At 45.6% G+C, this 54,939-nt stretch carries 50 protein-coding genes and 1 tRNA gene; 46 read left to right on the plus strand and 5 right to left on the minus strand.

Annotation, left to right across the window (positions count from 1 at the left end; genetic code table 11):
* Positions 1–54: 54 nt before the first annotated feature.
* The gene (locus ACLTOH_RS11785; protein WP_262594080.1) at positions 55–1,560 is read right to left on the minus strand and encodes a glycosyl hydrolase family 28 protein; all 1,506 of its coding nucleotides are present in this window, start codon (positions 1,558–1,560) and stop codon (positions 55–57) included.
* A gap of 266 nt (positions 1,561–1,826) precedes the next feature.
* Between ACLTOH_RS11785 and ACLTOH_RS11790 the strand changes: the two genes are divergently transcribed.
* The 6 genes from ACLTOH_RS11790 to ACLTOH_RS11815 all read left to right on the plus strand — a co-directional run bounded on the left by ACLTOH_RS11790 (position 1,827) and on the right by ACLTOH_RS11815 (position 7,230).
* Positions 1,827–2,312, plus strand: a complete 486-nt coding sequence (locus ACLTOH_RS11790) for a DUF2975 domain-containing protein (RefSeq protein ID WP_412224158.1) — start codon at positions 1,827–1,829, stop codon at positions 2,310–2,312.
* A gap of 91 nt (positions 2,313–2,403) precedes the next feature.
* Positions 2,404–2,631, plus strand: a complete 228-nt coding sequence (locus ACLTOH_RS11795) for a helix-turn-helix domain-containing protein (protein WP_022313169.1) — start codon at positions 2,404–2,406, stop codon at positions 2,629–2,631.
* Positions 2,632–2,653: 22 nt separating this feature from the next.
* The gene (locus ACLTOH_RS11800) at positions 2,654–4,336 is read left to right on the plus strand and encodes a DUF4153 domain-containing protein (RefSeq protein WP_412224159.1); all 1,683 of its coding nucleotides are present in this window, start codon (positions 2,654–2,656) and stop codon (positions 4,334–4,336) included.
* On the plus strand, positions 4,326–5,654 hold the full coding sequence (locus ACLTOH_RS11805; protein ID WP_412224160.1) for a DUF6688 family protein: 1,329 nt from the start codon (positions 4,326–4,328) through the stop codon (positions 5,652–5,654). Before ACLTOH_RS11800 ends, ACLTOH_RS11805 begins: the two co-directional genes overlap by 11 nt.
* 107 nt (positions 5,655–5,761) lie before the next feature.
* Positions 5,762–6,577 carry a hypothetical protein gene (locus ACLTOH_RS11810; protein ID WP_412224161.1) on the plus strand — a complete coding sequence of 272 codons (816 nt, stop codon included), beginning with the start codon at positions 5,762–5,764 and terminating at the stop codon, positions 6,575–6,577.
* A 68-nt stretch (positions 6,578–6,645) separates the two neighbouring features.
* Entirely contained in the window at positions 6,646–7,230 is a 585-nt protein-coding gene (locus ACLTOH_RS11815; protein ID WP_337418324.1) for a rod shape-determining protein, read from the plus strand.
* Between the two features lie 48 nt (positions 7,231–7,278).
* On the opposite strand, the gene ACLTOH_RS11820 is transcribed toward ACLTOH_RS11815, so the two are convergent.
* On the minus strand, positions 7,279–8,712 hold the full coding sequence (locus tag ACLTOH_RS11820) for an extracellular solute-binding protein (protein WP_337418326.1): 1,434 nt from the start codon (positions 8,710–8,712) through the stop codon (positions 7,279–7,281).
* Positions 8,713–8,882: 170 nt separating this feature from the next.
* On the opposite strand from ACLTOH_RS11820, the gene ACLTOH_RS11825 reads away from it, so the two are divergent.
* The 14 genes from ACLTOH_RS11825 to ACLTOH_RS11890 all read left to right on the plus strand — a co-directional run bounded on the left by ACLTOH_RS11825 (position 8,883) and on the right by ACLTOH_RS11890 (position 26,194).
* On the plus strand, positions 8,883–11,348 hold the full coding sequence (locus tag ACLTOH_RS11825) for a GH116 family glycosyl-hydrolase (protein WP_337418328.1): 2,466 nt from the start codon (positions 8,883–8,885) through the stop codon (positions 11,346–11,348).
* Between the two features lie 13 nt (positions 11,349–11,361).
* The gene (locus ACLTOH_RS11830) at positions 11,362–12,702 is read left to right on the plus strand and encodes an ABC transporter substrate-binding protein (RefSeq protein WP_337418329.1); all 1,341 of its coding nucleotides are present in this window, start codon (positions 11,362–11,364) and stop codon (positions 12,700–12,702) included.
* Positions 12,703–12,717: 15 nt separating this feature from the next.
* On the plus strand, positions 12,718–13,644 hold the full coding sequence (locus ACLTOH_RS11835; RefSeq protein WP_242993439.1) for a carbohydrate ABC transporter permease: 927 nt from the start codon (positions 12,718–12,720) through the stop codon (positions 13,642–13,644).
* 2 nt (positions 13,645–13,646) lie between these two features.
* The gene (locus tag ACLTOH_RS11840) at positions 13,647–14,489 is read left to right on the plus strand and encodes a carbohydrate ABC transporter permease (RefSeq protein WP_118669494.1); all 843 of its coding nucleotides are present in this window, start codon (positions 13,647–13,649) and stop codon (positions 14,487–14,489) included.
* A 4-nt stretch (positions 14,490–14,493) separates the two neighbouring features.
* Positions 14,494–16,812 carry a PfkB family carbohydrate kinase gene (locus ACLTOH_RS11845; RefSeq protein WP_337418332.1) on the plus strand — a complete coding sequence of 773 codons (2,319 nt, stop codon included), beginning with the start codon at positions 14,494–14,496 and terminating at the stop codon, positions 16,810–16,812.
* A gap of 152 nt (positions 16,813–16,964) precedes the next feature.
* Positions 16,965–18,167, plus strand: coding sequence for an HD-GYP domain-containing protein (locus ACLTOH_RS11850; RefSeq protein ID WP_337418334.1), 1,203 nt, complete (start codon positions 16,965–16,967; stop codon positions 18,165–18,167).
* A gap of 61 nt (positions 18,168–18,228) precedes the next feature.
* Positions 18,229–18,750: a hypothetical protein gene (locus ACLTOH_RS11855; RefSeq protein WP_412224162.1), complete on the plus strand. Its 522-nt coding sequence runs from the start codon at positions 18,229–18,231 to the stop codon at positions 18,748–18,750.
* 3 nt (positions 18,751–18,753) lie between these two features.
* Complete coding sequence (locus tag ACLTOH_RS11860; RefSeq protein ID WP_227733527.1) at positions 18,754–19,347, plus strand: maltose acetyltransferase domain-containing protein; 594 nt, start codon at positions 18,754–18,756, stop codon at positions 19,345–19,347.
* Between the two features lie 67 nt (positions 19,348–19,414).
* Positions 19,415–20,011 (plus strand): hypothetical protein, encoded by a 597-nt coding sequence (locus ACLTOH_RS11865; RefSeq protein WP_262594072.1) that lies wholly within the window; start codon positions 19,415–19,417, stop codon positions 20,009–20,011.
* The gene (locus tag ACLTOH_RS11870) at positions 20,008–20,238 is read left to right on the plus strand and encodes a hypothetical protein (protein WP_337545669.1); all 231 of its coding nucleotides are present in this window, start codon (positions 20,008–20,010) and stop codon (positions 20,236–20,238) included. Before ACLTOH_RS11865 ends, ACLTOH_RS11870 begins: the two co-directional genes overlap by 4 nt.
* A gap of 195 nt (positions 20,239–20,433) precedes the next feature.
* Positions 20,434–21,333: a LysR family transcriptional regulator gene (locus ACLTOH_RS11875; RefSeq protein WP_022313155.1), complete on the plus strand. Its 900-nt coding sequence runs from the start codon at positions 20,434–20,436 to the stop codon at positions 21,331–21,333.
* 120 nt (positions 21,334–21,453) lie between these two features.
* Positions 21,454–22,575 carry a 5-methyltetrahydropteroyltriglutamate--homocysteine S-methyltransferase gene (locus tag ACLTOH_RS11880; RefSeq protein ID WP_118539042.1) on the plus strand — a complete coding sequence of 374 codons (1,122 nt, stop codon included), beginning with the start codon at positions 21,454–21,456 and terminating at the stop codon, positions 22,573–22,575.
* Between the two features lie 177 nt (positions 22,576–22,752).
* Complete coding sequence (locus ACLTOH_RS11885; RefSeq protein WP_412123962.1) at positions 22,753–23,652, plus strand: hypothetical protein; 900 nt, start codon at positions 22,753–22,755, stop codon at positions 23,650–23,652.
* Positions 23,653–23,698: 46 nt separating this feature from the next.
* The gene (locus tag ACLTOH_RS11890) at positions 23,699–26,194 is read left to right on the plus strand and encodes an excinuclease ABC subunit UvrA (RefSeq protein WP_412224169.1); all 2,496 of its coding nucleotides are present in this window, start codon (positions 23,699–23,701) and stop codon (positions 26,192–26,194) included.
* Between the two features lie 65 nt (positions 26,195–26,259).
* Here the strand turns inward: ACLTOH_RS11890 and trxA are convergent, their stop codons facing one another.
* Positions 26,260–26,580: a thioredoxin gene (gene trxA, locus ACLTOH_RS11895; protein WP_022312646.1), complete on the minus strand. Its 321-nt coding sequence runs from the start codon at positions 26,578–26,580 to the stop codon at positions 26,260–26,262.
* 67 nt (positions 26,581–26,647) lie between these two features.
* On the minus strand, positions 26,648–27,292 hold the full coding sequence (trmB, locus tag ACLTOH_RS11900) for a tRNA (guanosine(46)-N7)-methyltransferase TrmB (RefSeq protein WP_022312647.1): 645 nt from the start codon (positions 27,290–27,292) through the stop codon (positions 26,648–26,650).
* A gap of 110 nt (positions 27,293–27,402) precedes the next feature.
* Here trmB and yfcE point away from each other — a divergent pair, with 110 nt between their 5' ends.
* The 7 genes from yfcE (at position 27,403) to ACLTOH_RS11935 (ending at position 39,531) form a co-directional block, all read left to right on the plus strand.
* Complete coding sequence (gene yfcE / locus ACLTOH_RS11905; protein WP_022312648.1) at positions 27,403–27,951, plus strand: phosphodiesterase; 549 nt, start codon at positions 27,403–27,405, stop codon at positions 27,949–27,951.
* Between the two features lie 193 nt (positions 27,952–28,144).
* Positions 28,145–29,797: a D-alanyl-D-alanine carboxypeptidase family protein gene (locus ACLTOH_RS11910; protein ID WP_412224163.1), complete on the plus strand. Its 1,653-nt coding sequence runs from the start codon at positions 28,145–28,147 to the stop codon at positions 29,795–29,797.
* 151 nt (positions 29,798–29,948) lie between these two features.
* Positions 29,949–32,840: a hypothetical protein gene (locus ACLTOH_RS11915; protein ID WP_412224164.1), complete on the plus strand. Its 2,892-nt coding sequence runs from the start codon at positions 29,949–29,951 to the stop codon at positions 32,838–32,840.
* A 14-nt stretch (positions 32,841–32,854) separates the two neighbouring features.
* Positions 32,855–34,759 carry a 1,4-alpha-glucan branching protein GlgB gene (gene glgB, locus ACLTOH_RS11920; RefSeq protein ID WP_119623304.1) on the plus strand — a complete coding sequence of 635 codons (1,905 nt, stop codon included), beginning with the start codon at positions 32,855–32,857 and terminating at the stop codon, positions 34,757–34,759.
* A 260-nt stretch (positions 34,760–35,019) separates the two neighbouring features.
* On the plus strand, positions 35,020–37,896 hold the full coding sequence (locus ACLTOH_RS11925) for a DUF6240 domain-containing protein (protein WP_022312652.1): 2,877 nt from the start codon (positions 35,020–35,022) through the stop codon (positions 37,894–37,896).
* Positions 37,897–37,909: 13 nt separating this feature from the next.
* Entirely contained in the window at positions 37,910–39,034 is a 1,125-nt protein-coding gene (locus ACLTOH_RS11930; RefSeq protein ID WP_119623305.1) for a flagellin, read from the plus strand.
* A gap of 29 nt (positions 39,035–39,063) precedes the next feature.
* Complete coding sequence (locus ACLTOH_RS11935) at positions 39,064–39,531, plus strand: flagellar protein FliS (RefSeq protein ID WP_117465294.1); 468 nt, start codon at positions 39,064–39,066, stop codon at positions 39,529–39,531.
* Here ACLTOH_RS11935 and ACLTOH_RS11940 read toward each other — a convergent pair.
* Entirely contained in the window at positions 39,481–39,777 is a 297-nt protein-coding gene (locus tag ACLTOH_RS11940; RefSeq protein ID WP_117465295.1) for a DUF2508 family protein, read from the minus strand. The genes ACLTOH_RS11935 and ACLTOH_RS11940 overlap by 51 nt on opposite strands.
* Before the next feature lie 139 nt (positions 39,778–39,916).
* Between ACLTOH_RS11940 and ACLTOH_RS11945 the strand changes: the two genes are divergently transcribed.
* The 19 genes from ACLTOH_RS11945 (at position 39,917) to ACLTOH_RS12035 (ending at position 54,689) form a co-directional block, all read left to right on the plus strand.
* Positions 39,917–40,189 carry a pro-sigmaK processing inhibitor BofA family protein gene (locus tag ACLTOH_RS11945; RefSeq protein ID WP_412224166.1) on the plus strand — a complete coding sequence of 91 codons (273 nt, stop codon included), beginning with the start codon at positions 39,917–39,919 and terminating at the stop codon, positions 40,187–40,189.
* 299 nt (positions 40,190–40,488) lie between these two features.
* A complete protein-coding gene (locus ACLTOH_RS11950; protein ID WP_022312657.1) occupies positions 40,489–41,019 on the plus strand; it encodes a prepilin peptidase in 531 nt (176 codons plus the stop codon).
* Positions 41,019–42,023 carry a hypothetical protein gene (locus tag ACLTOH_RS11955; protein ID WP_118501699.1) on the plus strand — a complete coding sequence of 335 codons (1,005 nt, stop codon included), beginning with the start codon at positions 41,019–41,021 and terminating at the stop codon, positions 42,021–42,023. Before ACLTOH_RS11950 ends, ACLTOH_RS11955 begins: the two co-directional genes overlap by 1 nt.
* Before the next feature lie 16 nt (positions 42,024–42,039).
* Positions 42,040–43,257, plus strand: a complete 1,218-nt coding sequence (locus tag ACLTOH_RS11960; protein ID WP_119623306.1) for a CpaF family protein — start codon at positions 42,040–42,042, stop codon at positions 43,255–43,257.
* Complete coding sequence (locus tag ACLTOH_RS11965) at positions 43,223–43,990, plus strand: type II secretion system F family protein (protein ID WP_022312661.1); 768 nt, start codon at positions 43,223–43,225, stop codon at positions 43,988–43,990. Before ACLTOH_RS11960 ends, ACLTOH_RS11965 begins: the two co-directional genes overlap by 35 nt.
* Before the next feature lie 6 nt (positions 43,991–43,996).
* Positions 43,997–45,370 (plus strand): immunoglobulin-like domain-containing protein, encoded by a 1,374-nt coding sequence (locus ACLTOH_RS11970; protein ID WP_119623307.1) that lies wholly within the window; start codon positions 43,997–43,999, stop codon positions 45,368–45,370.
* 18 nt (positions 45,371–45,388) lie between these two features.
* Positions 45,389–45,571, plus strand: a complete 183-nt coding sequence (locus ACLTOH_RS11975) for a Flp1 family type IVb pilin (protein ID WP_022312663.1) — start codon at positions 45,389–45,391, stop codon at positions 45,569–45,571.
* Positions 45,572–45,583: 12 nt separating this feature from the next.
* Complete coding sequence (locus ACLTOH_RS11980; protein ID WP_412224168.1) at positions 45,584–47,095, plus strand: DUF5702 domain-containing protein; 1,512 nt, start codon at positions 45,584–45,586, stop codon at positions 47,093–47,095.
* Positions 47,096–47,309: 214 nt separating this feature from the next.
* Entirely contained in the window at positions 47,310–48,077 is a 768-nt protein-coding gene (locus ACLTOH_RS11985) for a hypothetical protein (RefSeq protein WP_227064200.1), read from the plus strand.
* An 18-nt stretch (positions 48,078–48,095) separates the two neighbouring features.
* The gene (locus tag ACLTOH_RS11990) at positions 48,096–48,509 is read left to right on the plus strand and encodes a hypothetical protein (RefSeq protein ID WP_145985573.1); all 414 of its coding nucleotides are present in this window, start codon (positions 48,096–48,098) and stop codon (positions 48,507–48,509) included.
* A 17-nt stretch (positions 48,510–48,526) separates the two neighbouring features.
* Complete coding sequence (locus ACLTOH_RS11995; RefSeq protein WP_022312667.1) at positions 48,527–49,015, plus strand: hypothetical protein; 489 nt, start codon at positions 48,527–48,529, stop codon at positions 49,013–49,015.
* Between the two features lie 18 nt (positions 49,016–49,033).
* Positions 49,034–50,173 (plus strand): DUF6382 domain-containing protein, encoded by a 1,140-nt coding sequence (locus ACLTOH_RS12000; RefSeq protein WP_022312668.1) that lies wholly within the window; start codon positions 49,034–49,036, stop codon positions 50,171–50,173.
* Between the two features lie 92 nt (positions 50,174–50,265).
* Entirely contained in the window at positions 50,266–50,880 is a 615-nt protein-coding gene (locus tag ACLTOH_RS12005; protein ID WP_172594670.1) for a rhomboid family intramembrane serine protease, read from the plus strand.
* Positions 50,877–51,884, plus strand: coding sequence for an SCP2 sterol-binding domain-containing protein (locus ACLTOH_RS12010; protein WP_022312670.1), 1,008 nt, complete (start codon positions 50,877–50,879; stop codon positions 51,882–51,884). The genes ACLTOH_RS12005 and ACLTOH_RS12010 overlap by 4 nt, the downstream gene beginning before the upstream one ends.
* Positions 51,885–51,894: 10 nt before the next feature.
* The gene (locus ACLTOH_RS12015; RefSeq protein ID WP_022312671.1) at positions 51,895–52,305 is read left to right on the plus strand and encodes an HIT family protein; all 411 of its coding nucleotides are present in this window, start codon (positions 51,895–51,897) and stop codon (positions 52,303–52,305) included.
* 12 nt (positions 52,306–52,317) lie between these two features.
* Positions 52,318–53,160 (plus strand): fumarate hydratase, encoded by an 843-nt coding sequence (locus ACLTOH_RS12020; protein ID WP_022312672.1) that lies wholly within the window; start codon positions 52,318–52,320, stop codon positions 53,158–53,160.
* Between the two features lie 7 nt (positions 53,161–53,167).
* On the plus strand, positions 53,168–53,755 hold the full coding sequence (locus ACLTOH_RS12025) for a Fe-S-containing hydro-lyase (RefSeq protein ID WP_227064202.1): 588 nt from the start codon (positions 53,168–53,170) through the stop codon (positions 53,753–53,755).
* Positions 53,756–53,768: 13 nt separating this feature from the next.
* The gene (locus tag ACLTOH_RS12030; protein ID WP_227064203.1) at positions 53,769–54,476 is read left to right on the plus strand and encodes a lysophospholipid acyltransferase family protein; all 708 of its coding nucleotides are present in this window, start codon (positions 53,769–53,771) and stop codon (positions 54,474–54,476) included.
* Positions 54,477–54,601: 125 nt separating this feature from the next.
* Positions 54,602–54,689, plus strand: a tRNA-Ser gene (locus ACLTOH_RS12035).
* Positions 54,690–54,939 lie beyond the last annotated feature (250 nt).

Below are 54,939 nucleotides of genomic sequence, written 5' to 3' on the forward strand. Positions count from 1 at the left end.
CACGGAACAATCCGTAGGCATCAAAGTCGGGGGCTTTTGACCCCGACATCATAATCATAATGTTGCGGAGTATCGGGATGTAGCTTGATCCTCTTCCGTGTGCAAATTGGAAATTGTCAGTGCATCATATCTCGAAAGCAGAAGCTTCGCATTCGGCGGCAGTACACAGTCTGACAAAAGTACATTTTTGATTTTATGCCCAGGTGCAGTAAAACCATCAATTTCAATGGGGGCAACGGATTCCACTGTGCCGTGCTCCTGTTTTTGTCCGGTCAGATGTAGCCGTTCAAAGCGAAAATCTTCAAAATAAGGCTGCTCTGAAGCAGGAATGCCGTCATCATTGTATGGAACAGAATGAATGAGCAGGCGGGGGAAGGTGCAGTCGCGTACAGTGACATTGCGCACATATCCGCCACGCTTAGGGGTTCCTTTGATTTCAATGCCATTGGAAGAGGCAGCTATATCGCAATCCCAAATTTGCACATCTGCAACACCGCCGGACATTTCACTGCCAATACAGATACCATGACCGCCGTTGCTGTGGCAGTCAAATACGCAGATATGCTTTGTAGGACGATTAATGGCATTACCTTCGGGATTCTTACCGGATTTGATGGCAACGGAGTCATCTTCGGTTTCAAATTCCGTTGCAAATAACGTGCAGTTTGTGGAAGAATCCGGGTCCCAGCCATCGCCGTTCCAAATACCGCCAGAGCGTAGCGTGCAGTGGTCAGTCACAATGTCATCACAGTAGATCATATGGACATTCCATGCTGCGCCGTTTTGTAAAGTCAGCCCTGTAATACGAATACGGGAGCAGTTGCTTAAATTAATAAGTCGTCCGCGGACACGTCCCGGAATGGTACGGTCATTCTCACAGGTGGCAACCAGTGCAGCATTTTGGGCAAGATATTCCCTGAGATTCTCCCGTTCGATATCGATCATGCGCTCAGCCAGAACATGCCCACCGCCACTAATGGTTCCCTTCCCATAGAGTAGGATGTTTTCGCAATTTGCACCTGCGGTATGATCAAGATGTCCGGCGTTTAAAAGACTGCGGTAACATTCCTGCTCCGTGCCTTCAAAACGGCTCCAGATACGAGGCAGATAATCTGTGGGGTCAGAACTTCCCTGTAAAACAGCGTCTTTCTCCAGACACACGGACATACAACTATGCAGATCAAGAGCTCCGGTCAGATAGATTCCGGCAGGAAAGTATACTTCGTCATTTGGCCCACAGTCTGTAAAAGCCTGTTGGAGCGCAGCAGTATTCAGCGTTTTTCCATCACCCACGGCATTGTAGGGTTCTTCCGTTACATAGATTCGGCGCCGTGCAGGTAGAGTACAGATGTGGATACTGCCGATATTGTAGACAGTAACACAATATTCAGTATTGGGTATCAATTCTGTGAATGTATAATGTGTCCGATTTGTGTGAACAGAATGTCCACCATCGAGAGAAACTTCATACACTGTGTCGGCATTGGCATTTTCCGGCTTATTCCAGAACACAGTTGCGGTGTTTGCAGTACAGCGTGCGGATAGTAAAACGGATTCCATAAAAATCCTCCTTTTCGTTTTTTACTATTTTCATTGTAAAAAAAAGCACTGAGAATGTCTATATCAATTATTTTCATTCATGTTAATAATTCCAGCATTATTTTGATTTGCAATGAAAAAACAGGTATTTTCTTCTGGTATAAGTTACAATATATAGAAAGATATACGATATTCAATATATATTTATCGAATATCATAAAATTATATTGACATTCGTATAATAGAGTGATATGTTAAGGCTACCAAGAAGGAAAGAGGTATTCATTATGGAGAAGAGAGAGTTGTCGGAAAAGGAGCTGCGGGAGAAAAAGTTATCTTTGGCGAAGGGTACGAAGTACCTGTTGGATATTATGTTCTATAGTGGGATCCTGGTGACGATAAGTCTGCCGTTTAGTCTCAAATACATAGGAAAATATCTGGAGGCTGTGGAGGAACATTACCTTCCGGCAGTGATCATATTCGCCATTCTGGGCGTGCTGGCGTTATTGTTGATCAATGAACTGCGCAAGATGTTTGGCACGGTGCTTGAGGAGAACTGCTTTGTACCGGAAAATGTGGCGAGCCTTCGTAGAATGGGAGACTTAAGCTTTTTCATCGCGGCCATGAGCGCTGTGAGATGTGTGGTGTACCTGACCATTGCCATGCTGGTGATCATTTTGGTATTTATTATTGCAGGCATGTTCAGCAAAGTACTGGCGATGGTATTTGAAGAAGCCGTGCGCTACAAGAAAGAAAACGACTTAACAATCTAAAAATTCAGTCACGAAGTGATAGAGCGTGTGATACGCGACTATGTAAATGACGCCGGCTGAACGGAAATTCAAAAGTAGAAAGGCATCTATTATGGGAATCATTGTAAATCTGGATGTAATGATGGCAAAGCGGAAGATCAGCCTGACGGAACTGGCGAATCAGGTGGATCTGACCCAGGCCAATCTGTCCATCCTGAAAAATAATAAAGCAAAAGCCATACGTTTCTCTACGCTGGAATCCATCTGCGAGGTGCTGCATTGCCAGCCCGGAGACATTCTGGAATATGTGGAAGATTCAAAAGAAGAGAAAAACAATTAAATCCTGAAAGGGGGAGATCACAATGCAGGAAAATACAGTAGTACAGGAAACAACTTCAGCAAATCAGGGACAGATATCCGGGCAGAATGTAGTCCGGGTGGTAGAAAAGACAGAGACTGCGGAGACAAAGCGCATGAAGGAACATTTTAATTTCTTTGGACCGGTGACGTTTCTCTATGCCGTGTTCTATGCGTTTTGCATGTTTCATAACGGATCGGGAATTACCTTCCCTTTTTTTCTCGCAGGCACTTTACTGTATTTTGTCTTCTCGCTGTTAAAACTGGAGATTACCTTGAAAAAAGGAAGCACCTTTTACATGATCAGCATTCTGCTGCTGGGGATATCCACCTTCTGCACGGACGGATGGGCAATCATCAGCCTGAATAAGCTGGCGGTCTTTTTGCTGGTAATGTGTCTGCTGCTGAATCAATATTTTGATACCACAAAGTGGAAGCTTGGGAAATATGTGGGGAGTATCTGCCAATTGGTGGTTATGAGCTTTGGGGAACTGGGGAAGCCTTTTTCAGATGGCAAAGCCTATTTTCGTGAAAAGGGAAAAGTAAATAAGAAGGTATGGTATGGGCTGCTGGGAGTAGTGATCGCATTGCCGATTGTGCTGATCGCTGCCGGACTGTTAAGCTCTGCCGATGCGGTATTCCGTAAGATGACAACGGATTTCATGAACTGGATTCGCCCGGGCAATATATTCAACGTAGTCATCAGGGTAACATTTCTGTTCTTTACTTCCTATGCACTGACTTCTTATCTGTGTAAGAGAAGCATCCCGGAGGAAGTGAAGGATCGCAGAAATGGTGAGCCGGTACTGGCAATTACGATTATGTCATTGCTGTCACTTTTGTATCTGTTGTTTTCCGGTATTCAGATCTTCGGATTGTTCTTGGGGAAAATGCAGCTGCCGGAGGGCTATACCTATGCACAGTACGCAAGAGAGGGCTTCTTCCAGCTGCTGGCTGTCAGCATTCTGAATCTGATCCTGGTACTGGTGTGCCTCAGCTTTTTTAGGGAAAGTAAGGTACTGAAAGTAATTATGACGATTATGTCATTATGTACTTTTATCATGATCGCGTCCAGCGTAATGCGAATGATCATTTACATCCGGTATTATTATCTGACTTTCCTGCGGATCTTCGTTCTGTGGATGCTGGCGGTACTGTTCGTCATGTTTATCGGAGTACTGATCAACATTTACAGGGAAAGCTTCCCTTTGTTCCGCTATGGTGTGGTGATAGTGACAGTGCTGTATCTGGCATTGTCCTTCAGCCATCCTGACTATATTATAGCCAGAGTGAATATTGCCAATGCACCCGGCGCGGACGGTACAGGCTGGGAAGAATCTGTGGCGCAGGATTACGGAGACGATTTTTTCGCCGGACCGTTTTTCCGGGGATCAGAATATAATGACTACTCTTATCTGAGTGATCTCAGTGCGGATGCAGCACCGGCCATTATTCCTTATATGGAGAGCCTGGGGTATGATTTTGGCGCCTATGAACTGGAGAACCCTACGGATATTATGAGCGAAGATACGCAGGCTCAGTGGTGGGGGAGTTATCAGCCGAAGGGATTTGGATATTATTACCTGAATCATAATAAGAAGCGTCTGGAGCAGACATCTCTGCGGACATTTAATATTTCCAGATATATGATGCGGAAACAGATAGAGGCGAGAATCGATGGAAAATAAAGAAATGAGTACGGAAAAAATAAAGTTTTATAAAAAGCATCCGGTGTTGCTTGCATGGCTGATTTCTATATTTATCGGACTGGGCTATGCGCTTTTTACGATCATAGCCTCTGTTATTCATTATGAGCAAAGAGATTATGTATGGGAGATCATTAAGGCTTTTACAGAAATGTTTACTTGGGCAATTTTAATGGGAGCGGTACTGGTATTTCCTGTGGTGCTGACGATCAGTGAAGTAATCTGCCTGATCTGTGAGGAACGAGGGCACCCGGTGAAGGGAGACTGGCTGTTTGACCAGCACGTATTTTGGCTGGGTGGATTTTATGAAATTTGTTATTTAGGGTTGATTATGGATGTGACATCTGCTGACTGGCAGACGCAGTTAAGCAATTCCAATAAACATACACCGATTTACAGTGGTTCCATGGTTACTTTTATAGTACTCCTGCTGCTGGCATTTATAGGGTATGAGATCCTGCAGAGCATTCCGCTTCGGAAGCTGCCACCCCTTGTGACAGTCCTGTCGATTTCCTCAATGTACCTGGGATTGTTAGAACTGATCCTGTTCACAGTACAGATATTCAAGCCGACGATTTTGCTTGATGGATATTTGTTATTATTTCCACTGTGTTGTGTGCTGCTAGTGGCGCGACTGCTTCTGAAGAAAATACGGGAGTGGAATGCACTGGTGCAGAATGCGGAGGCGGAACACTTTGGGACGGGGAAGATTTATCAGAATCCCATGCTGCGTTGGTGTGACAGCATATTGCGGAAGGCTGCATGGTGGCCGGTGCTGGGACTGGTATTGATGTTCCCACTGTTGGGGATCCTGATTGCAATCCTCATGCTGTTTGGGCAGGCACCGGATTCTGTGATTAAAGCATTTACGGAGACCAGCGACTGGAATCTGTCTCTCAGGCAGGCACCGCAGAATGTCATGTATGATGAACATTATCTCTGCACGGTAGCTGCCGGCGGTCATGAAAAGGTCGTAAAGCCTATCCGCCTGGGGAGGCGGCATGGGCATGAAGTGATCGTGAACCGTCAGTTGTGCATCGCCAATGCTTTTGAACAGGTGTTGGAAGAACGGACTCCCGGCTTCCACCGGGCGCTACGTCATTTTTATGACACTTACGGGTTCCCTGTGGCGAGACTGATCCACAGTAAATATACGGCAGATGCGGTGTATTTTATCATGAAACCTTTAGAATGGATCTTCCTGTGCGTGCTGTATCTGACAGATGCACACCCCGAAAACCGTATTGCCGTGCAGTATATCGGGAAAACGGCAGCGCAGGTGGAAGAGTTGTATTTGTAAAAATAGTGGCGTACGATGCAACTATGATGCAATGGGATGTTAAATTCTTTACTGTAATGGACGGGGGAAGCGTTCGGTTACAATAAATACATAAGGAGAGATACAAAATGAGGGGCAAATTAATAGTTATCACAGGAGTTATGGCACTGGGGTTGTCTGCCTGCGGAGCACAGGGGAGTGATCCGGTGGGAGGGAGTAGTAGTTCAGAGGTTATCGGATCCGCAGAGGCTGCGGTAACGGAAGAGAGCACTTCAGAGACTGGTGAATCCATGGAAGCGACAGTATCCACGGAGACTGTTTCCGACACTACGGCATCCACGACAGGTCCTTCTTACGAAGATGAGGACGCATGGCTTCCCTGGGAAGACTACGGGGAATGTTCCAACACTGTGAAAGACTTCTATAATGACGATGAGAAAAAGACCTATTACTACGAAATGGATGAGTTCTTTTTTTCCGATGAGAAGTATGCCAAAGTGAATGATTATCTGCAGCAGATGTATGAGAATTACAGAACCCAGTATGAGGAGGAAGGGGAGAATCACACCGGAGCGTATGAGTTAGTGGATGAAACTCTTTCCGAGGGACAGCGATACGATGATAATTATCTGGTATTCAATGGCATTACTTTAGCGGATGACGAGTATGTCAGCCTGCATTTTAATGACACGGTTTATTATGCAGGAGCAGCGCATCCATTATCCTATTACATACCCGTGACGATTTCCATTGCCACTGGCGAAGAAGTCACCCCGGAAGAAGTTTTGGGGAAGACTTGGGACGAGATCCGGGCAGCAGGCTCTATTGAAGAAGAAAACGAAGAAAATTTTAATGCCGATTACGGCTTTTACATCACAGAGAAGGAACTGTGCTATCTCTATCGCACTAATTTCTTTGCAGAAGAGATTCGGGTTTCTCGGTAAAAGAACCGGATTGAACTGGCAGAGCAGAAGAGGTATACTTATTTCCAGAAACGGACGGAGGTACCGGGATGGAAAAGTTTAGTCCTTCAAAGCTTTGTGCGGATATTAAGATCTATGATTATAAGAAAAAAGTAAAATATGATGAGAAATCCCTGGTCATTTTTGAGAAAACAGGGAAAATGATAAAAGCCGGAAAAGAGTGTGAGGCAATGCTGTACACTCTTCCGGCTAATGCTATTGGCTTTTCTCCGATCGTGTTGGGAAGAGTCAGCGACTATACCTGTGCGGAAAAAATGTTAAAGCAGATGCTGTGCCGGTATCTGGGCAAGCCTGTTTTTGCGGGATACGGCGAAGGGCTTATTTTTATTCACGAGAAGCTGAACGAAGTGGAAATGAAAGCCTATTTTGATCTCCTGTATCAGGCGGGAGCCAAAAATGTGGTCTATGCAGATGAAAGCGTGAAAGGAATCCCTGAGGGAACTCCCTGGGAGGATGTGATCTGGGGAATGAAGAACACTTATAAAAATCTTCGTTTTGCCGTGGAGATTACGAAGGAACAGCCCATGGATTACCTCAGATATTCGCTGGCGCAGTTGGCAGAGAACTGTAAGCGGTGGGGACTGGAAGAGGAAATGTCAAAATTGTATATTTAAGAAAATAGGCTAAGGGTAAATGAATTTATTTATCCTTAGCCTAAATTATTAGCTTTGTTGATAGTAATTATGCCGGTAAAGATGATCGTCTACCTGCTGCGCCAGGTGATTCATTTCTTCTTGTGCATCAGCACCCATGGCAATATTATAAAACGCATAGGAAAACTGCTTACTGAAGAAAGGATATGCGGGGGTCTGCGGTCTGGTAAAAGAGGTATTCCGTAATTGTGAAAATAAAATATTGCTGTTGCTGGAACCAGCCTGAAAGCTGTCCATTACGTCATAAATCTCTTTTAAAACAGGAATACCCGTTAACTGACTGATCTTCAACTGGTTCTGCAGACTGAAAACATAACGGATAAATTCACAACATTCCCTGGGATATTGTGTCTGTCTGGACATGCATAATCCCCAGCTTCCATGGGGAGAAGCTGCTTTTATACCATGGGGAAGAGGGATTATGCCGATATTACTATTCCTTTTCTGCGATTGAAAATAGGCACTGGGCAGGGAAAGACTCATGGCAAAGTTTTCAGGAAAATCGGCACTGAGATCCTCCACGTGGGTATAATGATATTTATGAAATAATTCGCCCAGCCAATTCATAGCAGCGACGGAAGCCGGAGAGTTAATATATCCAGAGGTTGCCGTCAGCGTATCGTTAAAAAAGCTGCCGTTGTTCTGTACGATAAATGGCAATCCGGCGTAGCTGTTCCATTCTCCGGATTTTGGAGAAAGACCGCGTCCGGAGTCCATAAGCAAAGGATAGGGAAAAGAAGTTTTGGTCTGTATTGTATGGCAGACATTCAGAAACTCATCCCAGCTCCAGGCATCTTCCGCAGAAGTCGGAATGCGGATACCAAGGGAATGGAATAACTCTTTGTTATACAGAATACATAAAGTGGATTCCGTATAACCCAGATGATATAGTTTTCCCTGATAGGTTCCCTGTGTCACAATGGGAGACAGAAAAGAGGATAGGAAAGACGAATCCATATATCCATCAAACGGCAGCAGAGAATTCATATATGCCCAATAGGGGACATCAGGACCGTCCAGGGACAGAATATCCGGTGCATTTCCACTGGTAAAGCTTTGCAACAGCGAGTCACGCAGAGGAGCCTTATCGTTGGTGAGAAAAGTCGGTGTTACAAAAAAACCGGAAGATGTCAGATTAAACTGTTCGATCAGAGAGATCCAAAAATGTTTTTCATTATCTTCCATAGGACATAAATAAATAGATAGGTTTATTTTATCTTTGGAGCGGTCTGCTACAAAAGTACCTTTTCCTTGCTGCCGTATAATATATCCTTCAGCTTCCAGACATTTCAGGGCTTGTGTAATAGTGCTTTTACTTACATTTAGAGTACGCATTAATTCATTATCGGAAGGGATGAGATCGCCGGGACGATAATATCCGCTTTCGATTTTCTGGACAAATTCATTTTTTATAAGCATGTATTTTGGTGTTCTGGTGTTCATAAAATCCCCCACATTTTGAAAAGTGATTGACAATATATTTTTGTTATGCTAATATCATAGCATAAGTTATTCGAACAAACAAGATTAAATAAAAAAACTCTCTGCAAAAGCAGAGAGTTAAAAAATAAAACAAGTTATTCGAACAACCGAACAACTAAAAGGAGGAGAAGATGAAAAAGACATTTTCAAAAGAGAAATTATTTGACAGAACACCGCGGGTCTTTAAGCGGGATGCAACGGAAGTCCGTTTTCTGCTGGGCGGAATCGGAACAGGTAATTTTTCTGTAAATTCAAGAGGAAAGTTCCTGGACTGGGAAATTTTTAACTGGCCTTCCAAGAATACGAAATTTCCGCTTTCCTTTTTTGCAATTCGTACGGAAAACAAAGAACTGGAAAAACCTATATCGAAAATTTTGGAATCGAGAATGGTTCCGCCATATACCAGCTCACACGGATACCTTCAGGCTGAATTAGTAAACCTGCCAAGAATGGAAGATTCAGAACTGATTTGTGAATATCCTTTTGCAAGGGTGAATTTCAAAGATTCCGAATTGCCCGTAAAAGTATCTATGGAAGCATATACACCGTTTATTCCTTTAAATACAGATGATTCCAGTATTCCCTGTGCAATTATCCGATACACAGTGAAAAATGTTGCAGACTGTCCGACAAAAGTAAGCCTGGTAGGCACACTTCCCAATGCATCCGGTTTTGAGGGATATGATGTTATTGAGAACCTGAAGCTGGCCGACAGCGTAAAAAATGAATATCGGGAATTTGATGATGTGAAGGGATTGTATTATTCACCCGAACATTTGAAAGAGGATCATTTACGGTATGGAAATATGGCGATTCTGACCAGTGGATCCAATGTAACCTATAAAACACAGTGGTTTGACGGCGAATGGGTGGATGGAATACAGGATTTCTGGGATGACTTTACCAGTGATGGACTTTTGGAAAAAGAGACCGTATCTGACAGTGTGGGATGTGAATTTGCACAATTTCATAATTTCAGTTTCCTGAAAAGAAGAGAAAAGATCGGATCCATCGGAGCCTGGGAAGAACTTCAGCCGGGAGAAGAAAGAACCTTCGAATTTGTCATTACATGGTATTTCCCTAACAGGGTAAAGGCATGGATCGAGTTTGATGAGGACTACGAGAAATTCCAGCGCGGTGAATACGGAACGGTAAGAAATTACTATGCAACAAAATTCACAGATGCATGGGATGTAGCAAAATATGTATACCATAATAAGGAACGACTGGAATCAGACAGCAGAAAATTTGCCGATGCTATGTTCCATAAGACTACATTACCTTATTATGTGATTGATGCTCTGACTGCAAACATTACGAATCTTCGAAGTAATTTATGTTTCCGGCTGGAAGACGGAACCTTTGCCGGATTTGAAGGAATACGTGACTACATAGGCTGCGGTTACGGTAGTGTGCCTCATGTATGGAATTATGCACAGACGGTTGCTTTTCTGTTCCCGGATCTTGAAAAAACTATGCGTAATGTAGAATTTTTGAAAGAAACAGATGAGACAGGATGCATGTCTACACGAATGTTTTCCGTATTTGATCAGGAACGGTATGCAATGGTTCCGGCCTGTGATGGAGAACTTGGAAGTGTTGTTCGTGTCTACCGGGATTTCAAGAATCTCGGGGATGTGGAATTTTTGAAGACCATTTGGCCCAAAGTAGTGTTGGCAATGGAATATGCCCTGAAACAATGGGATCTGGATGGAGATGATGTACTGGACGGTCAGCAGAATACAACCTATGATATTGAATTTTACGGACCGAATCCCATGACGGACAGTATCTTCCTGGCAGCACTGAAATGCTGTGAAGAGATGGCTGAGATCGTAGGGGATGAAGAACATCATCAGCTATACGCAGATGCTTACGAAAAAGGAGCTGCAAGAGCCGATCAACTGATGTTTGACGGAGAATATTATATTCAGGTACAGAAGGAGATTGATAAATATAAATATCAATTCGGAAAAGGCTGCCTGTCAGATCAGCTTCTCGGACAGTTCCTGGCATATATGGCCGGAATCGGGGAAATTTTACCGAAAGAGCATGTAAAATCTGCTATGGAATCCGTATTCAAGTATAATTATAAAACGGATTTTTATCATACGGACAGTGTGCACAGAGCATATGCAATCAATGAAGAGCATGGAATGGTAGTAGCTACCTGGCCGAAAGGCGGCAGACCTAAATTCCCGTTATCCTATGCCGGAGAGGTGTGGACAGGAGTAGAGTATGAAGTAGCCGTTAATCTGATTTATTCAGGTTGTGTAGAGGAAGGTCTGACGGTGGTAAAGTCAATTCGGGATCGTTATGATGGATACAAGAGGAATCCGTTCAGTGAGATCGAGTCCGGTCATCATTATTGCAGAGCAATGGCAAGCTGGGGAGTGCTGAATGCATTATTGGGACTGCAAAGTGATATGTATCGCGGAACCTTGTCATTCCATCCTGCAATAGAAGGTGAAATGTCCAGTTTCTTCATCTGTGGAAAAGCATGGGGTATTTACAGTCAGAAGGAAGAGAATGGGAAAATGTGCAAACATATTGACATCCTGTATGGGACGTTAGATGATATTCATGTACAAGAATAAGGAGGGTACAATTATGATGAAAAAGTATTGGAGAAAAATGATGGCACTTACTTGTGCGGCCGCTATGCTGTTTACAATGGCTGGATGCGGAAATGCAGAAGGAACTACAGGCGGCGCAGAGACTGCACAGAGCTCTACGACTGCAGATGGATCCGGAGAGATCACGATCAAGTTTGCAGAGCATGTTGCTGATATTCAGGCACAGGAGCCGCATCTGCAGAAGATTATTACTGCTTTTGAAGAAAGCCATCCGGGGATTAAAATTGATATTACGGGCAAAGAAGTGTCCGAGCATAATACACAGATGACTTTACTGGCAGGAGAAAATAAGCTTCCGGATGTTTTCTGGCTGGAGCAGGCAACCGCAAAGGAGTTTGCACAGAATGGGTATTTATATGATCTGACGGATGCATTGGATCAGTATGGTATCAATGACAGCCTTCTTCCCGGACTGGTGCATTCATGTACCGTTGACGGTAAAGATGTGGGAATGCCCAGTGAAGTTATGATGGTAGGATTTTATTATAACAAAGATCTCTTCCAGCAGGCAGGAATCGAAGAAGTGCCTGTTACCTATGAAGAGTTCCTGGATGCGGTAGATAAGCTGAATGCAGCCGGAATCACACCGCTGACCGTGGGTGCGCAGGATAATTACAGTATCTGGGCATTTGAGACAATGCTGGCAAGATATGGATTCTTTGAAAAGCTTGACGGTCTGAAGGATGGAAGCATTTCCTGGAATAACGAAGACTTTATTCACTATTTTGAAAAATTAGAAGAAATGCGTGAAAAAGGAACTTTCACAAAGGACATTTCTAATATTGGATATTTTGAAGCAAAAGAGCAGTTCCTGGGTGGAAATGCAGCAATGTTCAATTCCGGAGCATGGGATATCGGTGATTTTGAGGGAAGTGATATGGCTTCTAAAATCGGATTTTTCTGGGGACCTACCTTTTCCGACAGCCAGTATGAGCAGCAGATCGGAATCAAGGCATCCGGCGGTGTTTATGTAGTATCTTCAAAGGCAGCAGAAGATCCTGCGTTGTTAGATGCAATTATGCAGTTCTGGCAGTTCTATTACGGCGAAGAGGGAACCAGGATCATTGCAGAGGATACCGCGGCATTACCGTGCTCTACATATAATGGACAGATTGACGAGAGCCAACATCCTGTACTTTCCACGATGATCACGGCATTAAATGATGACTGGAAAGCAGTAACTGAGCCGTTTAATTCACTTTCGTCCAATGTGGCATATGGATATTTTGATGCTACCTTCGGTGTTATGACCGGCGTTTATACACCGGAACAAGCAGCTGATTATGTAGAAAATTTACAAAGTGCCGAAAGATAAAACCAAAAGAGCGGTATGAAATTAAGTAATACCGCTCTTTTCTATAGAATGGAAAGGGAGAAAGCTATGTATTGGTTGAGTACAAAGAAAGCAAAAATCATTATGCTGCTTCCGACTCTTATGATTTATGCAGTATTTATTATTATTCCTGTGTTTATCGCATGTTATTATAGCTTTACGGACTACAGTGGTCTTGGAAAAGCATCATTTGTGGGAATAAAAAACTATGTTGCTATGTTCCATGATAAGCTATTTCTGATCGCATTGAAAAATACATTTTTAGTATTGTTATTCAGTGTGATATTCCTGATCGTTGGATCTTTTATGGCAGCATTATTGATGAACAAGAATTTTCACGGAAACGCATTTTTTAAAATGGTGATTTTTGCTCCCTATGTAATAGCGCCTATTATCATAGGAATTATCTGGGGATATATCCTGAATCCTAATTATGGGCTGGTAAATAGTGTATTGCACAAAATAGGACTGGATATGCTTGCTATTGAATGGATCGGTGGAACTAAATGGTCTCCATTGTCATTGGCGATCGTATTCACATGGCAGGTACTGGGTTTCCATGGAACTATTTTTTTATCCGGAATCAAAGCAATACCGGGAGATATTTACGAAGCTTGCGATATTGATGGAGCCAATTTGTTACAACGCTTGTTTTATGTGACAATTCCTATGCTGAAAGAGACCTTTATTATTAATATTGTTCTGGTGGTAACAGGCGTATTTAAAATATATGAACTTGTATATCAGATGACAGGCGGAGGACCTGCTCATCAGTCGGAGCTGCTTACCTCATATATGTATTTTACAGTATTTACATCCAGAAGGTATGGATATGGAATGGCAATTGCGGTTGCAATTCTGTTACTTTCAATTCTGGGCTCATTTTCCTATATTAAGATCACAACGAGGAAGCAAAGGAGTTAAACATGAGAAACAAGAGAATATCGATAAAAAAAGTCATTTTTTACATATGTCTGCTGGGATTGATTATTCTTTTGGTCATGCCCATACTGTGGGCTATGTTGCTTTCATTAAAGACAAATAATGAGATTGTCAACAGTCCGCTTTCTTTGCCGCAGACAATAAGCTTTGAAAATTATCAGCGTGCGATCGATACTATTGATTTTTCCAGAATGTATTTTAACACGATTTTACTGGTAGTAATATCTACTTTTTTCAGTATTTTATTTACTTTTATGAGTTCGTTCGCAATTGCCAGAATGGTTTTTCGAAACCATAAGGCATCGGAAACATTGTATCTGTTCCTGCTGGTCGGGATTGGCATTCCTATTTATGTGCTACTGTTTCCGGTATATCGGATTGATTCATTGATGGGAATCCTTGGAACCCGTTTGGGACTGATCCTGCCGTATGTTGCAGTGAACATCTCGTTCAATACCTTACTGTTTACCGGATTTTTGAGAGATATCCCCGGAGAATTGGAAGAAGCAGCAATTATCGACGGCTGCAATCTTTTTAAGCTGTGTACCAAAGTAGTGATTCCGGTCATGAAACCGACGTTCGTGACGATCATTATTTTTAATGCAGTTTATATTTACAATGAGTTCCCATTTGCATCAACCTTTATTCAGAATAATGCCTTAAACACCGTGTCGTTAATGACATCTATGTTTAAAGGACAATATTCCATGGATTACAGTGGGATCATTGCAGCGAGTCTGATGATCATGCTTCCTGAATTGGTATTTTATGTCATTTTGCAGAAGTATATTATAAGTGGTATGACTGCAGGAGCAGTGAAAGGATAAGAAAATGAGAGAAATCGTAAGGCCATCCCTACATTTTACACCACAGAAAGGCTGGATCAATGATCCTAATGGCTTGGTGTTTTTTAAAGGACAATATCATTTATTTTATCAGTATAATCCGTACCATGATAACTGGGACAGTATGCACTGGGGGCATGCGGTAAGCCGGGACCTGATACACTGGGAAGAATTGGAACCGGCACTGGTCCCCGATATGCCATATGATAACGATAAAAACGGCGGATGTTTTTCCGGATCAGTTGTTGTACATGATGATCAGCTATTTTTATTCTATACAGGAAGAACGGAAGATGAAACCGGTATTTTTGAGACGCAAAATCTTGCAGTGTCGAAGGATGGGATACATTTCGTAAAGGCAGAAGAAAACCCGCTGATAAAAGAAGTCCCGGAAAAGGGAGGAAGAGATTTTCGAGATCCCAAGGTGTTTTTCGCACAAGGGAAATGGAGAATGATCTGCGGAGGATCCACCGGAAGAATTGAACATCCGGACAGCCGCGGAAGAATTTATCTTTTCTCTTCTACCGATCTGTACCATTGGGCGTATAGCGGAATTTTGTACGAAGCAGAGCCCGGTGAGGGCAGAATGTTTGAATGTCCGGATGCCTTCTGCCTTGATGATGTCTGGTTTTTGACAACTTCGCCGATGTATGAAAAAGACAGTGTAACGACGCTGTATCTGTCCGGACAGATGGATTTTGACAAATGTGAATTCCATAAAGAGATAAGCGGAACTTTGGATCTTGGAACTCATTATTATGCAGCACAGACATATCCGGTATTGCATGGGGAAATACGGTCTGTTGCCTGGCTGGGCGGCTGGCTGTGGATGCCCTGGATCCGGGATTTCGGTCCGGAGGAAGGGTATCGTGGAATACTGGATGTATCACGAGTGTGGTATTTAGATGATAACAGGCGTTTGTGCGCAAAAGTGGCTGATAAAGTGAAAGCTGAGATGAGGCTCTTCAGCAGAACATTGGAAAAACATTGGGCCGGTGAAAACATACTACCGCAAAGTCAGCCGGTTATGGTAGAACTGAAGGGAAAGCTGCCGGGAGATGGAGAGTTATTGTGTATTGATCTATATGATACAGATAGACATACCGTGACAATATGCTTTGATTCTACAAATAAAGAAATGACCGTGAATTATAACCGTGCAGACAGAGCCTCTAGATATGGTATACGGACTGTGCCCTGTGAAATGATGGAAAAAGAAACAGATATTGATATCCTCATAGACGGAAATACTTTTACATTATTGTGGGAGCATGGTTTGTATCGCTATACAGGAAAATTATACCCACAAGGAAATATAGGCGTAGATATAAAATATAGGGCAAAACGGCATTATGATATTACCTCTCTGGGAGAGATATTGATTGATTTTACCGGAAAAAAAGAGAGTGAAAGACAAACTTTGTCTTATACACAAAATCCGGGAGGTGCACCTGCTAATGTTGTGGTTGCGGCACAACGGCTGGGTGCCCAAACAGCATTTATCGGAAAAATAGGAGAAGACTTCCTGGGTGATTTCTTAAAGGAAACCTTGGATAAATGCGGTGTTTCAACCGAAGGATTAATAAGTGATGCAGACTATTTTACAACACTTGCTTTTGTTAAACTGGCAGATAACGGAGAACGAAATTTTGCGTTTGCCAGAAAACCCGGAGCAGATATCGGACTGAAGGCTGAGGAAGTACGGAAAGATATCATCTGCCAAAGCCGTATTCTTCATGTAGGCTCTTTGTCGTTAACTGATGAAATATCCAGAAATGCAGAGCTTATTGCATTAAAAGCTGCGAAAAATAATGGAACGATTATTTCTTATGATCCGAATTACAGAGCCAGTTTATGGGATTCACAGGAAGAAGCCTGTAAATGGATGAGAAGTATTTTAGAATATGCAGATATCGTTAAAGTATCAGAAGAAGAGATTGAGCTATTAACAGGTTATACGGATGTTCGGAAAGCAGCAGAGAGCATAACAGAGTATGGTGCAAAAATAGTACTCATTACTTTAGGCGAAAAAGGATCGTTTGTATATCTGCAGGATCAGCAGGAAGCATATGTTCCAGGCTATTCCAGCAAAGTTGTGGATACCACCGGTGCTGGAGATTCTTTTATGGGAGGCTTTTTATATAAGATTTGTGAATCCGGTAAGCGTATAGAAGAATATTCTTTACAGGAAATGATAGAATGTGTCCGCTTTGGAAATGCGGTGGCTTCCCTATGTGTTGAGAGAGAAGGAGCAATACCTGCGATGCCTGTAATGGAAGAAGTAATTAAGAGGATCAATAGCTAACATAATCCGATCGATGGACAGTAAGAAGGAGCAACTCTGCAGTGCCGGGAGCTGCTCCTTTTTGATATAATATATTGTCCGGAATATGCTTGCTTTTCACATAAATCATTGTCATAATAGGTGTGTTATAAAGAGATTGGAGAAATATAGAAATGTTATTAGATGTTTTAGGATTACTGTCAGCCTGTTCGTATGCTTTGGACTGTGTGGAGGCAGAACTGGTACATGTGTCTGACAAACATGCGAAGCGTGTGGCATACATGAGTGTCTGCATGGCAGAGCAGATGGGGATCAGCGATGAGAGCCTGCAGGATCTGGCAGCATGTGCCCTGTTGCATGATAATGCACTGACACAGTATATTCAGGAAGAATTACATAAGGATGTTGCAAATGTTCCGCAAGCTTCTCAGGTAGGAATTCACTGTACCCTGGGTGAAAAAAATATACAGAGACTTCCCTTCCATACGGATGTGAAGAATGTAATTCTGTATCACCATGAAAATGCCAATGGGAGTGGACCGTTTGGAAAAACATGGGAAGAGATTCCGCTTTTTTCCCGCATCATTCATTTAAGCGATCTGTTGGACCGGGCGTACGGTGCAAAGGGCTTCACGGAGGATATTTTCAATAAAGCTTGTGGATATCTTCACAAAAACGAAGGAACCGTTGTGGACAAGGAATGTGTGGATGCTTTCCTGCAGGCGTTTCCCCTGCCGCATTTTCTGACACTGGGAGAGGATAGCTTTGAGAAAACTCTGTGGGAGAAAATCCCCCGCATCAAACAGGAGCTAAGCTTCGCACAGATCAAGGAACTGGCCCGTTTTTTTGCACAGATCGTTGATTACAAGTCACCCTTTACCAGCACCCATTCCATTGGTGTGGCGGAGGATGCGGAGCGCCTAAGCCGCTATATGGGCTTTGATGAAGAGACCGTGCAGAAAATGTACCTGGCGGGCGCTTTACATGATATCGGAAAAGTGGCGGTAGGTAATGAGATCCTGGAGAAGCCGGGAAGGCTTACGGAGGACGAATTTGCTGTGATGAAACATCATGCGGCATATACCTATTATATTCTGTCAGGCGTAGATGATTTTGACGAGATCCGCGACTGGGCGGCATTCCACCATGAGCGGCTGGACGGAACCGGATATCCTTTCGGGAAGACCGCCGCAGAACTGAACACGCAGGAGCGCATGATGGCCTGTATAGACATCTATCAGGCACTGACGGAAAGTCGTCCCTATAAACAGGGCATGCCTCACGAAAAAGCTTGTGAGATCCTGTGGGATATGGCGAATAAGGGCTGGCTGGATGAAACGATTGTGAAACAGGTCGAGGATTGCTTTCGGGGATAAAAGATGTGAGGGCGATTATTGCAGGATTAATATGACGCAGATATAGGGAAGGTATAAAGATATGGACAACTTTATAGAAGCTTTGTATGGACAACCGGAAGGAACTATTCCGGAGGAGTATGATTGGTTTGCTCCGCTGTTGGGTGATTGGGAGTTTGATTATAAAGATAAGTTTATAGATGGTGATCATAACAGGCCACAGCGTCAATTAAAGGGAGAGTGGATCTATAGGCGGGTATTGAACGGGATAGGCATTGAAGATATGTTCATATGTCCTTCCAGAGCAACGAGGGAGACTTCTCCACAGCCGGATGGTGAGTATGGTGTTGGACTCAGAATATATAATTCAAAGACCCATTGTTATGATATGGTATATGCATGCAAGAGTAAATTTACAAATTTGTGTTTTACCATGGAAAATGGAATATTGACGGGAACTGTTCTGGAAAATCCCAATCGAAAATGGCGATTTGTGGAAAGAAATGAAAATACATTTCATTGGCAGAATATTACCATTCAGGAGAATGGTGACATTACTGTAAATTGTGAGGTTTTCGGGAAAAGAAAAAGCGAGGAAGCGTAAAACATGAACGTTATAGACATTATGAAGCGCCCTGCGGCCTATGCCAGTGGCTATGAAAATATCCCGGGAGAGGAACAGAACCGGGCAAAACAGCTTTGCTGGGAATATAACCGGACAGCTCCGAAGGAACAGCAGAAGCGGCGGGAAATCTTACAGGAGCTTTTGGGGACCTGTCATCCGATGACAGGCATTGAACCGGATTTTCACTGCGATTACGGATTTAATATTCATACCCACGGACTTACAGTCATCAATTATAACTGTGTCATTCTGGATACCTCACCCGTCAATATCGGTGCGGGTGCATTTATCGCGCCCGGCGTCTGTCTGGCCTGCTCCGGACATGCGGTTGACCTGGGACAGCGCAGTCAGGGAATCGGTACTTCTGCACCCATCACGCTGGAAGAAAATGTATGGATCGGGGCGAATACCACAGTCTGCGGCGGTGTGACTATCGGAGCAGGATCTGTGATCGGCGCCGGAAGTGTAGTCACTCATGATATTCCGGCGGGAGTGATTGCAGCAGGCGTTCCCTGCCGGGTGATCCGTCCCATTACGGAGAAAGATAAGATCCGGCCGGAGGACATTCTTTTCTAAAAAAGATGACGATAGCCCCACTCTTATGTTATTATGGTGGAAAATAATACAAAGGAGTGGGGAGAATATGTTTACAAAAAGGAGTTGGGAATCCTTTTATTCCGGTCTCGTTATGGTGGGACTGGTATTTATGGTGTTCCCGGTTATTTATTTCTGCGGTGCGACAAAGGAGAAGCAGATCCTGCCGCCGCTTATCATGTTTCTGCTAGGTCTGGTGATCTTCGTGATTAGTGTTCACTTTTCTGTCAAATACCACAAGGAGAAAACGAAATACACCAAGTATAAGATCGACAAATCTCTGACCTACACATTCACCTTAACTTACGGGGATAAGGTGGAGACCGTCACGGATTTTTCCCAGATCGAATATGCCATCAAGTGGCTGGCGAAATACCGGACGGGCCATGTGGAGATCGCAGTCACGCCTACTATGGGAAGCCTGAAAAAGTTCTACATCTGCTACACCGACAAAGATCCGTACATTCACATGCTGATCGAGCAGGAGAGAGAAGACGGCGTGGGATATTGGGAAGAACGGGGAGATTCTTACAAGATTCCCATTATGACACTCGAGCGGCTCTATGTGAAACATAAGATGATTTCGTTTGATTACCTGAACCGCAGGGAGACTGGTGTGGATGCAAGGGAGGGACTGATCTTATGATGCAGCGTTGGCGGGAAAAATTAAAATACATAGAGGCTGGTCTGATCGTTACCTCACTTATCATGTTTGTAGTATCCTTATTTGTGGATTATGAAAATACCGGATTAGAGGCTGCGATACTTATCATCGGAACGGCGGTAATTTCTGTTATAGCAGAGAAAATCAATAAAAAAGAAATCGAGAAAATGAAACGCCAGGAAGAGGAAGAACTGAAAGATATTATCTGAGAATAAATCCTGTTTCCCAAAGGAAGAATGATTGACACGGAGGTTAGTGAGTGCTAACCTTAGGAAGAGATTTTGAAAACTTTGGGAGTGACAATATATGGATCTGGCATTCTGGCTGGCGATTGCAGCAGCGATCCTGTGCGTTGCTGTCGCCATTTACGGTGAAAGTAAAAAGGATAAAAAATAGGGAAAAGAATGACACTTCAGCAATTAAAGTATGTAATAACGGTAGCAGAGACCGGCACCATCACGGAAGCAGCCAACAGGCTGTATGTTTCACAGCCCAGTTTAACCAACGCGATCCACGAGTTGGAAAAGGAAATGAATATTGTTATTTTCAACCGGACCAACAAGGGGATCACGCTTTCCAAAGAGGGAGATGACTTTTTGGGATATGCGAGACAGGTGCTGGAGCAGGCGGCGATCCTTGAGGATAAATACAAGGGAAATCCCGGGGGCAAAAAACAGTTCTGCGTATCCACCCAGCATTATTCCTTTGCCGTCAACGCATTCGTGGACCTGATCAAACAGTACGGGCAGGAAGAATACGATTTCAGCCTGCGGGAGACACAGACCTATGAGATCATAGAAGATGTGGCGCGTCTGCGCAGCGAGATCGGAATCCTGTTTTTGAATGATTTCAATGAAGCGGTACTCAGCAAGCTGTTGAAATCCCATGATCTGGAATTCCACCAGTTGTTTGTTGCCAGTCCCCATGTATTTATCAGCAGAAAACATCCGCTGGCGGGTAACAGCATAATTACGAACGAAGAACTGGAAGAATACCCGTACCTGTCTTTTGAACAGGGAGAGCACAATTCCTTTTATTTTTCAGAGGAAATCTTCTCTGATTTTGAACGCAGGAAAAATATCCGTGTGCGGGACAGAGCGACACTGTTCAATCTGCTGATCGGCCTGAACGGTTACACCGTGTGCAGCGGCGTGATCGATAAAAAATTAAACGGAAAAGATATTATCGCCGTGCCACTGGCAGATGAGAGTGACATGCGGATCGGTTATATCACACACAGAAAAGGAATGCTCAGCAGACTGGGTACTACCTACCTGGAAGCACTGCAGAAGTATTTAGGATGAATGGGTTGTCCATAGCTTTAAACTATGGACAACCCTTATTTTTACGTATTTTGCGGATTTCATCATTTCTCTTATAATGAGGACAATTCAAAAAACGACAAAGAAATGGAGAGAATGACAATGAGCAATTTACAGACACCTTTTCGCTATGATTTCGTAGGAAGTTTTTTAAGACCGGAGAAGTTGAAGAAAGCAAGAAGACAGTTCAATGAAGGAAAGATCGATGCTGCGGCACTGAAGAAAGTGGAAGATGAAGCCATCACAGAGCTTGTGAGCAAGATCAAAGAGCTGGGCTATCATGTGATCACAGACGGTGAATTCCGCAGAGCCACCTGGCATCTGGATTTCATGTGGGGATTCGACGGCATCGGCCATACCCCTACCAAGACGGGACTTCCGTTCCACGGCGAGGCGGCCATGGTGGATGATACCTATATTGTAGGCAAGATCGGACTGACCGGGGAGCATCCTTTTGTAGATCATTTCCGGTTTGTAAAAGCATTAGAGGATGAAAATACCGTAGCAAAGCAGACCATACCTTCTCCCGCCCAGTTTCTGGCACAGTTTACCATGCCCTTTAACCGAGGCTGCACAGAGAAGCATTATCCGAATGAGCAGGAACTGGTAAATGACATCGTGGCGGCCTACGGAAAAGTGATCGATGATCTCTATGCGGCAGGATGCCGGAACTTACAGCTGGATGACTGCACCTGGGGCATGTTCGCAGACAAGATCGGTCATACCCTGTACGGAACCACCAGAGAGGGAATTGTGGAGTTCCAGAAAGCCCACAAGGATATTAACAATAAGGTGATCGCCAATGCACCGAAGGATATGATCATCAACACCCATGTATGCCGCGGTAATTTCCATTCCACCTACGCAAGCGAGGGTGCCTATGATTCCGTAGCGGATATCCTGTTCGGAGAAGAGGATGTGAATGCCTATTTCCTGGAGTTTGATGATGAGAGATCCGGCGGTTTCGCACCTTTGGCCAAGGTATCCGGGGAGAAAAAGGTCGTTCTGGGACTGATCACTACCAAGTCTCCCGTACTGGAGGACAAACAGCTTGTCATTGACAGAATCCATGATGCGGCAAAATACATTCCACTGGAAAGATTATACTTAAGCCCCCAGTGCGGATTTGCTTCCTGCGAGATCGGCAACAAGCTGACCGAGGAAGAACAGTGGGCAAAACTCCGACTTGTGAAAGAGGTGGCGGAGGAAGTCTGGGGAAAATAAATAAACGTGGTTCCGGCGATTACCAGAGAGGTGGTCGCCGGAATTTTAATTATATTCAATTGTCTCATTTTTCTGGATAGGCTATAATATACCTATGGTTATCCCTGTTTAACATTTTCTAAATGGGGATTTTTGAAATATTTTGAATATGAAAAATAATACGGAGGAAGCAGAAACATGAATAAACAAACAGCCCATTACCATCTTCCCGGTCTGTTTGAATTCTATGAATTATACAGAATGTTCCTGCCGTTGTTTCGGGAGCATCGAGAATATTTTTACGACTGGTGCGACATCGGTTCCATCTACGGGGCCCCGCCGGACTGCATCTGGGGAGGCGGCCGGGTCTCACTGGAGGATCACGACGCAGGAGAAGTGCTGGCACTGTTACAGGAATACGGGATCTCAGCCCGTCTGACCTTCAGCAATTCAAAGCTTATCGAAGAACATCTTTCCGACAGAAAATGCAATGAACTCTGTGCCCTGTTTGCGGAAAATACAGAGCCGAAAAACGGCGTGATCGTCCATTCGGAACTGCTGTTACAGTATTTGAAAAGTCATTATCCGCAACTTTATCTGATATCCTCCACCACAAAAGTACTGACGGATTTTGAAGCGTTAAAAAAGGAAACAGACAGAGAAGATTTTCGCTACGTCGTACCGGATTTCCGCCTGAACAAGGCTTATGAAAAATTAAATACGCTGACAGAATCACAGAAAGACAAAGTGGAGTTTTTGTGCAATGAGTGCTGCTATTTTGGCTGCAAGGACAGGAAGGAATGCTACGAAGCCGTCAGCCGCAGGAATCTGGGAGAGGAGCCGGATTTTAGTTGTACCTCACCGGGGGCGGAGGAGGGCTATCGTTTCTCCAAAGTTATGAAAAATCCCGGATTTATCAGTGTGGGAGATATTCAGAAGATCTATCTGCCTATGGGATTTTCCAATTATAAGATCGAGGGCCGAGGACTGGGCAGTGCACTGGTTCTGGAATTTTTACTGTATTATATGACGAAACCGGAGTACCAGCTGCAGGTCAGAGAAGAAATCTATCTGGACAATATGCTGGATCTGTTTTAATAAATGAAATCAAAAGATGAGGAATGCTGTCATGGAAAATGCTGTCATGGAATACGAAACCAATGAACCAAAGCATATCAAAGTAAGAGGTGCAAAGGTTCATAACCTGAAAAATATAGATGTGGATGTTCCCCTACACAAAATCGTGGGGATCGCCGGGGTATCCGGTTCGGGGAAATCTTCGCTGGCATTGGGTGTCCTCTATGCAGAGGGCTCCAGACGTTATCTGGAATCCCTGTCCACGTATACGAGAAGACGCATGACAGGTGCGGCGAAAGCACAGGTAGATGAAGTACTCTATGTTCCTGCGGCGCTGGCATTGCATCAGCGCCCCGGAATTCCCGGGATCCGCAGTACCTTTGGAACCGGAACGGAGCTTTTGAACAGTCTGCGTCTGATGTATTCCAGACTGGCATCCCACCGCTGCCCCAACGGACATTATGTGCCGCCGACCCTGAAAGTAGCGGCGGAGCAGGAGATCCTGTGCCCGGAATGCGGAGCAAAGGTGCATGCTCCCAGTGCAGAAGAACTGGCATTCAATTCCCAGGGAGCCTGTCCGAAGTGCGGTGGTACGGGAAGTGTGCGGACCGTGGATCTGGATTCTCTGGTGCCGGATGATTCCCTAAGCATTGATGAGGGAGCGGTAGCACCCTGGAACAGCCTCATGTGGTCATTGATGACGGATGTCTGCCGGGAAATGGGAGTGCGGACAGATGTACCCTTCCGAGAACTGACAGACCGGGAAAAAGAGATCGTTTATCACGGACCCGCGGAGAAGAAACATATTTTCTATAAGGCGAAGAAGACCAATCAGGCGGGAGAACTGGACTTTACGTATTTTAATGCGGTATACACGGTAGAGAATGCTCTGGCAAAGGTAAAAGATGAAAAGGGCATGAAACGTGTGGAAAAATTCTTAAAGGAGGATATCTGCCCGGAATGCGGCGGCAGCAGACTTTCGGAAGCTGCCAGAGCACCGAGACTTAGGGGGATAGGGCTGGCACAGGCCTGCCAGATGCCCCTGAAAGAATTGGTGGACTGGGTAGCGGGAGTGCCGGATTCTCTGCCGGAAGAGATGCACCCCATGGCGGAATCCATCTGTGAATCTTTCCAGACTGTGGCGAAAAGGCTGATGGATCTGGGACTTTCTTATTTGTCTCTGGACCGTGCGGCAGCCTCCCTGTCCACTGGGGAAAGACAGCGGATGCAGCTGGCCCGGGCGGTGCGAAACCGTACCACCGGGGTACTCTATGTGCTGGACGAGCCCTCCATCGGTCTGCATCCTTCGAATATCGTGGGACTGAATGCCGTGATGCATGATCTAATTGCTGATGGCAATTCCATCATTTTGGTAGATCATGATACCCAGATATTATCCGAAGCGGACTGGCTGATCGAGATGGGACCGGAAGCCGGTGCCGGAGGCGGCTATGTGATCACACAGGGTACGATTCCACAGGTAATCGCAAAAAAAGAGTCCATGATCGGTCCTTTTCTGGCGCAGACTGCGGATATGCGTATCCGTAAGCCCATCACCCGGGAGGAAATATTTGCACCGGGAAAGCTTCATTTGTCCACAGATGCCATCCATACGGTAAAACCTCTGGAAATAGATATTCCCAAAGGAAGACTTACGGTCGTTACCGGTGTCTCCGGCTCCGGGAAGACCACCATGGTGCTGGAAAGCCTGATTCCCGGACTGGAAGCAAAGTTAAACGGCGAACATTTGCCCGGCCATGTAAAAAGTATCACCGCAGAGGGCATCGCCCATGTAAAACTGATCGATGCATCCCCCATCGGCATCAATGTGCGGTCCACGGTGGCTACTTATGCCAATGTGCATGACGAACTGCGGAAGATCTATGCGAAAACCGCGGATGCAAAAAATAAGAAATATAAGGCGGGAGATTTTTCTTACAATACCGGAAAATTAAGATGCCCGGTCTGCGACGGCACCGGACAGATCAGTCTGGACGTGCAGTTTCTGCCGGATGTGGATGTGCCCTGCCCGGAGTGCGGTGGTTCCCGCTATGCCAGAGAAGCATGGGACATCTGCTATGAGAACAAACGGGGGAAACGTTATTCTCTGCCGCAGATGATGGAGATGGATGTAACGACGGCATTGCAGGCGACAGAGGATTGGAAAGTCGTGCATCAGCGGCTGGAAGTCCTGAAAAATCTGGGACTGGGATATCTGACTCTGGGAGAAGAGACACCCAGCCTTTCCGGCGGGGAAGCCCAGCGGCTGAAGCTGGCCAGTGAACTGGGCAGAGGACAATCAGATTCCGTATTTGTATTCGACGAACCGACGATCGGACTGCATCCGTTAGATGTACAGACCCTGTTGCAGGTATTTCAGACGCTGGTAGACAATGGGGCAACGGTACTTGTCATTGAACATGATCTGGATGTGATCCGCAATGCCGATTACATCATTGATATGGGACCCGGTGGCGGAGAAGATGGCGGCAGAGTCGTTGCCGTGGGAACTCCGGAGCAGATCAAGGCAGATGCCGACAGCATTACGGGAAAATATCTGTAAAAAATCAAAAACCCGGATACGGCAGAGGCATCCGCTCACCGTACCTGGGTTTAAAAAACTGATTTTTACAGAATCACCTGCTCCAGCTTCTCACGGAAGTCTGCTTCGGACATGGCACCGACGAAGTTGGCCACGGGTTGTCCGTCTCTGAAGATCACAAAATTCGGAATGCTTGCCACGCGGTACTTCTGGGCGATGGTCATGTTCTCATCCACATTGATCTTGCCGACCTTTACTTTTCCCTCGTAAGCTTCTGCCAGCTTTGCCACGGTAGGAGCCATCATCTTGCAGGGATTGCACCAGTCTGCGTAGAAATCTACCAGAACGGGCAGAGGGGAGTTCAGAACTTCTTCCTCAAAATTAGCAACGGTAAACGTATATTCCATAAGTATCCTTCCTTTCTGTTATCTGTTGTTGATAGTATCTCAAAAATAAGATTCTATATTCGGGGCCTTATCTGTAAATAATATATTTGCAGATGGGATTGCCAACGGAGGAAAACTTTTCCTCGTATTCGGTCATGACGTTCCCCTCCATCAGCGCGGCATCGTTATGCAGATCGTAGGTGATCACCTGCGCTTTCCATCCGGCGGGCTCCAGTTCCTCTACTGCAAAATCAAACAACGGGCGGTTATCCGTCTTGAATTCCAGCGTACCCTCTTTTTTCAGGATCACATCATAGCGGGCCAGAAACTGTCTCGAAGGAAGTCTTCTCTTCGCATGACGGTCCTTGGGCCAGGGATCGGAGAAATTCAGATAAATGCGGTCCACTTCACCTTTTCCGAATACCTTATCGATGTCTTCTGCATCCATACGGATGAATTTCAGGTTGGGAAGCTCGTCCTCTTCCATTTTCTGGATCGCGCGGAGCAATACGCTGGAATATTTTTCAATTCCCACATAATTAATCTGCGGATTCTGCTTTGCAAGGGTATGTAGGAAACGTCCTTTTCCCATACCGATCTCAATATGGATCGGATGATCGTTTCCGAAAATCTCATGCCAGGTTCCGGGGCATGCTTCCAGGGTATCTTCCGGTACGACATAGGGACTTTCCGCAATAACTTCCCGGGAACCGGTAATATTTCGTAACCTCATGGTAATCTCAGCCTTTCTTATAGTAATCTGTATTGTCAATGTACTTTATCTGAGAAAGCTTGTCAAGTCACAGGCCGGGGGATTATACTGGCAGTAGGAGGAGAAAATTTATGAAATGGATGATTGCATCGGATATTCACGGATCGGCATATTACTGTCGAAAACTGTTGGAAGCATATACGGAGGAAGGGGCCGACAGGCTGCTTTTACTGGGGGATATTTTATACCACGGCCCCAGAAATGATCTGCCCAGAGATTATGCGCCCAAGGAAGTGATCGCTTTATTGAACGAGCGGAAAAATGATATCTACTGTGTACGCGGTAATTGCGATACGGAGGTGGATCAGATGGTGCTGGAATTTCCGGTGCTGAGTGATTATTGTGTACTTGCGGAAGGGACGCAGGCAATCTATGCCACCCATGGACATATCTATAATGAGCAGAAACTGCCGCCATTGCATTCCGGAGATATTTTACTGCACGGTCATACTCATGTGCCGAAATGCGTTGTTCATGAGACAGAGCAGTATATCTGCATGAATCCGGGGTCCGTGTCGATTCCCAAGGAAGAAAGCTGGCACGGATACATGATCTGGGAAGGCAAAAATTTTGTGTGGAAAGACTTCGACGGACAGGAACATTTACGGTATTCCGTATAGAGAATGACAGCGTTCGCAGAAGGTCTTAAAAAGAATTAAAAAATAGAGATAAGACTTTGGTTTTTAGGTAAAATGGTGTATGATAAAGAATGCGCATTATCATACACCATTTTATTTTGAAGATATCAGGAAGGATTTATACATGCAGTTTTTCAGGCATTTTTCATATAGAAGTTTTTTAACCAGGGCAGTGATGGGAATCAGCGCTCTCTGCCTTTTTGCATCTCAGGGGCTTAGTGTCTCTGCTGCAACGATCAAAGAAGAGAACATCGCCCGCAATCAGGCACAGGCCATTCAGTCCAATGAAGTGGCAAACTGGCCTACGGGACCGGTAGTCAGCGCAGGATCCGCCATTTTGATGGATGCGGATACCGGAGCGATCCTTTATGCCAAAAATATCCATCAGCAGGAATACCCTGCCAGTACCACCAAAATTCTGACAACATTGATAGCATCCGAGCGCTGCAGCATGGATGAGATCGTGGATTTCTCCTATGATGCGGTACACGATATTGATCCCGGAAGCAACCATATCGCTATTGACCCCGGCGAGCAGCTGACCATGGAGGAATGTCTGAATGCCATTCTGATCCGCTCCGCCAATGAAGTTTCTTTCGCGGTAGCAGAGCATATTTCCGGAACGACCTGGCAGGACTTTGCACCGATCATGAATGAAAGAGCCAAGGAACTGGGGTGTGTTGATTCCAATTTCGTCAATCCCAACGGACTTCCCAATGAGGATCATTACACCAGTGCCTATGACCTGGCGATGATCGGAAGAGCTTTTTTTGCCAACGAAGCGCTGTGTAAAATGACAATGACACATATGCTGCACATTTTGCCGTCGGAACGCCAGCCGGATGATATTATGGAAGTCAACAAGATGGAACTGATCCCCGGCGGTAAATATGCATATCCGTATCTGGTAGGCTGTAAGACCGGTTACACCGATGTTGCCCGCAGTACACTGGTGTCCTGTGCGGAAAAAGACGGCATGAAGCTGATCTGTGTGGTCATGAAAGACGAAAATCCGAATTACTATGAAGATACAATCACTCTGTTTGATTATGGTTTCAGCAATTTTCAGAGAGTGAACATTTCTCAGACAGAGACCAAGTATAATATCGAGAATGCAGGATCTTTTTACAGTGGGAATGATATTTTCGGCAACTCCAAACCGATTCTGGAACTGAACCAGACGGACAGCATCACTTTGCCGAACACCATCACCTTTCAGGATGCGGTGTCCAGTATTTCCTATGATAATACAGAACCAGGACAGGTGGCTGTGATCACTTATACTTACAATGATGTGGTACTGGGAACGGCATCCCTGGATTTTACGGCAGCGGAAAAGGGCAGTAGTGTCTTCCGGGAAAATACGGCAGAGACCACGGAGTCTGCAGAGGAAAGCGGTGCAACCGATGAAACGCAGTCAGGCACAACGACCACAGAGGCAGACAATACAGAGACAACCGAAACAGCAGGAGATAACACCGGAAACAATGGTGGAATTCCAACGGTTGCACAGGAGACATCCCCGGAGGAGGAAAACAGCACTTCCGGCGGTCCTGCGGTTATTTTCATTAATGTGGTAAAAGTATTTTTCTGTATCGTGGGAATTGCGGTATTGATCTTCCTTGCACTGTTATTACGTACGTTTTTCAAGAATTATCATTTTGCCCACCGCAGTACCCGCCTGACCTGGAGATTTAACCGCAGAAGAAATCGTTCCAGATCCCGGTATCGTTCGGTGGATCAGGACCTTCGTAACAGACGCAAAGAAGCAATCCGACAGGCGAAAAAACGTCAAAAACCCAAGAAGTCATCCCACTTTCGCGGGTAGTATTCCGAAGGGGAGATTTCCATACATTTTGCCCAGTTTGATTTTGACATATCAATGGGTACTATGGTACACTGAATAAGAAAAAAGTGGGGTAGTGTACCCGGGGAAATGAGAAGCTTAGGATAAGAAAAGGTTAAGGGAGCGAAATACCTTGGATAAGAGTGAATATAAATTAAGAGCGGAAGAAATCAAAGACTTGATCAGCCGTGGGGAGTATGCGCAGGCTGCGGAGATTGCGGATACCATTGACTGGCGCAGAGTCAAAAGTGTTATGATGCTGTGCACCATCAGTGACCTTTACAAGATCAATCGAAGATACGAGGATGCCAGAGATATGCTGCTTCTGGCATATGAACGCCGTCCGGGAGGAAGGACGATCTGCTATTCTCTGTGCGAACTTTCCATTAAAATGGAAGAGTATGTACAGGCTATCGAGTATTACAAAGAGTTTGTGCAGGTAGCGCCCAAGGATCCCGGCAGATATATTTTGCAGTACAAATTATATGAGGCGCAGGATGTCAGTCTGGAAGAGCGCATTGCTGTTCTGGAAGAACTGAAAAAGAGAGATTACAGAGAAAAATGGGCATATGAGTTGGCTTATCTATATCATAGAGTAGGACTTGCTGCCAGATGTGTAGAGGAATGTGATGAGCTGATCCTTTGGTTTGGCGAGGGCAAATACGTTATCAAGGCAATGGAGCTGAAAATGCTCCATCAGCCGCTAACACCGGAACAGCAGGAAAAATACGATCATCGTTTTGACGCGCCCGGTACGCAGCAGTATTCTCAGAATTATGCGCAGGATCCCGGTTATGGACAGAACGAAACTTATGATCCGAATCAGGGCTATGTGCAAGACGGAAGTTACGACCCGAATCAGGGCTATGCACAGGGCGGAAGTTATGACCCGAACCAGGGCTATGCACAGGATGGAAGTTATGACCCGAATCAGGGCTATGCACAGGATGGAAGTTACGATTCCAATCCGGACAATGTGCAGGAGGGGGCTTATGATCAGGTGATTGATGACACCAGAGTCTATGAACCGGTGCAGCCGGTACAGCCCCAGCAGGCACCCGCGCAGCCGGCGGAAGATGATTTCGACATTCATGTGAAGACCATGGATGTGGGACAATATAATACGATCAATCTACAGGCAGAACTGGCAGCAGGCCTGCGGGAGGTACTGAGTGAGGACCATGCGAAGGAGACTTCGGATTCCATTACCCGTTCTATCGTGGCACCCATGATCGATCCCGGGGATTCCGATACGGAGTCTCTGGATTATCCAGAGATCGCAGATGTCAGTGAAGACGATCTGGAGCCGGAGACGGAGCAGATGGAGAGCTCGGAAGTATTCTTTGGGGAGACCGGAGAAATCGGCGATCTGTCACAGGTGCCCCAGGTAGAGACGGAAGAGATTCTGCCGGAAGAGCCTGTTGTTGCAAGAAGAACCGATGTAGTACCGGAGCTATCTGAAGTACAGAAGACACCGGAAGTACAGGAAATCGTGAAGGAACCGGAAACACAGAAAGTACCGGAAGCTCCCGTAGAGCCACCCAAGGAACTGGCCGATGTGCTGGCACAGGAATCCGACGGTCAGATCAGCCTGGTAATGCCGGAGGCAGAGAGCATTGAGAAACAGATCACCGGCCAGATGAATATCGAGGATATTCTGGCAGAGTGGGAACGCAAGAAGAAGGAGAATCTGGAGAAGAGAGAAGAAGAGGTTCGCCAACATGTATTACAGCAGACCGGAGCCATGTTCACGGAGTTTGAGCAGGCGGTAAGAGACGGATTGCTGGAAAAACTGGAAAAAGAAAAAGCTGCGGACACGGCAGATACCGTGGCAGAAGATACAACAGATACCGATGAGGTAGAAGAGCTGGAAGAGATCACGGAAGAGCCTGCCACAGAGGAACCCGTGGAAGAACTGACGGAGGCTGCTCCTGCAGAGGAAGCGGAACAAGAGCCTGTAGAAGAGCTTCCGGAAGAGGATACTGTAGAAGAACTCGCGGAAGAACCTGCATATGAGCCGGAAGCAGAAGAATTTGAGGAATCTGCGGAACCGGAAGCAGAAATCTATGAGCAGGAAGAAATCGTAGACGAGGAACAGGCAGAACCGGAAGGAGCAATGGATGACGAGTCTGTAGAGGAGCCCGCGGCGGAAGCAGTAGAATCGGCAGATGAGGAAACAGCCAGGGAAGAGATAGAACTGACGGCTGAGGAAACGCCGGAAGCCGGGGAAGCACCGGAACAGCCGGAGCGCCCCGCAGTAGAGCGAGACAAAGCAAAGGTTCGTGCGCTTACCAGAGAAGAGAGAGAGCTGTATGCACCCTTTATCCAGAGCAGATCTGCCAGAGAGCAGTTAGTCAAGGCCATTGATAATATCAGTCTGGCAGCCTACACCGGCAACGTGATCATCACTGGAGAAGAGGGTATGGATACCTTATCTCTGGCGAAGAACATGGTTCGCGAAATTCAGGCAACCGACAGCAATTTCTCCGGAAAAGTGGCAAAGATCTCTGGACATGCATTGAATAAAAAGGATACTGCAGATACCTTATCCAAGCTGAAAAACGGCGCGCTGATCATTTGCAAGGCATCCGAAATGAACGATGCTACGGCAAATGTACTTCACAAGGCATTGCAGCAGGAGAGTCAGGGAATCGTAATTATTCTGGAAGATACGAAGAGGGATATTGATAAATTCCTCGAGAAACATGAAAAATTGAGAGAGTGCTTTACCGCACGAATGGATGTGGAAGCCCTCAGCAATAACACGCTGGTGGCATTCGGCAAACAGTATGCACGGGAGATGGAATACTCTATTGACGAACTCGGAGAGCTGGCGTTACATACCAGAATCGAAGATATGCAGACGATAGATCATGTGGTTACGGTAGTGGATGTAAAGCAGATCGTGGATGAAGCGATCGCTCATGCAAATAAAAAGACATTGAAGCATTTCTTCGATGTCCTGTTTGCCAAGAGATATGACGATGAGGATATGATCATCCTCACCGAGAAAGACTTTGTATAGCGGGAGGCGCGGTCATGACGAAGGAGAAGGTATTTATTTCCGAAGCAGATCAGTATCTTTTTGCCCAGGGGACCCATTATGATATTTACAAAAAACTGGGTGCACATTTGTCGGTGGAAGACGGCGTGCAGGGAGTCTATTTCGGAGTATGGGCACCAAATGCAGCACAGGTGAATGTCATTGGCACATTCAATGAATGGAATGAGGAATCCCATCCCATGCAGAAGCTGGGAGAAGGCGGTATCTGGGGGCTGTTCATTCCCGGCGTGGAAGAGGGAACGATGTATAAGTTCCTGATCTATGCAAGGGATGGCAGAAAGCTCTACAAAGCCGATCCTTTTGCCAATTATGCGGAGTACCGGCCGGGTACGGCATCTATCGTCACCGATATTACAGGCTTTGACTGGAGAGATTCCAAGTGGATGGAAGCCCGGGACAAAAAGGATATGAATAAAGAGCCTATGGCGATCTACGAATGCCATATTGGTTCTTTTATGAAGCATCCTAACAACGGTACCGCCGAAGGATTCTACAATTACCGGGAGTTTGCGGACCGGATCATAGAATATCTGAAGGAGATGAAGTATACCCATGTAGAACTGATGGGTATTGCAGAGCATCCGTTTGACGGTTCCTGGGGATATCAGGTGACCGGCTACTATGCACCGACTTCCCGTTACGGAACGCCGAAAGATTTCATGTACCTGATCAACGAACTGCACAAGGCCGGAGTCGGCGTGATTCTGGACTGGGTACCTGCGCATTTTGCAACTGATGCCCATGGCTTGGCTGAATTTGACGGTCAGTGCATTTTTGAACATCCCGATCCCCGTCTGGGAGAGCATCCCGAATGGGGAACCAAAATCTTCAATTACGGCAAAAATGAAGTAAAGAACTTCCTGGTAGCCAATGCCTTGTTCTGGCTCAGAGAGTTCCATGTGGACGGCATCCGTGTAGATGCGGTGGCATCCATGCTATATCTGGATTATGGTAAAAAAGAAGGTGAGTGGCTGCCGAATAAATTCGGTGGCAACAAGAATCTGGAGGCCATTGAGTTCTTCCACCATCTGAATTCTGTCATCCGTGGAACGTATCCCGGATTTGTGACAATTGCCGAGGAATCCACGGCGTGGCCGAATGTGACCAGCGATATCGGAGGCGAGGGATTAGGCTTCTCCTTTAAATGGAATATGGGCTGGATGCATGATTTCTGTGAATACATGAAGCTGGATCCTTTGTATCGTAAGGGCAATCATTACGCTATGACCTTTGCCATGAGCTACAATGACAGTGAGAACTACATTCTGCCCCTGTCTCATGACGAAGTGGTACATCTGAAGTGTTCCATGGTAAATAAGATGCCAGGTTATACTGCGGATAAATACGCAAATCTGCGTGTGGGCTATACCTACATGTTCGGACATTCCGGCAAAAAGCTGCTGTTCATGGGACAGGATTTCGGACAGGAGCGTGAGTGGAGTGAAGAGCGCGAACTGGACTGGTATCTGTTAGGCGAGAAGCTGAATCAGGGCGTACATACCTATGTAAAGGAACTGTTGGAACTGTACCGCAAGTATCCTGCAATGTATGAGATCGACAATACCTGGGACGGTTTCGAGTGGATGAATGCGGATGATGCAGAACACAGCACCTATTGTTTCGTGAGAAAAGGTTCCAGCGGCAAAAACAATCTGCTGTTTGTATTGAATATGACTCCGATGAAATGGGAGAATTATACCGTACCCGTGCCGAAAAAGAAGAAATATAAGCTGCTGCTCAACAGTGATGAGGAACGTTTTGGCGGCTGGGGCAATGAGATTCCCGCAGAGATCATGGCAGAGAAAAAACCTTACCATTACAAGGATTATTCTATCAGCTTTGATCTGCCCCCTTATGGAGCTGCTGTATTTCTGTTCTAAGTCCGGTTAAGAAATTATAAGAAACGACCGAAATAAAAGATGAGTGTGACCAAAAGGTGCACTCATCTTTTTTCTTAACTATTCAGAGACATGTAAATATCACTAAGGCCTCTTTGAATGCTTGTATTCGTAAGAGGATTTAGTGATATTTATAGGGCGATATAGCCTCAATGGGCAAAAGGAAAGTTCTGAAAGAGCGATTTTGCGAATGAGTCTCTGAATAGTTATTTCAAGAGTTATTACCAGGAAGGACGACAAGCGTGAAGATAACATTTCAGAATCAGACGGTAACTGATACAGAAAATAGAACAGAAAGTATCCAGACGGAGAAAAATACCTGGGGCAGAGATAAAATACAGCGCAATAAAAAAAGTGTGAATGCAAATACTTTTGGAGCCGTATACGAGAGTGGGCAGATCCCAATGCCTGTGGGAAATGAAGAGAATAATAAGGGAAAATCCCTGATTGAACTGCAGCAGGATGCCGGGAACACCAATGTGGCATTACAGCAGGATTACATGACACTACTGTCACATACTATGTCCCAGGAGGATTATGCGAAGGCTTGTGAGGACGGATTTGACCCCAGAGAACTGGATCAGGATACCGCAGTTACCATCGTGGACAGGATCAAAGCAGAACTGGTGCGTTCCGGACAGAACATTGCCGGATACACGGACGACATAGATCTGGACACCCTGGCGGCAGCTGTGGGCAGCGATACACTGGCACAAAGTATTGAAGAACAGTTCCGGGCAACGGATATACCTCTGACTCCTGAAAATGTAGATGAATTAAAAACCGCCTGGGAGCTGGCATCTTCTCTGCAGCAGCCCCAGGAAGGCGAGGTCGGGTATCTTGTAGATAATGGATTGGAGCCGGAGATCTGGAACTTGTATGTGGCAGAGAACAGCGGTGCGAAAGTACAGCAGAATACCGTACCGCAGGAATTGCAGGACCAGATGGATAAGGTGATCACGGATGCCGGCCTGCCGGTCAATGATGAGAATCGCCAGAAAGCGCAGTGGCTGGTGGGAGCAGGTTTGCCACTGACAACGGATACCCTGCAGCAGCTGGCAGAACTGGATACGATTGACTATCCCGTCAGTGAGGATGCTTTTGCACAGGCAGCGGCATCGGCACTCGCGGAGGGGAAATCCCCTGTTCATGCGAATCTGGCACGGCAGGAAAATATATACGAGAAAGCCACAGAAATGGTACAGGACTGGTTCTCGGATGCAAAATGGGATGTCACGGCGGAGAATCTGGCGGCCAGAAAACAACTGGAAGAGATCCGGCTGCGCATGACAGCGGAAGTGAATGTGAAACTCTTACAGAGTGATTTTTCCATTGATACGGCCCCTATGGAGCAGCTGATCGAAGCACTGCGTAGAGCGGAGGCAGAAGTTGCGGATAAGTATTTCCCCAACGATGCGGATGCCGTGGCAAAATATGAGACCTATACACAGACCGTACAGGTGACAAACGAACTGCCGGGACTGCCGGTCAGCGTGTTGGGACCCTATAGCCTGGAACAGAAAGTTTCTCAGGAGACCGTGGCAGAATTTCACAGCGAAGGTAAGGCGTTGCAGACGGCCTATACAGAAGCAAATGAACGTTATGAGACACTGATGACAGCCCCCAGAAGAGATCTGGGGGACAGCATCCGCAAGGCATTTTCCAATGTAGATGACATTCTGACAGATATGTCATTGGATAAAACACTGGAGAACCAGCGGGCGGTCCGCATCCTCGCGTATAACCGGATGGAGATTACTGCAGAAAATATCGAGAGAGTCAAAGAAGCAGACAAACAGGTCACTGCAGTGATTGAGAAACTGACACCGAAGAATGTATTACAGATGATCCGGGACGGCGTAAATCCGTTGGAGAAGACTTTTGGGGAACTGGAGTCCTATTTTGCCGAAAATCCTCAGAGTTATGAGGAAGAGGCGGAGGACTACAGCCGTTTCCTGTATCAGCTGGAACAAAAGAAAGATATCACGGAGAATGAGCGGAAAGCTTATATCGGTATCTATCGTATGGTACACCAGATTGAGAGAGAAGATGGTGCCGCAGTAGGCGCGGTGGTAAATATCGGCGCAGAATTGCAATTTTCCACACTCCTGGCAGCTTCCAGGAGCAGAAGAACCTCCCATATGGACTGGAAAGTGTCGGATGATACCGGACTGACACAGGAAGTACGTTTATCGGAGAACAATATTTCAGAGCAGATTTCTGTAGGGATGGCAAAAGAAATATTGACAGATGTGTCAGAAGACGCTGAGAGCAGAGACGCATATTATCAGGAATGTCTGCAGCAGATGCGGGAAGCGGTAGAGACCGAACCGGGAGCAGCACAAATGTTGGAAAGGGGAGAGGTAAATACCAGTACTTCTAACCTGCTGGCAGCTCAGGCTCTGCTGGAGGATCCGGCGGAACTGTTCAGCGACCTGCAACGCTATCGTAAGAAATACAACAAAGAGAAAGAAATACCTGTGGCGGCAACCGGAGGGGAGCCTGCCGGAACAGAAGCCTCCGGATTGTGGGAACAGCTGGATCAGCCGAATTTTGCAGATGATTACCGGACCATGCTTCAGGATGCTTTACAGGAGACAGAGACGATCAGTCTGGAACAGGCAGAGAGCCATCTGGATGTGAAACAGTTACAACTGGTACACAAACAGCTGCGCCTTGCAGGAAATCTTCAGAACAGGCAGGAGTATTTCCTGCCGATGTATCTGGGAGACCAGCTGGCAGGAGTGCATCTTACCCTACAGCAGGGAGCCGGAGAGACCTCGGCTGTGGATATCCGGGTAGATGCGGGAGACGAACAGTTGGAAGCGCATTTACAGGTCAACGGAGAACACATCGAAGGTTATCTCGTAGGAAATACCCCGGAAGAGGTTACGAAACTGGAAAAGACCTCCGATATATTCCTTGAATGGATTCAGACAGATACCTCTGCAGACTGGAAAGCGGAAAAGCTTTCTGTTGTCAGCTCCCGGGATATGACAAGGATGGCTGCCGGTGAGACGCAAAATGCAGAAACAATAGAGAGCCGGGCAGATGCGGCGCAACTGTACCGCCTGGCAAAAGGATTCCTGCAGGCTGTCGCAGACAGCAGCGGAAAGTAAGGAGTAACAACACATGAGAATTAATTACAATGTATCGGCAATGTTATCCAACAATGCCTTATCTACCAATGATGACCTGCTGTCCAAATCATTAGAGAGACTTTCTTCCGGATTAAAGATCAATCATGCAAAGGATAATCCGGCAGGACTGGCAATGTCCAAACGTATGAATGCCCAGATCGAGGGCCTGTCCGTGGCAAACCAGAATGCTAGCGACGGCGTATCCATTATCGAGATTGCAGATGGCGCCATGACCGAGATCAGTGAGATGCTGCAGCGAATCAATGAGCTCTCCGTCAAGGCTGCCAACGGTATAATGACGGATGATGACCGAGATACCGTACAGGATGAAGTAAAGCAACTGAAAGAGGAAATCACCAGAATTTCTGACGTAACAGAGTTCAACGGACAGAAACTGCTGAATGGGGAGTACGATCTGAAGGGATATACCAACAAGCAGGAAGTTAAGGTGAACTACTATTCTACCGACGTGCCGGTAAAAGAATATACCATAAAGTCTATACCGCTGACAAAGGATGCGGACGGCAATATTGTGCTGGACGGAGATGTGACGTTCGGAGATGGTTTCCCGGATGCGAAGACACTGAAGACTGAACTGAAGGATGATCTTTTGACCATCACCGGAGAAAACGGATTTGAGATGCGCCTTGATGTGAGCGGAACTTTGAATGGAGCACAGACAGGAACAACGGTTCAGGATCTGAAGATCAATGCCACAGGTATCGGCGCTATGCGCTTACAGATCGGAGCTAATGAACATCAGGTGCTGGAAGTAAATATTCCTGCGGTTTCTTTACAGAATATGGGAATCGAGAATGTTGATGTCAGTACTGCAGAAGGTGCGGACGATGCCATTGATCGCGTAGACGGCGCCATCAAATATGTATCTTCCGTTCGAGGCAGACTGGGTGCATTCCAGAACCGTCTGGAATCTACGATCAACAGTCTGGATATTACCAGCGAAAATATGACTTCCGCATATTCCCGTATCATGGATGTAGATATGGCGGAAGAAATGACTTCTTATACGACTTATCAGATCTTGGCACAGGCAGGAACCTCCATGCTGGCACAGGCCAACGAGAGACCGTCTCAGGTACTGCAGTTGTTACAGTAGGAAAGTTCTGAATAAGAGGACATGGCAGAATGACAAAAGAATGCAAACAACAATTTACACTTCGGATCACACAGGCGAATTCCACGCAGTTGATCGTGATCCTGTATGAAATGACCTTACAATATCTGGCAGACGGAGAGCAGGCAGCAGATGATGCCGGACTGGCGGAAGCTGTTCATAGAGCCAGGGGATGTATCAAAGAGCTCCTGAACTCTCTGCACAGAGAATACAGCCCGGCAGGAGAGCTTTCCAGACTGTACCTGTTCTGCCTTCGCAGACTTGCTGTATGTGAAGTCCGCAGAGACCGCACAATATTGGAAGAGATTCGCAAAGTGATCGCACCTCTCTGCGATGCGTACAGGCAGATCCAGGATCAGGATACTTCCGGCCCGGTGATGAACAATTCTCAGACAGTATATGCCGGACTGACTTACGGCAGGAACCAGTTAACCGAAAACATGGCTGACCAGGGCACGAATCGGGGAATGTTGGTATAGATTTTTTTCCTGATCCGCCGGCTGCAGAGCGGCCAGCTCTGTGAGATGCTGATACCTTTTTTGTAACGCATTGATTTCATAAATATAACTGTCAATGAGATCACTTTCCAAAGCATTATCGAAACCCGCATAGGCGATTTCCAACGCCTGGCGGGTTTTTCTTATGGATTCTTTCAGATCTATGGGAGAGAAATCCTCTTCAATGATTTCCGGGGAGGCATCTGCCTGACTAAAAAAGATTTTCATAACATTAACCGTCCTTTCTGCTAACAGTATAGGAACAAAAAAGGAAAAATATACCTGACATGGAGGAAAACGGAAGACATTTTTACACGGAAAGAGGAATAGATTAGGATAAAGAATTGTCGGGAATGCGAGAACAACAGTGGAACATCCGGAAAATTTATTATGGCTGATAGCAGTGGCGGCATTATTGCTGCTCATAAGCTTTTTGGGGAAAAAGGCAGAGTGGCTCCTCAATTTTGCATTGCGGGGCATTATGGGAATCATTTCCATTTATTTTATTAATATGGGTGTGACTTTCCTTGGATTTACTACAGTGGTTGGAATCAATGCAGTAAGTATTTTGACAACGGGAATCCTTGGAATTCCGGGCATTGTGATGCTGTACGGGCTAAGTATTTATGAAATATTATAAAAAGGTGTTTTGACATGCGGAAAGCGTGTAAAATAGCGTATTTCATGATTGCTGAAAATATGAAAAATAATTCTGTTTGTTAAAATGTACTAAAGTTTATCTTTTTACGAAAAAGGTATTGCCAGACGGAAAGTGAGCATTTATAATTCATCTTACAACCAATCGCGATGGTTGTTCAGAGCATCTTATAAGATCTTTTAGAATTTCTATTTTGGGATAGATTCATCCCGCATTACCAGAAGACTGATTTTGAATAGTTGGGAGGAAGGTGACGACAGGACTATACGCAGGAAAATAATGTGAAATCAGGAGAAGGAGATGAGATATTTGGGGTATTATGTATACTTTTGGCAATAGCTTGCTGTTTTGATTACAAAACGCACAGGATACCCAATTGGCTGATCGTATGCTGCATGTTTGCAGGCCTGGGGTATCGGTTGATCAGCGGCGGGCACAAAGGCGTTTTGGAATATCTGGCAAGTGCATTACTGACAACGATATTACTTTATTTTGTTTTTTGGATCGGAGCCATAGGAGCCGGTGATGTTAAGATGTTGGGAGTCTGTGCCGGTTTTTTTCCCTGGAATAAAGTACTTTATTTTCTGTTTTTCGCGCTCATGATTGCAGCAGTAATTGCACTTTTCAAAATGTATCTGGAACGCAATATGAAAGACCGTTTGTACTATTTGGGAGAGTACTTATGGGACGTATTCCGGTGTGGAAGATGGAAACTTTATTTTGCCGGAGAACGGGAAGGTGCCGGAGCAGGGATTTGCATGGCGGGACCGGTGTTCTGCAGTGCATTGATGTATATGGGAGGAATGTATTGATGGAACAAAAGGAACCGGTTCTGGTTCTGTATGACCGGGAGGAAGAATACGCGCGGCTTTTTTCAGAATACCTGAAGAGGCAAAAGGAATTGCCCTGGCAGATCCATACTTATACCAGAGCGGAAGAACTGTTGGCGGGAGAGAAAAGCGGGGAGGTAACAATGCTGGTGGTGGCGGAATCCTCCTGTGAGGAGGCATTGAACACATTACAGCCGACATGTCAGGCAATTTTAAATGAGAGCGGAACTCTCCGCTTTCATCAGTTTCCCAATATTAACAAATATCAGGAAGCGGGACAGGTGTGGAAGGAACTGTTGGCGTTGTATGTAGAGACGACGGGGATACGGATGCCGCTGTTATGTGCGGAATATAAGACCCGTTTTATCGGAATGTACTCTCCGGTTCACAGATGCCTTCAAAGTACGTTCGCATTGACTTTCGCACAGCTGATGGCAGAAAAACATCCCACGCTGTATCTGAATTTCGAACATTATGTGGGGATCATAGAATTGCTTCCGGAGAGACAGAATCGGGATCTGGCAGATCTGCTCTATTTTTTAGCAGGAGATGAAGGAAAATTTCCTCTTCGCATGCAGACGGTCATTCAGAGAAAAGGCAATCTGGATTATATTCCACCCATGCGGAACGGACAGAACCTGTTGGGGATCACCTGGGAAGAATGGAGAAGTCTGTTCCAGAGGATCGAGGAGCTGGGGAAATACGAATATGTCATTCTGGATCTGAGTGAAAGCATACAGGGGCTGTTGGATGTTCTGCAGATGTGTATCAAAGTATTTACGTTGACCAGAGAGGACAAGATGTCACAGTGTAAACTGGATCAATATGAACAGCTATTGTCACTATGCGAGAAAGAGGAAGTAAAGGGGAAGACCAGAAAGCTGAATTTGCCATACTTTCAGCGACTTCCCGTGGAAATGGAACAGTATACCAGAGGGGAACTGGCAGATTATGTGAGAAAAGAAATAGAGACATTGGAAGAGTAGAATAGGAGAAGGACAAATGGATTATTTAGAGCAGAGAAGAAAACTTCGTCAGATGGTACAGGAAAGACTGGATTATGGAAGAGATTATACGGATGAAGAAGTGGAGGATACGATCGATGAAGTACTGATGGAGCAGGAAAGTCTGGAGTTATGCCCGGTAGAATTGCGGAGACGTCTGCGTAAGGAATTGTTTGATTCCCTGAGAAGACTGGATATTCTGCAGATTTTTGTGGAGGACAGCTCTGTTACAGAGATCATGATCAACGGCATGGATCACATTTTTGTAGAACAGGATGGACAACTGCGGGAATTGGATCGAGCCTTTGATTCCGTGGAAAAATTACAGGATGTCATTCAGCAGATTGTGGCGGGGTGTAATCGCGTGGTCAATGAAGCGTCACCCATCGTAGATGCCCGGTTGAATAATGGTTCCAGAGTAAATATTGTCATGAATCCCATTGCTCTGAATGGCCCGATCGTCACGATCCGGAGATTCCCGGACAAGCCTGTCACCATGCAGAAGCTGATCGGTCTGGAAACCATTTCGCTGGAGGCAGCCCAGTTCCTGGAGACACTGGTGAAGGCGGGCTACAACATTTTTGTCAGTGGAGGAACGGGAAGCGGCAAGACAACATTCCTAAATGTTCTGTCCGGCTATATTTCGGCGGAAGAGCGGGTGATCACCATAGAAGACAGTGCGGAACTACAGTTGCAGGGTCTTCCGAATCTGGTTCGTTTAGAGACTCGTAACGGCAATACCGAAGGATGCAGAGAAATCGGAATCCGGGAACTGATCCGTTCGTCTCTGCGGATGCGGCCGGACCGGATTATTGTAGGAGAGGTCCGGGGACCGGAGGCTATCGATATGCTGCAATGCATGAACACCGGCCATGATGGGAGTATGTCCACCGGGCATGCCAACAGTGCCACGGATATGCTGGCAAGACTGGAAAATATGGTCCTGATGGGAATGGATCTTCCGCTGATGGCTATTCGCAACCAGATCGCCTCGGGAGTGGATGTTATTGTACATCTGGGGCGGATCCGTGATAAGAGTAGACGTGTCCTGGAGATCACGGAGGTAGTAGGTTGTGAGAATGGAGAAATACGCCTGAATCCTTTGTATCAGTTTGAAGAGCTGGGGGAAAACAGTGAAGGAAAAGTGGTCGGCAGGCTGCGGAGAAAAGGAGAATTACTTCATGAAGGAAAGCTTAAGGCAGCAGGATTATCATAAGGTTTTTCAGAAGCGGGGAGATTGCATACGGCTGTTGGCACAGACATCAGGGGTAGTTATATTTTTTGCCTGGTTTTTCTATCGCTCTATCTGGGCGGTTCCGTTATTGTTCCCTCTGGGGATTCTCTATTTTCGCAGGTGCGTCAACAGACAGTGTCGGAAGAACAGACAGGAACTGACCATGCAATTCAAGGAATGCATCTTGTCTGTGGCAAATTCTCTGAGAAGCGGATATGCGTTGGAAAATGCTTTTCTGGAAAGCCGGGAGGATATACGAATGTTGTATGGTGAGCATTCCGCCATGTACCGGGAACTGGAACTGATCCGCAGAGGAATGATACTGAATATCACGCTGGAAGAGTTGATCAGTGATCTGGCAGACCGGAGTGGCATTGAGGAAATTGAGCAATTTTCCGCTATTTTGAACATTGCCAAGAGAGGCGGTGGAAATGTCACGCAGATCATACGGACTACAGCAGAGGTGATCAGTAATAAAGTGGAAACCATGCAGGAGATGCTGACCATGTTACAGGGGAGAAGACTGGAACAGAACGTGATGGAGATCATGCCGTTTGGAATTTCTCTCTATATCGCAGCCGCTTATCCGGGATATTTTGGAACGCTCTACCATAATGGAATGGGTATCATAGTGATGACACTCTGCCTTGCAGTCTATGCAGGAGCATATCTGCTGGGTGAGAAGATACTGGATCGGATCGAGGAGGAACTGTAGAAAGAGATGATAGGTAAGAAAGGCATCCTGCGTTTTTTCTATAAGGTGATGATGGTCTGCTATAAAAAGCTACATTTGTGGAGAATTCCGATACCTGGAAGAGATAAGGTGCAAGCGGATCTGAATCGTATGCACCCGGGAGAAAATCCGCAGGAGTGTGTGACAGACTATTATGTGACAAAGCTGACACTTTCTGCAGTCATACTGATCGCTGGGATAATGCTTGCCATTACAATGCATTACAGCAGTCGGGAAAGACATATCCTGCAGAATCAATGGGTGTATCGGGGATCTGGGGAAGAGGGCAGTCGGGAATACAGCATCACCGGACAGATGGAGGACGGCGAGAGATATTCTTTCCAGATGGAAGTGATGCCTCGCAAGTATAGCCAAAGCGAATTGGAGAATTTGTACGAGCAGTTTGGGAGAGAACTGCCTCAGTTGATCCTGGAGAAAAATGATTCTCCCGATGAGATCAGAGAGAATCTGGATTTATCGGAAACGTATGAAGGATACCCGTTTCTGGTGAACTGGAAAAGCAATTCTACGGAAGCTGTTGAAGAGAATGGACAGATACATCCCGGGCAGGAGGATGTGCCTGTATTGTTGAGAGCGGAGATACAATACGGGGAATTTGTCAGAGAGACAACGGTTAAGGTAACAGTTGTAAAAAGGAATGAGACCCCACAGGAAAGAGAGAAAAGCAAGTTGTCGGAATTACTGCAGCGGGCGCAGGAGGAAGATCCGGAAAGTGAAAAAATCCAGCTGCCCACAGAAATTGAGGGCAGAAAAATTTCCTGGGAAGAAGATATTCCGGAGACTGGATGGAAGATTCTGGCGGGGGCTCTGTTGTTGGCGGCGGCAGTCTTTTTCTTCCAGGACAAAGACCTGCATGATCTGGTGGAGAAGAAAAAGCGGGAGGAACGTAGAAGCTATCCGGAAATCCTGCAAAAGCTGACACTGTATCTGGAAGCGGGATTGACGGTCCGGTCTGCGTTTTGCCGGGTTGCAGAAGATTACGAGAAGGAAAGAAAACGAGGGGGACGTTGCCGGGAAGCTTACGAGGAAATGCTGATAGCAACCCGGGAGATACATATGGGAGTGCCGGAAGGGGCAGCATATGAGAACTTTGGGAAAAGGACAGGAGTCAGGGAATATGTCCGTTTAAGCACATTCCTGACGCAAAATCTGAAAAAGGGCAGTTCTACGCTTTTACAGCAATTAAAGGAAGAGTCTGTCCAGGCGGAAGAACTGCGGATACAGAATGCCAGAAAACTCAGTGAGGAAGCGGCGACAAAACTGCTCCTGCCTATGGTGATGCTGCTGGTGGTAGTAATGGTAATGATCATGGTGCCTGCATTTTCGAATGCGGGAATATAAGAAAAGGAAGGTATGGTTATGGGAAACAACAAATTAAAATCATTTCGACAGTTTCTGACAGAAGAAGACGGAATGGGTACAGTGGAAGTAATACTAATCATTGTGGTACTGGTAGGGCTGGTCATTATTTTTAAAGAGAAGATCACGGAAGTTGTCAATTCCATTTTCACAAAGATTACAAATCAGACCAAAAAGATATAAGGAAAATACGTTATGACATCCGTGAAAAAGGTACCCCCGGGTGGTTATATGACGGTATATCTGGCACTGACGGTGACAGTGATCATGGCCCTGTGTCTTGCTTTGATCGAGGGCTGTCGGTATCGGGGAATCTCACTGGAAACAGAATGCGTCATGGATATCGGAATGGATAGTATCCTGGCTGAATATCATAGAGAACTGCAGAAACAGTACAATCTGTTTGCCATAGACTGCTCTTACGGGACAGAAAGTGCTTCGACAAAGCTGACGGAGAGTCATTTGCTGGAGTATATGAACCGTAATTTTTCTCTGGAGGATGTGTTTCTCGAAAAACTGTTGTACCGGGATTTTTTTGCTGTTCAGGCAGAAGAAGCACAGGCTGTGAAAGCGGCATTTCTGACGGATGGCGAAGGAGAAGTCTTTCGGCGGGTTGCTGTCGATGCCATAGAGGATACGGTGGGAATCGGACTCTTACAGCAACTGACGGACTGGCTGCAGGTCATAGAATCCCGTGGACTGGAGCAACAGGATATTGCGGGACAAAAACAGCAGATCGATGCACAGATTCAGGAATATGACGGGAAGGAGACCACGGAAGGAAAAACCGTTCATATAGAGAATCCTACCGCAGCCCTGGAAGAGAAAAGAAATAAAGGTCTGTTAAAGCTGGTAACAGAGGAAGACAATATCTCCTCCCGCAGGATAGAAACAGAGTCCCTATTGGAGACGCGGATGGAGCGAGGAGAAATAAACCGCGGAAATATGGTGCCGGGAACCGCAGAAAATTATGAAGAATGGGAAGCGTTAAAACAAAAAGTTTTTTTCCATGAGTATCTGTTGCGGTATCTTGGGCGGTATGGCCAGGAGAAACAGGACAGCCCCCTATGGTATCAGACAGAATATGTCATTGTGGGCAAGGATAATGATACTGACAATCTGAAGGGAATAGTGAACCGAATATTCGTTATCAGAGAAGCTGCAAATACCATGTATCTGACCGGTAGTGAGGAAAAACGGGCAATAGCGGAGCTATTGGGAGAGGCACTTGCAGCGGCAATGATGGTTCCGGAGATTGGAGAGTTGCTTGCGGCGACACTGATCCTGGGATGGGCTTTTGCAGAAAGTGTTTATGATGTAAAGGAACTTCTTGCCGGGGAAAAGATTCCCCTGTTAAAAACAGATGCTACCTGGCATTACGGACTTTCTTCCGCATTACAGGGAGAATTGCCCGGGACTTCCGAAGAGGATGCCTCCGGTTCCGATTCACCGGGAATGGGATATGAAGATTATCTGAGAATATTTTTGCTGCTCTGTGAGGAAAAGTCTGTTACCTGCCGGGCTATGGACGTGGTGGAAATGGATATTCGAAATACTCCGGGAAACAGAGCATTCCGACTGGATACCTGCATTGTGGAAATTGCAATGAATGTGAAAGTAAAAAGCAAATATGGCTATTCTTTTGAGATCGAGAGACAGAAATCTTATATAGGATCTTTAGAGGCAATAGAAAATACTGGTAATTAGGAAGACGAGCCGGGAAGGGAGGTGAGCAGCGATGTCCTCTTTATGCAAGTACAGCTTTATAACTATTAACAAGAATGATTCAAGTCCTACTCCGACTTTAAGAAAAACTCTTAACCCATGTAACGATTTACTCCCCGTAAAATTCCTACAGACAGCAAACTTCATAAAGAGGATATCACTGCTTATACTCCCGCGAACACCGGTGAAGGCAAGTATGACGGTGGAAACAGCACTGGTTTTGCCGTTGTTTTGTTTTTTTATGATCCATATGGGAAGCGCTATAGAAATGATGCGTTTGCATGGAAACCTGGAAGTAGCATTGTGGGATGCCGGCAGACAGGTGGGAATCTATGGCGGAATACTGAATGCAGGAGATGCCGGAGAGAAAGAGGATAACGATGACAGGTTGGGAACAGTGGCTGTTTCCTATACCTATGTTAAAAATCAGATCTGCAATCAGCTGGGAGAAGAATATCTGGAGCAGTCCCCATTAGAACAGGGGGCAGACAGCCTGCAATTTCTGGAGAGCAGCACAAAGAATGATATCTGTGAGATTGTAGTCACCTATGGGATCAGTCCGCTCACGGAGGTTTTGGGATTTCGAAAATTCCGTATGGCGAACCGATACTATGGTCATTTGTGGAACGGCTATGCGATTCCGGGGACTGAGAATGATGAAGAATATGTCTATGTAACGGAAGATTCAGAAGTATATCATAGAAGCAGAGAATGTACACATCTGAGATTGTCGGTTCGACGGGTGGAAGCAGCGGAAATTCCTAAGGGTTATCATCCCTGTGAGAAGTGTATGGTACAGAAAAAAGATGCCGCTGCCCCGGAAGAGAATGGCTACTATATTTGCTCGGAGGGTGAATGTTATCACAGAAGGCGGGACTGCCCCGGGCTTAAGAGAACCGTATATTGCATTGCCAGGAAAGATGTGGACGGGTACAGAGAATGCAGTAGATGCGGAAGAATATAAAACGGGAGAATGGTGAAGATGGAGTTGTGGGAAAATGTGATACTGACCGGCTATCTGCTATGGGGCAGCTGGTATGATATCCGGAAGAGAGCGGTTCCGGTGGGGGTATTGTTCCTGGGCGGAGTACTGGCTGTTATGGTTATTGTCTGGAAAGGCTTTGAATGCAGCAGGCTTGTCGCACTACTTCCCGGAATTCTGCTGTTGCTTTTGTCAAAGGCAACAAAGGAAATCGGTGAGGCGGATGGTATCGTACTGGCGCTGACCGGTTTTATAAGCAGAGATAAAAATATTCTTCTTATCTTAGGTATAAGCCTTCTGTATATCTTTCTTTATGCAATGATCCTGTTTTGCAGAAAGCGGAATCGCAGCCTGCAGATCCCATATCTTCCCTTTTTACTGGCAGCATATATAACGGCATGGATGACAGGATGATTGGAGGGAGCAATCGTATGCAACGAAAGAATTATAAAGCGTATTTTACCGTGGAGGCGGCAGTTCTGTATCCTATAGTGTTGGGAGTGATAGTGTTGATGACGTATTTACTGTTTTTTCAATATGATCGCTGCCTTTTGGAACAGGATATGGGAAGGGCGGCAGTGAGAAGCGGCAGTAGATGGATGCAGAAAAAAGAGGAACTGAATCGACAGCTGCAGGAGAAAGATATGTTTTTTGACACGGAGAAATATATTGCCTGGGAGAGTGAATTGCCGGTCTGGAAACTGGAAAAGAATCAGGTAACCGTGGAACAGACGGGAAGAATGCCTTATCCGTTTTCCGAAATAGCGGAAGTACCCAGGTATTGGAGCGCAAAAGCCGCATTTCAGGTGAAGAGGAACAATCCGGTGGAGATTCTGCGAAACAGTCAGAGGTATCGTGGGAAGACGGAAGAAACAACAGAGAGTGATAACAAGGAAAATACAAGTGGTGCGGTACAGTGAGAAAGGATGGAAGAATAGTTGCTAAATACAGAATATATCAGAAGCTTAAATGCGAATTATGAGAGACTATTATTAGAACGGAAACCGGAGGAAAAGAAATATCAGTATTGTATGATCAGCCGGGGAGGGATCAAAGGATTGCTGCCCTGCAGTTTGAGATACATAGACGGAGAGGCCTATCTCTATTATGATATTACTTCCAGACAGAATATTGCACAGCTTTTTGAGAAGAAGCCTATTACAAGACAATGGATCATGGACTTTTTGTGGAGTATGCGCAGAGTGCGGCAGGAAATGTCCCGTTTCCTTTTGGAAGAGAGTAACATCGTGTGGTTTCCGCAACATGTCTATCAGGATCTGGAGAAGAAAGAATTTTATTTTATATATGTCCCGTATTGCACGGAAAATACAGGATTTGATGAGCTGATGGAATACCTGGTGGAACATGTGGATTATCAGGATGAAAGCCTGGTGGAATATGTCTATAAAGCCTACGAGCAATATGAATCGGCAGGAGAGGTCTATTTGCAGGCCAAAATTTTTGAGGATGCAGAGTGCCTGAGAATCCCTGAAAAAATGGATGCCGTAGAGGAGGAAACAACTGTTGTCGTGGGACAAGATCAGGAGAAGGATGCGATAAGGGAAGAAGAGAAGGAAATGCCGGTGGGAGAAGTTACAGTAATAAAGGAAAAGAAAGGCCTGTTTAATCTGTGGGAAAACCGGAAAAAGAAAGAGAAGCAGGAACGGGATAATTATACCCGGAGTCTGCAACTGACCATGACGGGATATGCGGTGGCGGAGGAGACCGCTTATGAGGAAGAAGATATGGGAAGGACTGTGTATATGGAGGAAAGACCGGCCCCCAGAGAGAGTACACACCGCCTGTTGTCGGAAGAAGGGAAGCTGCTTGCAACATTAGAACAACCAATCTACACGATCGGAAAAAAACGGGGAGAAACGGATCTGGTATTGAATGATCAGTCGATCAGTCGTCTGCATGCAAGGATCATAAAGGAAACAGATGGGTATTATCTTGAAGATATGAATTCCACAAACGGTACATTTAAGAACGGATTACAACTGCAGCCTTATGAGAGGCGAAAGTTGGAAGAAGGAGATGAGATTACATTGGGTAAGATCACGGTAATCTACCGGTAGGCAGTGTGCAGCCCCCTTTTTGTTGACGGAGTGATATAAACAGTGGTACATTTGAAATACAATACCGGATGGAGAGAACATTGAGAGGAGCAATGAAGGTGAAAAGGCTTCGTAATGTACCCTGGGTAAGCGGAATGCTTGTGGTGATCAATGTAATTGTGTTCCTGATGTGTACTTTTTCGGGAAATGTGTTATATAATAAAGGCGAACTGGATGTAGTCAGTGTATTGGCCGGTAAACAGTACGGCAGGCTTTTGTGGGCAATGTTTTTGCACGCGGGCATAGAGCATATTTTTAATAATATGGTCCTCCTGTTTTTTCTGGGGGCCATGATTGAGAAGGTGACAGGTCATGTCACGTTTCTGGTGCTTTATTTTCTGTCCGGAATCGGAGGGAATTTATGCTCACTGCTGGTAAAGCTTCTGCAGATGGATTATTCGGCATCTGTAGGTGCCAGCGGAGCCATCTTTGGACTGGACGGAGTACTGCTTGCCTGGATTTTGCTGGATCGGCAATCTATGCCGGATGTGACACCCAAACGGGTGATTCTGATGATAGCATTATCTCTGTACAGTGGTTTTACTGCACAAAATATTGACAATGCGGCACATGTGGGCGGACTGGTGACCGGATTCCTGGCGGGACTTTTGTTTTGTGCGCTCAGGAAACACAGAAGACAGAAGAAAACGAAAGAGGTGTGGACTTGAATATCAACATTTACTATGGCGGACGAGGAATCATTGATGATCCTACGATCTATGTGATCAATAAGATGCAGGAAGTGCTGGAAGAGTTGCGGGTGCATGTGGAGAGATACAATCTTTATGATGGAAAGACCAATATTACGACATTGCCACAGACGCTGAAAGAGGCAGACGGAATTATTCTGGCAACGACAGTGGAGTGGTACGGTATCGGTGGCTATATGCAGCAGTTTCTGGATGCCTGCTGGCTGTATGGGGATAAAGAGACGATCGCGGGAATTTATATGTGTCCGGTCGTGATGTCTACCACCTACGGAGAGAGAGAAGGCAAGCTCAGTCTTGCGGCGGCCTGGGAGATTCTGGGAGGATTGCCCTGCAGCGGCATATGCGGATATATAGAGAATACAGTAACGTTGGAGATGAACGGACAGTACGGCCAGATCATTGAGAAAAAGGCTGAGAACATGTACCGTACTATCAACCAGAAGATTGCCAGTTTCCCGGCCAGCAATAAAGTGATGCGTCAGAAAGTAACGATCCCCAAGGCAATCAACCTGACACCGCAGGAGACAGAACAGTTGTCGGAATATGTATCGGATGATACGTTTGTACAGCGACAGAAGGAAGATATTCAGGAATTGACTTCCATGTTCCGGGATATGTTGGATAACAGCGGAACGGATAATGAACAGGAATATCTGGAAGAGTTCCGAAAAGTTTTTGTACCGCAGCCTGGTTTTGAAGCAAGATATGTTATTAATATAGAAGAAAAGAAGAATCCTCTGTGGATCGCTATTGGCAGTGGCGCACTGGAATGCGGATACGGTGAGACGGAGAAGCCGGATGTGGAGATGCAGATGAATCGTGCTGCCATGGAAGATATTGTGAACGGACGAATGACCTTCCAGAGGGCGTTTATGTCAGGCATTATGAAGCGAATGAAGGGAGATTTCCGAATTCTCAGAACACTGGATCAGATGTTTCCCTTTGAAGAAAATAACAGATAGGAGCAAAACGATGAAAAAGGAAGATTGTATTTTCTGTAAAATTGCAAACGGAGAGATCCCTTCCAAGACATTATACGAAGACGGGGATTTCAGAGTAATCTTGGATCTGGGACCGGCTACCAGAGGACATGCGCTGATCCTGCCCAGGGAGCATGCGGATAATCTCTATGAACTGCCGGAGGATACAGCGGCAAAAGTATTTGTTCTTGCAAAAAAGATGGCAACAAAGATGACAGAGAAATTACATTGCGATGGTCTCAATATCGTACAGAATAATGGAGAGGCTGCCGGACAGACCGTTCGCCATTTTCATATGCATTTGATTCCCCGTTATGAGAATGATGGACAGCATATTTTATGGAATCCCGGGGAAAGTACACCGGAAGAACTGGAAGAGATTCGCAAAACCATTACCGAATAACAGGGAGAAACCATGAGAACAGTAGATGTAGCTACTTTGACGCAAAATATCAAAGAAATGTGCATAGAGGCCAATCATTTCTTATCTGAGGACATGAAGACGGCATTTACAAAAGCGGAACAGCAGGAAAAAGCACCTTTGGGGAAGCAGATCCTGCAACAGTTGCAGCAGAATATGGATATTGCAGGCAAGGATATGATTCCCATCTGTCAGGATACCGGAATGGCGGTTGTATTTCTGGAAGTGGGTCAGGATGTGCATCTGACAGGGGGCAATGTGGAAGATGCCGTCAACGAAGGTGTCAGACAGGGATATGTGGACGGTTATCTGCGAAAATCTGTGGTGAAGGATCCCATTTACCGGGAGAATACGAAGGATAATACACCCGCGATCATTCATTATAGTATTGTTCCGGGGGATCGTGTCAGGATAACCGTGGCACCGAAGGGATTTGGCAGTGAGAATATGAGCAGAGTATTTATGCTCAAGCCCGCAGACGGAATAGAAGGCGTGAAGAACGCAATCCTGACGGCGGTAAAGGATGCAGGACCGAATGCGTGCCCTCCTATGGTAGTCGGAGTGGGCATTGGCGGTACTTTTGAAAAATGTGCATTGATGGCGAAGAAGGCATTGACACGTCCGGTGGATGAACATTCGGAGATACCCTATGTGAGGGAACTGGAAGAAGAGCTACTGGAGAAGATTAATAAAACAGGCATCGGACCGGGAGGACTGGGCGGATCAACCACAGCACTGGCGGTCAATATTAGTACATATCCCACACATATAGCGGGATTGCCGGTAGCTGTAAACATCTGTTGCCATGTCAACAGGCATGCAGTTAGAGAGATCTGAAGTAAAGATGTCCGGATATTATAATAATTGGAGTGTAAGCGACATGGATAAATATGTAAAAGTACCTCTCAGCGATGAAGATGCCCGCTCTCTGAAATCAGGAGATTATGTATATCTGACAGGGACCATCTATACAGCCCGGGATGCGGCGCACAAGAGAATGCAGGAAGCTCTGGACAGGGGAGAAGCACTTCCTATAGGAATGAAAAATAACGTAATCTACTATATGGGACCGTCTCCGGCGAGAGAAGGCCGTCCTATAGGGTCTGCAGGCCCGACAACAGCCAGCAGAATGGATAAATATGCACCGGGATTATTGGATCTGGGACTGAAGGGGATGATCGGAAAAGGAAAAAGGTCACAGGAAGTCCGGGATGCCATTGTAAGAAACGGAGCAGTATACTTTGCAGCCGTAGGTGGTGCAGGAGCACTTTTGTCCCGCGCAATTACCTCTTCTGAGGTCATTGCATATGATGATCTTGGAACAGAAGCTATCCGTAAACTGACCGTAAAGGACTTTCCTGCGATTGTAGTAATTGACGCAGAAGGTAATAACCTGTATGAAACGGCGGTAAAAGAATACAACGAAGAGTAGACTGGGGCGGACTATGTATAGAATCATACTGATGGTGGTAAGACTGTTCTATAAGGTGCCGTATTATCTGATTCGGATATGGTGGCTGGGAACCAGAAAGAATTTTGACCTGGAAAAGAACTATGCATTTATCAAAAAAGTAACAAAAGCGGCAAACCGTGCCGGAAGAGTAACCATAGAGAGCTATGGTGTGGAAAATATTCCGAAAGAAAACGGGTTTATCTTTTTCCCAAATCATCAGGGAATGTTTGATGCACTTGTGTTTCTGGAGTCCTGCCCGGTTCCTTTCTCTGTAGTCTATAAGAAAGAAGTAAGCAATGTAATCCTGTTAAAACAAGTATTTCGGGCATTGCACGCGATTGCCATAGACAGAGAAGACATTAAGCAATCACTTCAGGTGATCAATCAGATGACAGAAGAAGTAAAGCAGGGCAGAAACTTTCTGATCTTCCCGGAAGGAACCAGAAGCCGTATGGGAAATCAACTGCTTCCATTTAAGGGAGGAACATTCAAAAGCGCAGTCAGAGCAAAGTGTCCCATTGTACCCTGTGCTCTGATTGATTCTTACAAACCGTTTGATGAGAAGTCCATAGCTCCGGTAACGGTAAAGCTGATTTATTTACCGCCAATCTGTTATGAAGAGTATAAACAGTTGAAAACACCGGAGATTGCGGACATTGTAAAAGCGAAGATTGAAGAAGCTATTCGGCAATATTCATAAACAATATCTACAATTAGGAAAATAATAAAAAAAGCGATTGACAAAAGCATAGAGCTTATGTATAATAATTTTTGCGTCACGAAATGACGCCAATAACATATTGGTAGAGACGATGTTCAGATCATGGAGAAATACTCAAGAGGCTGAAGAGGCGCCCCTGCTAAGGGTGTAGGTCGGGCAACCGGCGCGAGGGTTCAAATCCCTCTTTCTCCGTTTACTACCAATAGGAAGTAAAAGAAGAATCTTAAGAGATTGAGATTTCTTTTTTTGCGCCATTTCCACCATTATGTAAATGCTTTGAAAAATAAATGTAAAAAGTTGTTGACAAAGCACAGAGCAATGTGGTAGTATGAAACTCCACCGCGAAAATGAAAGTTTTCCGGTTGAGAAAAAGATTTGAAAAAATCGAAAAAAGTTGTTGACAAACGAAAGCGGTTATGATAAGATATCAGAGTTGCCGCTG

Origin of the sequence: Waltera sp. (genome assembly GCF_046969025.1) — a bacterium.
Lineage (GTDB): Bacteria > Bacillota > Clostridia > Lachnospirales > Lachnospiraceae > Acetatifactor > Acetatifactor acetigignens.

Bases quoted from the DNA above. Each gene is read 5' to 3' on its own strand.
- glgB (WP_119623304.1), top strand. From the start codon at position 32,855: ATGACGAAGGAGAAGGTATTTATTTCCGAAGCAGATCAGTATCTTTTT.
- ACLTOH_RS11970 (WP_119623307.1), top strand. From the start codon at position 43,997: ATGATAGGTAAGAAAGGCATCCTGCGTTTTTTCTATAAGGTGATGATG.
- ACLTOH_RS11810 (WP_412224161.1), top strand. From the start codon at position 5,762: ATGAGGGGCAAATTAATAGTTATCACAGGAGTTATGGCACTGGGGTTG.
- ACLTOH_RS11885 (WP_412123962.1), top strand. From the start codon at position 22,753: ATGAATAAACAAACAGCCCATTACCATCTTCCCGGTCTGTTTGAATTC.
- ACLTOH_RS11870 (WP_337545669.1), top strand. From the start codon at position 20,008: ATGATGCAGCGTTGGCGGGAAAAATTAAAATACATAGAGGCTGGTCTG.
- ACLTOH_RS11815 (WP_337418324.1), top strand. From the start codon at position 6,646: ATGGAAAAGTTTAGTCCTTCAAAGCTTTGTGCGGATATTAAGATCTAT.
- trmB (WP_022312647.1), bottom strand. From the start codon at position 27,292: ATGAGGTTACGAAATATTACCGGTTCCCGGGAAGTTATTGCGGAAAGT.
- ACLTOH_RS12020 (WP_022312672.1), top strand. From the start codon at position 52,318: ATGAGAACAGTAGATGTAGCTACTTTGACGCAAAATATCAAAGAAATG.
- ACLTOH_RS11980 (WP_412224168.1), top strand. From the start codon at position 45,584: ATGACATCCGTGAAAAAGGTACCCCCGGGTGGTTATATGACGGTATAT.
- ACLTOH_RS11845 (WP_337418332.1), top strand. From the start codon at position 14,494: ATGAGAGAAATCGTAAGGCCATCCCTACATTTTACACCACAGAAAGGC.
- ACLTOH_RS12025 (WP_227064202.1), top strand. From the start codon at position 53,168: ATGTCCGGATATTATAATAATTGGAGTGTAAGCGACATGGATAAATAT.
- ACLTOH_RS11965 (WP_022312661.1), top strand. From the start codon at position 43,223: ATGAAGGAAAGCTTAAGGCAGCAGGATTATCATAAGGTTTTTCAGAAG.
- ACLTOH_RS11850 (WP_337418334.1), top strand. From the start codon at position 16,965: ATGTTATTAGATGTTTTAGGATTACTGTCAGCCTGTTCGTATGCTTTG.
- ACLTOH_RS11935 (WP_117465294.1), top strand. From the start codon at position 39,064: ATGACAAAAGAATGCAAACAACAATTTACACTTCGGATCACACAGGCG.
- ACLTOH_RS11825 (WP_337418328.1), top strand. From the start codon at position 8,883: ATGAAAAAGACATTTTCAAAAGAGAAATTATTTGACAGAACACCGCGG.
- yfcE (WP_022312648.1), top strand. From the start codon at position 27,403: ATGAAATGGATGATTGCATCGGATATTCACGGATCGGCATATTACTGT.
- ACLTOH_RS11820 (WP_337418326.1), bottom strand. From the start codon at position 8,712: ATGAACACCAGAACACCAAAATACATGCTTATAAAAAATGAATTTGTC.
- ACLTOH_RS11860 (WP_227733527.1), top strand. From the start codon at position 18,754: ATGAACGTTATAGACATTATGAAGCGCCCTGCGGCCTATGCCAGTGGC.
- ACLTOH_RS12015 (WP_022312671.1), top strand. From the start codon at position 51,895: ATGAAAAAGGAAGATTGTATTTTCTGTAAAATTGCAAACGGAGAGATC.
- ACLTOH_RS11835 (WP_242993439.1), top strand. From the start codon at position 12,718: ATGAAATTAAGTAATACCGCTCTTTTCTATAGAATGGAAAGGGAGAAA.
- ACLTOH_RS11800 (WP_412224159.1), top strand. From the start codon at position 2,654: ATGCAGGAAAATACAGTAGTACAGGAAACAACTTCAGCAAATCAGGGA.
- ACLTOH_RS11960 (WP_119623306.1), top strand. From the start codon at position 42,040: ATGGATTATTTAGAGCAGAGAAGAAAACTTCGTCAGATGGTACAGGAA.
- ACLTOH_RS12005 (WP_172594670.1), top strand. From the start codon at position 50,266: ATGAAGGTGAAAAGGCTTCGTAATGTACCCTGGGTAAGCGGAATGCTT.
- ACLTOH_RS11840 (WP_118669494.1), top strand. From the start codon at position 13,647: ATGAGAAACAAGAGAATATCGATAAAAAAAGTCATTTTTTACATATGT.
- ACLTOH_RS11785 (WP_262594080.1), bottom strand. From the start codon at position 1,560: ATGGAATCCGTTTTACTATCCGCACGCTGTACTGCAAACACCGCAACT.
- ACLTOH_RS11830 (WP_337418329.1), top strand. From the start codon at position 11,362: ATGATGAAAAAGTATTGGAGAAAAATGATGGCACTTACTTGTGCGGCC.
- ACLTOH_RS11910 (WP_412224163.1), top strand. From the start codon at position 28,145: ATGGGAATCAGCGCTCTCTGCCTTTTTGCATCTCAGGGGCTTAGTGTC.
- ACLTOH_RS12030 (WP_227064203.1), top strand. From the start codon at position 53,769: ATGTATAGAATCATACTGATGGTGGTAAGACTGTTCTATAAGGTGCCG.
- ACLTOH_RS11890 (WP_412224169.1), top strand. From the start codon at position 23,699: ATGGAATACGAAACCAATGAACCAAAGCATATCAAAGTAAGAGGTGCA.
- ACLTOH_RS11880 (WP_118539042.1), top strand. From the start codon at position 21,454: ATGAGCAATTTACAGACACCTTTTCGCTATGATTTCGTAGGAAGTTTT.
- ACLTOH_RS11985 (WP_227064200.1), top strand. From the start codon at position 47,310: ATGACGGTGGAAACAGCACTGGTTTTGCCGTTGTTTTGTTTTTTTATG.
- ACLTOH_RS11930 (WP_119623305.1), top strand. From the start codon at position 37,910: ATGAGAATTAATTACAATGTATCGGCAATGTTATCCAACAATGCCTTA.
- ACLTOH_RS11995 (WP_022312667.1), top strand. From the start codon at position 48,527: ATGCAACGAAAGAATTATAAAGCGTATTTTACCGTGGAGGCGGCAGTT.
- ACLTOH_RS11805 (WP_412224160.1), top strand. From the start codon at position 4,326: ATGGAAAATAAAGAAATGAGTACGGAAAAAATAAAGTTTTATAAAAAG.
- ACLTOH_RS11790 (WP_412224158.1), top strand. From the start codon at position 1,827: ATGGAGAAGAGAGAGTTGTCGGAAAAGGAGCTGCGGGAGAAAAAGTTA.
- trxA (WP_022312646.1), bottom strand. From the start codon at position 26,580: ATGGAATATACGTTTACCGTTGCTAATTTTGAGGAAGAAGTTCTGAAC.
- ACLTOH_RS11875 (WP_022313155.1), top strand. From the start codon at position 20,434: ATGACACTTCAGCAATTAAAGTATGTAATAACGGTAGCAGAGACCGGC.
- ACLTOH_RS11795 (WP_022313169.1), top strand. From the start codon at position 2,404: ATGGGAATCATTGTAAATCTGGATGTAATGATGGCAAAGCGGAAGATC.
- ACLTOH_RS11865 (WP_262594072.1), top strand. From the start codon at position 19,415: ATGTTTACAAAAAGGAGTTGGGAATCCTTTTATTCCGGTCTCGTTATG.
- ACLTOH_RS11975 (WP_022312663.1), top strand. From the start codon at position 45,389: ATGGGAAACAACAAATTAAAATCATTTCGACAGTTTCTGACAGAAGAA.
- ACLTOH_RS11855 (WP_412224162.1), top strand. From the start codon at position 18,229: ATGGACAACTTTATAGAAGCTTTGTATGGACAACCGGAAGGAACTATT.
- ACLTOH_RS11940 (WP_117465295.1), bottom strand. From the start codon at position 39,777: ATGAAAATCTTTTTTAGTCAGGCAGATGCCTCCCCGGAAATCATTGAA.
- ACLTOH_RS11990 (WP_145985573.1), top strand. From the start codon at position 48,096: ATGGAGTTGTGGGAAAATGTGATACTGACCGGCTATCTGCTATGGGGC.
- ACLTOH_RS11955 (WP_118501699.1), top strand. From the start codon at position 41,019: ATGGAACAAAAGGAACCGGTTCTGGTTCTGTATGACCGGGAGGAAGAA.